Source organism: Streptomyces solicamelliae, assembly GCF_045348655.1.
In the GTDB taxonomy this organism is placed as follows: domain Bacteria; phylum Actinomycetota; class Actinomycetes; order Streptomycetales; family Streptomycetaceae; genus Streptomyces; species Streptomyces solicamelliae.
In genome coordinates this window covers 1166846-1222686 of sequence record NZ_CP160404.1, presented here as the reverse complement: position 1 = coordinate 1222686, position 55841 = coordinate 1166846, and the positions used below count along the sequence as shown (strand labels likewise).

Sequence of the window (55841 nt, the reverse complement as noted above, 5' to 3'; positions counted from 1 at the left end):
GAACCGCGGCGCCCCGCTGGACTTCCAGCTCGGTGTCGGCCAGGTCATCCAGGGCTGGGACAAGGGCGTGCAGGGCATGAAGGTCGGCGGTCGCCGCCAGCTGGTCATCCCCGCGCACCTCGCCTACGGCGACCGCGGTGCCGGCGGCAAGATCGGTCCGGGCGAGACGCTGATCTTCGTCTGCGACCTGGTCGGCATCGGCCGTCGCTGATCCCGGGCACGACCGGACTCCCGAGGGCCCCCGCCTCCACGGCGGGGGCCCTCGGCTTTTGTCCGGACACCCCGGGGCGGTACGGTCGGACCCGCGAGAAGTCAATCCGGCAGAAGAGGTGCAAGGCGTCGATGGCCATTGCCAAGGCCGAGCGGCTGATGAATCTGGCGCTGTGTCTGCTGGGTACCCGGCGCCCGCTGAGCAAGCGGGAGCTGCGGGGTTCCATCGAGGCCTACGTCGAGGCCTTCGGGCCGGGCAATGCGGCCTCAGCTTCGGACGACGCCTTCAACCGGATGTTCGAGCGCGACAAGGATGATCTGCGCGAGCTCGGCCTGGTCATCGAGACCGTCGAGAACCTCGACGGCGAGACCGGCTACCTGGCCCGCCGCGATTCCAACCGCCTCCCGCCGATCACCCTCGACGCCGAGGAGGCCGCCGCGCTCGGCCTGGCCGCCCGCGTGTGGCAGCAGGCCCGGCTGGCCGGTGCCGCCAGCGGCGCGCTCCAGAAGCTCCGCGCCGCCGGCATGCCCGAGGCGGAGGACGCGTACGACGTCCAGCACAGCGCTCTCGAGCCGCGCATCCCCGTCCACGAGGCCGCGTTCGAGCCGCTGATGCTGGCCTGCCGCGACCGCCGCCCGGTCACCTTCGAGTACCGCAAGGCCACCGCCGCCCGCCCGGAGCCGCGCCAGGTCGAGCCGTGGACGCTGGAGTGCTGGCGCGGCCACTGGTACCTCGCGGGCTGGGACCGTGACCGCGGCGCCGAGCGTGTGTTCCGGCTCTCGCGGATCACCGGCAAGGTCCGCTCCCGTGCCGGCGCGTTCACCGCGCCCGTGCCCGACGTGGTCACCGTCCGCGAGACCGTGGAGTCTTGGGCCGGCGAGACCGCCACCCGCTCCGCCCGCATCCGGCTGCGCTCCGGCAGCGGCTACCCGCTGCGTGCCCGCGCCACCGCGGTGCGCGAGGCCGGCGCGGGCTGGGACGAGCTGGAGATCCCGTACGGGCACGGCCTCGACGCCTGGCTCGTCGAGTTCGGGCCCGACGTGGTCGTCCTGGAGCCCGAGGACCTGCGGGCCGACGTGGTGGACCGGCTGCGCGCCGTGGCCAAGGGCTGAGGGGGAGAGGAACGACCATGGCTGCCAACGCCATCGACCAGACGAGGCGGATGCTCTCCCTCGTCACCTACCTCCGCGAGCGCCCCGGCGCCCACGTCGCGGACGTCGCCCGGGCCTTCGGGATCACCGAGGACGAGCTGATCTCCGACCTGGACGTGCTGCCCATGTGCGGCACCAGCTTCCGCGGCGGTGACCTGCTCGACATCGACACCGACGGTGACCGGATCTGGTGGCACAACCCGGACGACGTCGCCGCGCCGCTGCGGCTCGCCGCCGACGAGGCGACCGCGCTGCTCGTGGCCGCCCGCGCCGTCGCCACCCTGCCGGGGCTGCGCGAGGGGGACCGGGAGGCGCTGCTGCGGGCCACCGCGAAGCTGGAGGCCGCGGCCGGCGAGGTCGCCGGGGCCAGCTCCCGGCTGTCGGTGACGTTCGAGTCCGAGGGCGGGGTGTTCGCCGAGGTCGACCGGGCCATCTCCGAGCGGCGCCGGCTGTGGGTGCGGTACTACTCGCCCGCCCGCGACGAGCTGACCGAGCGCGAGGTCGACCCGATCCGACTGTTCGCGGTGGGGCACACGTACATGGAGGCGTGGTGCCACCTCTCCGAGGCGCGCCGTACCTTCCGGCTCGACCGGGTCGCCGAGATCCGGATCCTGGAGGAGGCGTCCGCGCCGCCGGAGATCGAGCTGCGGGACCTGTCCGAGGGGCTGGTGCAGCCGTCCGCGGAGGACCCCGAGGTCGTGGTGGAGACCGGGCCGGGGGGCCGTTGGGTCGCCGAGTACTACCCGCACGACCGGGCCGAGGAGCTGCCGGACGGCGGCCTGCGGATCACGCTGCGCACCCCCGCGCCCGCCTCGCTGCGCCGGCTCGCCCTGCGGCTGGGCAGCGACGGGCGGATCGTCGCCCCGCAGGACCTGGCGGACAGCGCCCGGCGCGCGGCGGCGGAGGCCCTGGCGGCGTACGAAACGGCGTGAGGCCCGTGGTGCGGGTGACGTCCGGGGGGCCGCGGACGCTGTACATGACGTACCTGATGCGGCTGACGGTGTGCGGACCGGTGGGGCGCACGAGTTCAGCGAAGTGGGAGAGGTGAGGGAAATGTCCGTGATGCACGGAATTCCGATGACGGCGGTCCCGGTGCTCTTCAAGGCCGCCTGCCCCGAGTGCCGTTCCCGCTTCGAGCTCGCCGCCGGCGCGCTGCGCCTGGCCATCGGCGGCAGCCGCCGCACCACGTTCTACTCGTTCACCTGCCCCGAGTGCGGCAGCTCGGTCCGCAAGCCGGCCGGCGAGCGCATCGTCGAACTCCTCACCGGCGGCGGAGTCAGCACACTGCGCCTGCACTCCACGGTCTAGGCTCGCCCCATGTTCTGGCCCATGCTCGCCGTCGCCCTCGGCTTCCTCGGTATCGCCGTCCTCGGCGTCCTCGGCATCAAGGTGTTCCTGGAGGCCCAGCGGCTCGGCCGGCAAGTGGCGGACACCACAGAACGGATCAATCGGGCGGCCGAGGACCTCGAGAACGCGGCAACCACCTTGAGCCGCACCGGCGGAGCGCTGCGTTAGAAGACCCTCCGTGCGGGGTGTCCAGAGGGGCAGGGGTACGCTTCCGGAGGTTCTCCGGACGACCGCATTGTCCGTATCCCCGAGTACGCCGAGGGATTGCCTTGCGTTCACAGCTGCGGGTTACGATCGTTGGCAGTACGACGGCCAGACATATGTCTGATCGACCGGGCAGCCCCGCCCCTCAGCGAGAAGGAAGTCGCACATGATCGGCAATCTGAAGCCCCTCGAGATCCTTCTGATCATCGCCGTCATCCTGCTGTTGTTCGGTGCCAAGAAGCTCCCGGACATGGCCCGTTCGCTGGGCAAGTCGGCGCGCATCCTCAAGAGCGAGGCCAAGGCCATGAAGAAGGACGACGAGGCCGGCGCCGCCACGGCGACCACCGCCGAGCAGACCGCGACGCAGGACGCTCCGCGCACGATCAAGGCGGCCCCCGGGGACGCGGCGAGCAGCCGTCCGGTCGCCGAGCCGAACCACAGCGCGCAGAACTGATCCTGGCTACCCGACGGCTTTCGTACGAGACGAGGAAGTGGGTTGCTCAAGTCTTCCCGCAAGCAGGCGAAGGACGCCGAGGGGCGGATGCCCCTCGGGGAGCACCTGCGTGAGTTGCGCAACCGGCTGATGAAGGCGGTTCTGGCGATCGTCGTGGTGACGATTGTCGCGGCCTTCTTCCAGAAGGACATCTTCGAATTCCTGATGCGGCCGATTTTGACTTCGGTCGGCTGTGTCGACGGCGCGGTGACCATGGTCAACGGCGATCCGTGCGCCCTCATGACCACGCAGGGACTGCTGTCCCCGTTCACCATCGCCCTCAAGGTCGCCCTGATGACGGGTGTCCTGCTCGCCACCCCGGTCTGGCTCTACCAGCTCTGGGCGTTCGTCGCGCCCGGACTGCATTCGCACGAGAAGCGCTACACGCTGGCGTTCGTGGCGGTCGGCGCCCCGCTCTTCCTGGGCGGCGCCTATCTCGCCTACACGATCCTGCCGCAGACCGCCGAGATCATGCTGGGCTTCGCGCCCGACGGGGCCAAGCCGCTGCTGCCGCTCGACGACTACCTGGACCTGATCACGCGCATGGTGATCGTCTTCGGTCTCGCCTTCGAGCTGCCGCTCCTGCTCATCCTGCTCAACATGACCGGGGTGCTCAGCGGCAAGCGCATGCTCGGCTGGTGGCGCGGGATGATCGTCGGCCTGACCGCCTTCGCGGCGATCGCCACCCCGGGCGGAGAGCCCATCTCCATGCTGCTGCTGGCCGGCCCGCTGGCCGTCCTCTACTTCATCGCCGCGGGCTTCTCGCTCCTCAACGACGCACGCCGCCGCCGCAAGGACCCGTACGCGGGCCTGAGCGACGACGAGGCCGCCCAGCTGGACCTCCACCCCGAGACGATCGGCGAGGTCGAGCCCGTGCCCGCCACCCGCGAGCTGCCCCGCCAGGAGACCGGCCGCCACGACCACGGCTACGACGACGTGACGTGACCCGACGCCGCCACGGCGGCCCCGGAAACGCGATCGCCCCCACCCGCCGACGGCCGGTGGGGGCGATCTTTGTCGCCGCTCCTCCGCGTGCTCCGGGGCCCCGATAAAGATCGCGTCGCTGTCAGTGGGGGCGGGTAGGCTCGAAGACAAGATGACAGACGACCTCACACCAGCCGAGCGGTACGCGGCCGCCATGGTCCGCAACCGTGAGCAGGCCACGGCGCTCGCGCCGTTCCGCGAGATGTACGAGTTCGGTCTGGACCCCTTCCAGATCGAGGCGTGCGAGGCACTCGAGGCGGGCAAGGGCGTGCTCGTCGCCGCGCCCACCGGCTCGGGCAAGACCATCGTCGGCGAGTTCGCCGTCCACCTCGCGCTGCGCCAGGGGCGCAAGTGCTTCTACACCACGCCCATCAAGGCGCTCTCCAACCAGAAGTTCACGGACCTGGTGAAGCGGTACGGCCCCGACAAGGTCGGCCTGCTCACCGGCGACAACAGCGTCAACGGGGACGCGCCGATCATCGTCATGACCACCGAGGTCCTCCGCAACATGCTGTACGCGGGGTCCCAGGCACTCAGCGGCCTGGGTTACGTCGTCATGGACGAGGTCCACTACCTCTCGGACCGCTTCCGCGGCGCCGTCTGGGAGGAAGTGATCATCCACCTCCCCGAGTCCGTGACCCTGGTGTCACTGTCCGCGACGGTCTCCAACGCCGAGGAGTTCGGCGACTGGCTCGACACCGTCCGCGGCGACACCGAGGTCATCGTCTCCGAGAGCCGCCCCGTGCCGCTGTGGCAGCACGTCCTGGCCGGCCGCCGGATGTACGACCTCTTCGAGGAGGAGACCGACCACGGCGGCCGCGGCTCCGCCCGCCGCGAGGTCAACCCCGACCTCCTGCGCCTCGCCCGCACGGAGAACTCGCGCACGTACAACCCGCGCGAGCGCCGTCGCGGCAAGATGATCCGCGAGGCCGACCGCGAGCGCGAACGCCGCCAGCGCTCCCGCATCTGGACCCCCGGCCGCCCCGAGGTCATCGAGCGCCTCGACGCCGAGGGCCTGCTGCCCGCGATCACCTTCATCTTCAGCCGGGCCGGCTGCGAGTCCGCCGTCCAGCAGTGCCTGTACGCGGGGCTGCGGCTCAACGACGACGAGGCGCGCCTCAAGGTCCGCGAGATCGTCGAGGCGCGCACCGCCTCCATCCCGACCGAGGACCTGCACGTCCTCGGGTACTACGAGTGGCTCGAGGGCCTGGAGCGGGGCATCGCCGCGCACCACGCCGGCATGCTCCCGACCTTCAAGGAGGTCGTGGAGGAGCTCTTCGTCCGCGGCCTGGTCAAGGCGGTCTTCGCCACCGAGACCCTGGCACTCGGCATCAACATGCCCGCCCGCTCCGTGGTCCTGGAGAAGCTGGTCAAGTGGAACGGCGAGCAGCACGCCGACATCACCCCCGGCGAGTACACCCAGCTCACCGGCCGCGCCGGCCGCCGCGGCATCGACGTCGAGGGCCACGCGGTGGTCCTGTGGCAGCGCGGCATGGACCCGGGCCACCTCGCCGGCCTCGCCGGCACCCGCACGTACCCGCTGCGGTCCAGCTTCAAGCCGTCGTACAACATGGCGGTCAACCTGGTCGACCAGTTCGGCCGGCACCGCTCCCGCGAACTGCTCGAAACGTCCTTCGCCCAGTTCCAGGCGGACCGCTCGGTCGTCGGCATCTCCCGCCAGGTCCAGAAGAACGAGGAGGGCCTCCAGGGTTACCGGGAGGGCATGACCTGCCACCTCGGCGACTTCGAGGAGTACGCGCGGCTCCGCCGCGACCTGAAGGACCGCGAGACCGAACTGGCCAAGCAGGGCGCCGCCCAGCGGCGCGCGCAGGCCGCCGCCTCCCTGGAGAAGCTGAAGCCCGGGGACGTCATCCACGTCCCCACCGGCAAGTTCGCCGGCCTCGCCCTCGTCCTCGACCCGGGCATCCCGGCCGGCCGCACCAACGGTCACCGCGGCTTCGAGTACCACGACGGCCCCCGCCCGCTCGTCCTCACGGCCGAACGGCAGGTCAAGCGCCTGGCCTCCATCGACTTCCCCGTCCCGGTGGAGCCGCTGGAGCGCATGCGCATCCCGCGCAGCTTCAACCCGCGCTCCCCGCAGTCCCGTCGGGACCTCGCCTCCGCCCTGCGCACCAAGGCCGGGCACATCGTGCCCGACCGGCACCGCAAGCAGCGCGCGGCGGCCGCCGACGACCGCGAGATCTCCCGCCTGCGCGCCGAACTGCGGGCGCACCCCTGCCACGGCTGCGACGAGCGCGAGGACCACGCCCGCTGGGCGGAGCGCTATTACCGACTCCAGCGCGACACGCGGCAGTTGGAGCGGCGCATCGAGGGCCGGACGAACACCATCGCCCGTACCTTCGACCGCATCGTCGCCCTGCTCACCGAGCTGGACTACCTGCGCGGCGACGAGGTCACCGAGCACGGCAAGCGCCTCGCCCGCCTCTACGGCGAACTCGACCTGCTCGCCAGCGAATGCCTGCGCGACGGCGTGTGGGAGGGCCTCACTCCAGCCGAACTCGCCGCCTGCGTCTCGGCACTGGTCTTCGAGGCCCGGCAGGCGGACGACGCCGTCGCGCCCAAGCTCCCCACGGGCAACGCCAAGGCGGCCCTCGGCGAGATGGTCCGCATCTGGGGCCGCCTGGACGCCCTCGAAGAGGAATTCAAGATCAACCAGGCGGAGGGCGTCGGCCAGCGCGAGCCCGACCTCGGCTTCGCCTGGGCCGCGTACCAGTGGGCCTCCGACAAGAGCCTCGACGAGGTGCTGCGCGAGGCGGAGATGCCGGCCGGCGACTTCGTCCGCTGGTGCAAGCAGGTCATCGACGTCCTCGGCCAGATCGCCGCGGCGGCGCCCAAGGAGAACAGCACCGTCGCGAAGAACGCCCGCAAGGCAGTGGACTCCCTGCTCAGAGGAGTCGTGGCATACAGCTCGGTGGGCTGAGCCGAACGGGCCCGCGGCTTCCGGCCGCGGGCCTTTCGCATGCTCACGGAGAGTTATCCACAGGGCTTGGCGAAGGGCACCCGATCCGTAAGCATGTTCTTGTACGCGAGAGAACATCCAGGGGAGGGAACGCAGTTGACCACGCAAGCACGTCCGGCCATGCCCGGAAAAGAGATCACGCCGGGTCCACGGGGCGTGCCCCTGCTCGGCAACCTTCCGGAGTTTGGCAAGGACCCCCTGGCCTTCTTCGAGAAGCTGCGCGCCCAGGGGGACGTGGTCAGCTGGCAGTTCGGCGGCAAGCCGTCACTGTTCATCGCCCACCCCGACCAGGTCGGCGAACTGCTCACCGAGGTCGAGCGCACCTTCGACCAGCCCGACCTGGGCATCGCCTTCCGCACCCTCCTGGGCAACGGCGTGGTCGTCGCGAAAGGCCCGGACTGGCGGCGCAAGCGCTCCCTGGTCCAGCCGTCGGTCCGCCCCAAACAGGTCCGCTCGTACGCCGCCACCATGACGGAATGCGCAGTCGACCTGGCAGACCGCTGGAAGCCGAACCAGCGGATCGACATCAAAAGGGAAATGGCGGCCCTCACCCAACTCATCGCCGTCCGCACGATCTTCGGCGTCGACACGGCCGCCGACGCCGGGGCGATCGGCCGCGCGATGGATGTCGCCCAACAGGAGATCGGCGCCGAGTTCAGCGGCCTCGGGGCCGTACTCCCGGACTGGCTCCCGACGCCTGGCCGGGCCCGCATCAAGCGCGCCACGGAGGTCATCGACGCCGAGGTCTCCCGCGTCGTCGCCCGGCACCGCGACGGCGACACGGACCGCCCCGACCTCCTCAGCCGCCTCCTCACCGCCCAGGACGAGACCGGCGCCCACCTCTCGGACCAGGAGATCCGCGACGAGACGGTCACCCTCTACATCGGCGGGCACGAGACGACCAGCAGCACCCTGATCTGGTCCTGGTACCTCCTGTCCCGAAGCCCGGAAGTCCAGGACGCCCTCTGGTCCGAACTGGACGAGGTCCTGGGCGACCGAGACCCCACCTTCGACGACTTCGCCCACCTCACCTACACCCAGAGCGTCGTCAAGGAAACCCTCCGCCTCTACCCCACGATCTGGCTGCTGACCGGCATCGCCAAGGAGGGCGCGCAGATCGCCGGCAACCCGGTACCCGTCGGCACCCGCGTCTGGAGCAGCCAGTGGGCCACCCACCGCGACGCCCGCTGGTTCCCGGAGCCAGAACGCTTCCGCCCGGAGCGCTGGCAGAGTGAGAACGACATACCCGAATACGCCTGGTTCCCCTTCGGCGGCGGTCCACGGGTCTGCCTCGGTACGCGCTTCGCGATGGTCGAGGCGGTCCTGATCCTCGCGGTCCTGGCCCGCCGCTACCGCCTGGCGGTGGACCCCGCCGAGATACGCCCCGTCCCCAGCCTCACCCTCCAGCCCGACCGCGAGGTCCTGGCCACCGTCGAGGCGCGCTAGGGGCGAGCCGACGGGAGCGGGGGGACGTGGAGGGGGTCGCGTTCGGGACGTAAAGCGTGATGTGTGGCGCGGCTGAAACGGTTCCAACCGAGGCAACCCGAACGCGCCGTAAATCATGCAGTCCCGAATGCGACCCGCGGAACGTCCCACACGTCACCCACCCCACCCCTCACGCCCCCAACGCAACCGCAAGCTCCCTCAACTCCCTGTCCCGCAGCACCCGATCCCCGAACCCCGGCAGCGGCACATGCAGCAACTCGGTGAACCGCTCCGGGATCGCACCAACCCCGTGGACCGCCCCGGCCAGCGTCCCCGTCACCGCCGCCACGGTGTCGGTGTCGCCGCCGAGGTCGACCGCGGCCGCCAGCGCGGACTCGAACGAGGAGGTCGTACGCAGCGCCCACACGGCCGAGCCCAGGCACGGCCAGACCGCGCCGTTGAACTCGGTCGCGTCGTCAGGACACCAGCCAGGTGCCAGGACGACGGCCCAGCGCGGCCGTTGGACCTCGGCCACGTCGCCGAGGACCTCCGGCAGGGAAGCCAGGGGATCGCCGCCCTCCAGCGCGACCCGCACGAGTTCGTGCAGGATCGCGGTGCCCTCCCAGGCCGCCGCGTCCCCGTGGGTGAGCGCGGCGATGCGCCGGGCCGCGTCCATCGTGACCCGTCGCCCGCCGGCCGCGAAGTACACCGCCGAGGTCGAGGCCCGCATCAGCGAACCGTTGCCCGCGGCACGGCCGTTGACCTGGAAGTGCAGCGCGGCGGCGGTGTCCCACGGGTCGCCGCTGCCGAGTACCGCCTCGGTCTGGAGGCCGATGTCCTTCGGCCCGCCCGCCGCCCAGCGGCGGAACCGGTCGAAGACGTCCGGCAGATCGAGCCCGCCCCGGTCGAGGAGCGACTCCCCGACCAGCACGGCCATCTGCGTGTCGTCGGTCGCCTCGCCGGGGTCCCAGCCCCCGCCCCCGCACAACTCGCCCACGCCGTCGGGAAACCGCTCGCGGAACACCCCCGGCAGCCCGAACTCGAAGGGAGCGCCGAGCGCGTCCCCCACGGCGGAGCCGAGGACGGCTCCCACGACCCGGTCGATGCGATTCATCCGGGCAGGGTAGCGGCCGCACGCCGCCGGGCGGCCTCGCGGACCAGCAGGAAGACCGGCAGACCGATCGGCGACAACAGGATCGTCAGAACCAGCAGCGGACCCATGACCAAGGGAGGGATGCCGAGCCGCCGCGCCTGCAGGAACATCCACTGCCCGATCAGCAGATCCCACGCGATCACCTGCGCCCAGACCGCACCCGCCCCGTTGGAGGTGGCCACCAGCTCGCGGAAGACGTCGACGTCGGGGTTGCTCACCGCGGCCCACAGCTCGGGGGCGACGGGGATCGCCATGACGAGCCAGACGACCAGGACCGGTACGACGGTCAGAGGGGAGGCGGCCAGCCGGGAGGTCGGCGGCCAGGCAGGGGCGAAGATCATGGCCAGCCAGACGGGTGCGGCCAGCCAGAAGGTCAGCTCGGAGAGGATCCCGGTCATGCGACGTGCTCCTTGACGGTTTCGGTGACGGGGGCGGCGGTCCGAGGGGCGGTGCCGGTGCGGGGCGTCGTACGCAGGGCCGCCCAGGTCCCGGCCGCGCCGACGACGACGACCGCGCCGGCGGCGAGCAGCGTCGCCGCGTCGGGCCGCAGCAGCGGCTGACCGCGCAGCGCCTGCCAGGTCAGCAGGGCGAAGACGGCCGCGTACGCGCCGGAGCCGACGAGGACGAGCCGCAGCCGGACGCGGGGGTCGCGCAGCCGGGCGAACCGCGGTGCGAGCGCGACCAGGACGACCAGCGCCAGCGGCAGGATCTGGAGGGCGTGCATCCCGAAGAAGTGCGCGATCCGCAGGTCGCCGCCGGTGGTGGACCAGCCGATGACGGGCAGCCCCGGACCGCCGTCCGGTACGCCGACGCTGTGCGCGCCGACGACCGGGGGACCAGCCGTGCCGCCTGCGGCGAGCTGCTCGGGCGTGGGGCTGACCATCAGGAAGCCGATGGCCGCGCCGGCGAGCGCGAGCAGGGAGCCGAGGCGTACCGCCCAGGCCTGGGCGCGGTCGAGGATGCGGGCGCGCAGCAGCAGGACGGCGATGACCAGGGCGCCGAGCCACAGGAACACGACCGTGACGCCCATGACGGAGAACAGCGCCGCGTCGAGCGGTGTGGCGCGGTTGAAGTGGCTGTGGTGCCCGCGGGCGGCCTGTCCGGCGATGATCGCCATCTCGACGGCGCAGGCGACGGCCACGACGGTTCCCGCCCACCAGCCGACCCGCCGGCCGCGGGGGAGGAGGGAGAGCATCCAGGCGAGCGTGGGGCAGTAGACGGCGAAGGAGAGCGCGAACTTGAAGGGCTTCGCCCAGATCGGAGTGCCGTCGAGCATGCGCGGGTCGGCGAGGAGCCCGATCCCGGTGAGAACGGCGGCTCCGGCCATGGCGGCCGCGAAGAGAAGCAGAGGTCGGTGCAGGTCACGGACCCGCGGTGAAAGGGTTGACGACATGAGAAGGCACCCCCGGTGACAGCCAAGACAGAATAGATAGCGGCACTCTCTGCTATCTGATAGCGGAACTATCTATGATGGGTGGGGGAATGGCAAGGCCGGGAAGGTGAACGCGACGTGCGCATCGGTGAATTGAGCCGCAGGACCGGGGTGTCCGTGCCGACGATCAAGTACTACGTGCGGGAGGGGCTGCTGCCTGCGGGCCGGCTGACCAGCCCGAACCAGGCGTCGTACGACGAGAGTCACGAGCGGCGGCTCCGGCTGATCCGCGCCCTGCTGGACGTCGGCGGACTGTCGGTGGCCGCGATCCGGGAGGTGCTGGCCGCCGTCGACGACCCGGAGAGGCCGGTGCACAAGGTCCTGGGCGCGGCAGCGGACCGCGTGGTCCCGCGGTACGAGGACGAGCCGGGGGAGATGCTGGCGGCCCGCGAGAAGGTGACCGAGCTGATCCGCCGCCGCGGCTGGCTCGTCGATGACCGCAGCCCGGCCGCGGAGGCCCTCGCCGTGGCCCTGGCGGCCCTGGACGAGGTCGGGCACACCGACTTCGCGGAGCACCAGCTGGAGACGTACGCGCGGGCCGCGGAGGACGTGGCGACCGTCGATCTGCAGTACGTCAACCGGCGCGTCGGCCGGGAGCGGCTGGTGGAGGCCGTGGTCATAGGCACGGTCCTCGGCGACGCCGTCCTCGGCGCCCTGCGCCGCATGGCCCACGTCGACGCCTCGGCCCGCCTCTACGGAGACGCGACGGCGGACCAGACGGCGGACGAGACGACGGACGAGACGACGGACGAGACGGTGGAGCCGAACGAGGCGTAGCAACGCGCCGGCCCGGCGCGCGCCCGCCCGGTGTCAGAACGCCACAGGGCCCCGGGAGTTGCCTCCGGGGGCCCTGGACACCTCACATGCGTCGGCGCATCCGCCGACAGGCTCAGTTCTCCTGTTCCCGCTCCACCTGGTCGTTCCACTCGCGCTTGATCGCGCGCCACGCCTCGTCCGTCTTGCCGAGGCGCCAGTAGCCGGAGATGGACAGGCGCTCGCGGGGGATCGCGCGGTCGAGGCGGAGGTGGCGGCGGAGTTCCTTCACCGCGCCGGCCTCGCCGTGAACGAAGGCGTGGACCTCGCCCGCCGGGAAGTCCAGCGTGCGGACCGCGTCGACGAGGAGTGAGCCCACCGGGCGGTCGCCGCGGTGCAGCCAGGTCACCTCGATGCCCGCCGCCGTCGCGAACTTCTGCTCCTCCGACGCGTCGGATACCTCCACGAAGGCGTGCACCCTCGCCCCGGCCGGCAGTCGCTCCAGCGACGCCGCGATCGCGGGCAGCGCGCTCTCGTCGCCGACCAGCAGATGCCAGTCCGCCGCCGCGTCCGGCGCGTACCCGCCGCCCGGCCCGAGGAACCGCACCGTGTCGCCGGCCCGCGCCCGCGCCGCCCACGGCCCGGCCAGGCCCTCGTCGCCGTGCACCACGAAGTCGACCGTCAGCTCGCGGTGCACCGCGTCCCACGCCCGCACCGTGTACGTCCGCGTCGTCGGCCACTGCTCGCGCGGGAACTCCGCGCGGATGCGGTCCATGTCGAACGGCTCCGGATACGTCACGCCCTCCGCGGCGAACAGCAGCTTGACGTAGTGGTCCGTGAACCCGCCGGGTTCGAAGGCCGCGAGCCCGTCGCCGCCCAGCACCAGGCGCACCATGTGCGGAGTGATCCGCTCCGTGCGCACCACGCGGGCCTCATGGGCCTTCGGTGCCTTCCGTGCCGGCTGCTCTGCCACGACGGTCTCCCCTGATTCGCGTACTTAGGTTTACCTAAGCTAGCATCCCGGCGCCTCAGTGCCGCAGTGTCGTCAGCAGTCGGCCCACCGCGCCGCCCAGGCCCCACCGCGCCACCAGGGCCTCCAGCAGCTCCGGGTCCGCCGGTACGCCGGTCAGTGCCGGGTCGAAGTCCGGCAGCGGCACGTCGTCCGCGACCCGGACCACCTTCGGCGCGACGTCCAGGTATGCCGCCGCCTCCACGATCCCGCGCCGCTTCGCCGGCGTCAGCTTCGACTTCGGGTCGGCCGCCGCCGCGCGCACCCCGGCCAGGTCGCCGTACTCCGTGATCAGCTGTGCCGCGGTCTTCTCGCCGATGCCCTTCACGCCCGGCAGTCCGTCGCTGGCGTCGCCGCGCAGCGCGGCGAAGTCGGCGTACCGGTCCGCCCGCACCCCGTACTTCTCGAGGATCAGTTTCTCGTCCACCAGGTCCGGGTCGCCCACGCCCTTGCGCGGGAACAGCACCCGTACCCCGCGCGCGTCGTCGACCAGCTGGTACAGGTCCCGGTCGCCGGTCACGATGTCGACCGGGCCCTTCGCCCGCGCCGCCAGCGTGCCGATCACGTCGTCCGCCTCGTACCCCGCCGCGCCCACCCGCGCGATCCCGAGCGCGGCGAGCACCGCCTCGATGATCGGCACCTGCGGGGCCAGCGTGTCCGGGATCTCCTCCTCGTCAGGACCGACGGGCGTCTCCTCCGCGACGCGGTGCGCCTTGTACGAGGGGATCAGGTCCACCCGCCACTGCGGCCGCCAGTCGTCGTCCCAGCAGGCCACCAGGTCGTCCGGCCGGTGGTCCTGCACCAGCCGGGCGATGAAGTCGAGCAGTCCGCGCACGGCGTTGACCGGCGTGCCGTCCGGGGCCTTCACCGAGTCGGGCACGCCGAAGTACGCGCGGAAGTACAGGGAGGCGGTGTCGAGGAGCATCAGGCGTCGCGTCACACCCCGATGATGCCGCACGCCACCGACAACGCCCGGCGGTTCCACGCCCGCACCGTGACCCCCGTCACCTTCGCGTTTGCCCGCCAGGAGCCCGGGCAGGCGCGGGCCCGGAGCGGACCCGGTACGGGATTCAACGGTACGAACCGAAAGACGGCGTGAGCCGGGAAACGGTTCGGGCCGGAACGAGTCACCGTCCTCCGGGCAGCCGCGGGCCGATCCCGCCCCGCTCCACGGCCCGGCGCCCGCGGGGGTGGAGGGCCGTTTTCGTTGCAACACGTGAGGTATATGTGTCCAGGCTCCAGGCCGACCACCTGTTCAAGGTGTTCGGCAGACGACCCGGCGAGGCCGTCGAGAAACTCGCCCGCGGGGCGGATCGCGACGAGCTGCGCTCCGACGGCACGACGGCGGCGGTGATCGACGCCTCGTTCGTCGTCGAACCCGGCCAGATCTTCGTCGTCATGGGTCTGTCGGGATCCGGGAAGTCGACCCTGCTGCGGATGCTCAACGGGCTCCTGGAGCCCACCGCGGGCCGTGTGCTGTTCGACGGCGAGGACCTCACCGCGCTCAGCCCCCGCGAACTGCGCGCCGTCCGGTCCACCAAGATCAGCATGGTGTTCCAGCACTTCGCGCTCTTCCCGCACCGCAGCGTCCTGGAGAACGCCGCCTACGGCCTGGAGGTCCAGGGCGTGCCGCGCGCCGAGCGCGAGAAGCGCGCCGCCGAGGCCCTGGAGCTGTGCGGCCTGGCCGGCTGGGAGAAGTCCTGGCCCGACGAGCTCTCCGGCGGCATGCAGCAGCGCGTGGGCCTGGCCCGCGCGCTCGCCACCGACGCCGACCTGCTGCTCATGGACGAGTCGTTCAGCGCGCTCGACCCGCTGATCCGCCGCGACATGCAGGACCAGCTCCTCGAACTCCAGAAGCGCCTGGGCAAGACGATCGTGTTCATCACCCACGACCTCAACGAGGCCATGCGCCTCGGCGACCGCATCGCGGTCATGCGCGACGGCCGGATCGTCCAGCTCGGCACCGCCGAGGACATCCTGCTGCGCCCCTCCGACGACTACGTCGCCTCCTTCATCCAGGACGTCGACCGCTCCCGCGTGCTCACCGCCGCGGCGGTCATGACCGACCCGGAGACCGACCCCGGGACGGACGCCGCCGCCGACGCCTGCGGCTGCGAGACCGTCCGCCCCGACACCCCGGTCGCCGAGCTGTGCGCCGTCGCCGCCCGCGTCCCGCACCCCGTGGCCGTCAAGGACGCGCAGGGCGCTGTGCTCGGCGTCGTCCCGCAGTCCCGGCTCATCGGCTTCATCGGCGACGAACAGCGCCCGCCCATGGCCTGCGATGCCGCACCGGGCGAGCCCGAGGAGGTGACCGCCGGTGCCTAGGCTCCGTCTCGGCGACTGGATCGACGGTTCCGTCGACTGGCTCCGCGCCCAGCTCTCCTGGCTCTTCGACGCTGTCAGCAGCGTCGTCACCGGCCTGTACGACGGCATCGAGGCCGTCCTGTCCGCCCCGCAGCCGCTGCTGTTCGCCGGCATCCTCGCCGTCGCCGCCTGGTGGCTGCGCGGACTCACCGCCGCCGTCCTCGCGTTCGCCGGTTTCGCGCTGATCGACTCGATCGAGCTGTGGGACGAGGCGATGTCGACGCTGTCGCTCGTTCTCGTCGCGACCCTCGTCACCCTGGCGATCGCGGTCCCGCTCGGCATCTGGGCGGCCCGCTCCAAGACCGTCAGCGCCGTGCTGCGGCCGGTCCTGGACTTCATGCAGACCATGCCGGCGATGGTGTACCTGATCCCCGGCATCATCTTCTTCGGCGTCGGCGTGGTGCCCGGCATCATCGCCACCATCGTCTTCGCCCTGCCGCCCGGCGTCCGGATGACCGAGCTCGGCATCCGCCAGGTCGACGGCGAACTGGTCGAGGCGGCCGAGGCGTTCGGCACCACCCCGCGCAACACCCTGCTCCGCGTCCAGCTGCCGCTCGCGCTGCCGACCATCATGGCCGGCATCAACCAGGTGATCATGCTCGGCCTGTCCATGGTCGTCATCGCCGGCATGGTCGGCGGCGGCGGACTCGGCGGCGCGGTCTACCGGGCCATCGGCAACGTCGACATCGGCCTCGGCTTCGAGGCCGGCGTCTCCATCGTGATCCTCGCGATGTACCTCGACCGGATGACCGGCGCCCTCGGCCGCCAGGTCTCCCCGCAGGGCCGGCGCGCCCTCGCCAAGGCCCGCGCGGCCGCCTCCCGCGGCGCCCGCGTGTGGAGCCACCGTCCGCAGCCCGTCACCGCGCTCGCCGGCGTCGTCGTCCTGGCGCTGGTCGCCGGCGGCATGGGCTTCCTCGGCAAGGACACCTCCGGCGGCACCGCCGCCGACGCGACGAACATCGGCCAGGGCAAGAAGCTCACCGTCGGCTACATCCCCTGGGACGAGGGCATCGCCTCCACGTTCCTCTGGAAGGAGCTCCTGGAGCGCCGCGGCTTCGAGGTGGACGCCCAGCAGCTCGAGGCCGGCTCCCTGTACACCGGCATGGCCGGCGGCCAGATCGACTTCGAGACCGACTCCTGGCTGCCCGTCACCCACGCCCAGTACTGGGCGAAGTACAAGAACAAGCTGGAGGACATGGGCTCCTGGTACGGCCCCACCTCTCTGGAGCTGTCCGTGCCGTCCTACGTCAAGGGCGTCGACTCGCTCGACGACCTCAAGGGCAAGGCGGGGCAGTTCAAGGGCCGGATCATCGGCATCGAGCCGAGCGCCGGAATGATGGGCATCCTCAAGGACAAGGTCCTCAAGGACTACGGCCTGGAGGGCGAGTACAAGGTCGTCGACGGCTCCACGCCCGGCATGCTCGCCGAGCTGAAGCGCGCGTACGACAAGAAGGAGCCCGTCGCGGTCACCCTCTGGTCGCCGCACTGGGCCTACTCCACCTACGACCTGAAGAAGCTCAAGGACCCGAAGGTCTCGTGGGGCACCGGCGACGGCGTCCACACCCTGGCCCGCAAGGGCTTCGCGGCCGACAACCCGCAGGTCGGGGCGTGGCTGAAGAACTTCAAGATGACGGAGAAGCAGCTCACCGGCCTGGAGGCGAGGATCCAGGAGACCGGCAAGGGCAAGGAGCAGGAGGCCGTCCGCGCCTGGCTGAAGGAGAACCCCGGCCTGGCCGACCAGTGGACCCCCGTCTCGAAGACGGAGAAGGCCGCGGCCGCCCGATCCGACAGCGAGTGACCCGCTGACCACCTCCGTGTGACCTCCCCCGATCGCCGTGCGCGAGCGGCCGCAGCCCTTCGGGCCGGCCGCTCGCGCACGGCGATCGCATGAGTACGGACAGCGCCGGATACCGGACGAATCCCGCAGCAGGCGAAACCGCGGCCCAAAGCTGCGTAAGGTGCAGGTAACCGATGAGTACGTATGACGCGTACACGTGACGAGCACGGACCTGCACCACCGCCGACGGGCACGACGGGATCGGGAGGGAGCCGCAGTCATGGACGAGAAGGTCGTGGACGACAAGGAATCGCTTCGGGTGGGCGCCGCCGTCCGGAAACGCCGCCGGGCACTGGAGCTGACCCTGGCCGTCGTCTCGGCGCGCAGCGGTCTGTCCGTGCCGTTCCTCAGCCAGGTCGAGAACGAACGCGCCCGCCCCAGCATGCGCTCCCTGCAGCGGGTCGCCGACGCCCTGGAGACCACCGCGACCGCGCTCCTCGCCGCCGCCGACTCCGCCCGCACCGTCGACGTCGTACGGGCCGCCGAACACCTCGAGCAGATGCCCGAGGGGGTACGCCCCCTGGTGCGCGGTCACCACCAGCTGCACGCGGTCGAGTTCACCGGCGAGCAGGAGGCCGGACGCGAGTACCAGCACCGCAACGACGAACTCCTGTACGTCGCCGACGGCTCCGTCGAGGTGGAGGCCGAGGGCCGCGCCTACCGTCTGGAGCGCGGTGACACCCTGCACCTGACCGGCGGGGTGCGCCACCGCTGGCGCGCGACCGGTCCTGACACCCGTCTGCTCGTCGTCGCCGTCGCCGACCACATCGAGGCGACGGAGTCCGACTGATGCGGGTCGTCTCCCTGGTGCCGTCCCTCACCGAGGCGATCGCGGTCACGAGGCCCGGCACGCTCGTCGGCGTCACCGACTGGTGCACCCACCCCGCGGACCTCGGCGGCGCGGTGCGCACCGGCGGGACGAAGAACCCCGACGTCGCCGCGATCACCGCGCTCCGCCCGGACCTCGTCGTCGCCAACGAGGAGGAGAACCGGGCGCCCGACCTGGCCGAGCTGTGCGCCGCCGGCCTCGACGTCCTGGTCACCGAGGTCCGCACGCTGCCGCAGGCGTTCACCGAACTGGAGCGGGTGCTGCGGGCCTGCGGGCTGCCGCCCCGGCCGCGCTGGCTCGACGAGGCGGAGGAGGCGTGGGCGGGAGGTACGCCGGAGGACGCCTCGTACACCGCGATCGTGCCGATCTGGCGCCGCCCCTGGATGGTCCTCGGCCGTGACACCTTCGCCGGCGACCTGCTGGCCCGGCTCGGGGTGCGCCAGCGGTACGCAGGCCACGCCGAGCGCTACCCGCGGATCCCGCTCGACGAGCTGAACGCCGCCGGTGCCGACCTGGTCGTGCTGCCCGACGAGCCGTACCGCTTCACCGCCGACGACGGGCCCGAGGCCTTCCCCGGTCTGCCCGCCGCCCTCGTCAGCGGCCGGCACCTCACCTGGTACGGGCCGTCGCTCGCCGAGGCGCACCGGGAGCTGAGCCGGTCCCTGGCAGCAGCTCGCCCCTGAGCAGCCCGCGCACGGTCAGCGCGGCGGCCGTCAGCCAGGCGGCGACGAGGAGCACGTACAGGCCCGCCGCCAGCCACCGGAACACGCCGAGCCCGGTGTGCGCGGCGAGCCCCTCAGCGGCGGTCACGCACGTCCCCACCGGGAAGGTGAACGCCCACCAGGTCATGGCGAAGCCCATCCCGCGCCGCCGCGCCCGCAGCACCAGGACCCCGGCGAGGGCCAGCCACAGCAGCGCGAAGCCCATCACCGGCACGCCGTACAGCACGGCGAAGGCCGTGAACCCCTCCGCGTACGGGGCGGGCAGCACGCCCGGCGCGACGTCGGCGAACTTGCCCGCGGCGGTGGCCGACTGGCCCAGCGGGCCCAGGACCAGGAACAGCGTCGGCGTCAGCGCGAGCGGCAGCGGGCCGCCGGTGACGAGCCGGCCGAAGACCAGCGGCAGGATCAGCAGGGTGGCGAGCAGGCTCAGCCCGAACAGGGCGTAACAGCAGACCAGCAGCGTCTCCCGCCACGGCCCGCCGGCCGGCAGATGCGGGACGAGCAGCGGGCCGAGCGCCGCCGAGACCATCGGCGGCACGACCGGCAGCAGCCAGGCGGGACCGGCGTGTTCGAGGCGGTGGTGCACGACCATCAGGTACGGCACGCCCACCGCGACGACCAGGCCGGTCACCGTGCCGGCCGTGAACAGCGCCGCGTCGATCGCGACCGCGGGGCCGGTACCGATCCAGTCCCGGCCCACGGTCAGCGTCGCCCCGCCGACCGCGAGCAGCGCCATCGGCACACAGCCGAGGAAGGGGGCGACGGCCGGATCCATCAGGTGCTCCCGCGCCCGGTCGCGGTGGTGGATCCAGTGCAGCGCGCGGCCCGCGAGCAGCGCGGCCAGCAGGAGGGCCGAGAGGGCCCAGACCGCCGCGGCGGCGGTACGCAGACCGGGGACGGGGACGGGGAGCGTCGCGCCGGCGGTGGCGACGATCGCGGTCCCCATGACCGAGGCGTACCAGTTGGGTCCGAGGTGGCGGACCCGCCCCGCCTTCGCCCGGTGGGGCTCGGCGGGGTGGACGGTACGGCGCACGGCCGGAGGGTGAACAAGGGTTGCCATGGTCCCCACCGTCACGTGGCGGCTCCGCCCCGACCAGGGATCATGAGCCTATGACGTCATAAGCTGGCTTTATGAGCAGTGACGGACCGTTTACCGAGACGCACGCCCCGCTCGCCCACCGGGTGCCCGACCTGGGCGCGCTGGAGCTGCTGCTCGCGGTCGCCCGGCACGGCAGCCTGGGGCGGGCGGCCCGCGAGGTCGGCATCACGCAGCCGGCCGCCAGCAGCCGGATCCGGTCCATGGAGCGGCAGCTCGGGGTCGCCCTGGTCGACCGTTCGCCGCGCGGCTCCCGGCTGACCGACGCGGGCGCGCTGGTCACCGACTGGGCGCGGCGGATCGTGGAGGCGGCGGAGGCGTTCGACGCGGGTGCGCAGGCGCTGCGGGCCCGCCGCGACTCGCGGCTGCGGGTGGCGGCGTCGATGACGATCGCGGAGTACCTGCTGCCGGGCTGGCTGATCGCGCTGCGCGCCGACCGCCCGGACACGGCGGTCTCGCTGCAGGCGGGCAACTCGGCGGCGGTCGCGGAGCGGCTGCTCGCCGACGAGGCGGACCTCGGCTTCGTCGAGGGCCTGGCGGTGCCGGACGGTCTGGAGGGCGCGGTGGTGGCCCATGACCGGCTCGTCGTGGTCGCGGCCCCGGGGCACCGCTGGGCCCGCCGCCGGAGTCCGCTGACGGCCGCGGAGCTGTCCGCCACGCCGCTGATCCTGCGCGAGCGCGGCTCGGGCACCCGCCAGGTCCTGGACGCCGCCCTTGCCGAGGAGGGCGGCCTGGCCGAGCCGCTGCTCGAACTCGCCTCCACCACGGCGGTGAAGGCCGCCGCGGTCAGCGGCGCCGGCCCGGCCGTCCTCAGCGAACTCGCGGTCACCGAGGAACTGGCCTCCCGCCGCCTGGTCGAGATCCCCCTGGACGCCGTCCCCCTGGCCCGCGCCCTCCGCGCCGTCTGGCCCACCGGCCACCGCCCGACGGGCCCGGCCCGGGACCTTCTGTCGCTCACCCAGGGCTAAACCCTCCGCGCGGCCTCGACCAACCCCCGCATCACCCGCAGGTCCTCGCCCATCTCCGGGTGCCACTGGACGCCCAGGGTCCAGCCGGGGGAGGGGAGTTCGACGGCCTCGACGGTGCCGTCCCCGGCGTAGGCGGAGGGGGCGAGGCCGCGGCCGAGGCGGTCGACGGCCTGGTGGTGGTACGTCGGTACCGACGCCGCGTCCGGTACCAGGGTGGCGTACAGCGTGCCGGGTACGGGCTTGACCGTGTGGCGGCCGATCACGCCGACCGCCTCCACGTGTCCGTCCAGGTGCTGCACCAGCGTGCCGCCGAGTGCCACGTTGAGCAGCTGCATGCCGCGGCAGATGCCGAGCAGCGGGGTGCCCGAGCCGAGCGCCGCCTCGATGAGCGCCAGCTCCCAGGCGTCGCGCTCGCGGGCCGGCGGGCCGGTACGGGGGTCGGTGGCGGCCCCGTACCGGACGGGTTCGACGTCCGCGCCGCCCGCGACGACCAGCCCGTCGAGGCGGGCCACCACGGCCGCCGCGGCCGACGGGTCGTCCGGCGGCAGCATCACGGCGTGCCCGCCGCTCGCCTGCACCAGCCGCGGATAGGCGGCCGGCAGCAGGGCGGCGGGCAGGTCCCACACGTTCCAGCGGGCCTGGTCGAGATAGGTCGTCACGCCGATGAGCGGCTTGGACACGTTCTTCCTCCGGACGGTCAGTCGCGTTCCAGCTCGGCCTCGGCCGCCGCGAGCGCCGCGAACTCCTCCTCGGGAGCCTTGGCCACCAGGCGGTGCCGACTGTAGAACGCGAAGTAGGCGAGGGCGATCACGTACACACCGAGCGCCATGAACGCGGCGTCCTTGTCGACCAGGAATGTGGCCACCAGCGCCGACAGAGCGAGGACGAAGGCCACGGACGAGGTGACGACGCCGCCGGGCGTGCGGTACGGCCGGTGCAGGCCGGGCTCGCGGCGGCGCAGCACGATGTGCGAGAGCGCCATCAGCGCGTAACTGATCGTCGCGCCGAACACCGCGATGTTCAGCATCCGCGCCCCGTCGCCCGTCCCGGCCGCCAGCGCGAAGCCGATCGCGCCGGGGATCAGCAGGCCCAGGTAGGGGGACTTGCGGCGGCTGGTCAGGGAGAGGAACCGGGGCAGGTAGCCGGCCCGGGAGAGTGCGAACAGCTGCCGGGAGCCGGCGTAGATGAGCGAGAAGAACGAGGCGATCAGGCCCGCGAGCCCCGCGTAGTTGACGAACCGGCTGAGCGTGGTCGGCTCCCCGTCGCCCTGCAGCGCGACGACCAGCGGATTGCCGGCCTCCTGCACGGCCGCCGAGCCGCGCGCGCCGGTGGCCGCGAAGAAGGTCACCACGGCGAGCAGCACCAGGACGCCCATGGACAGCGCCAGCGCCTTCGGCATCGAGCGCACCGGGTCCTTGGCCTCCTCGGCGGCCAGCGGCACGCCCTCGACGCCGAGGAAGAACCACATGCCGAACGGGAACGCGGCCCAGATGCCGAGGAGTCCGTACGGCAGCCAGGAGTTGGAGCCGAACGCCTCCGGGTCGGCCGGGATGTCGTCGAGCCCGTCCACGTGGAAGTCGCTGAGCGCGCCGAGCGCGAAGACGATCAGTGCTGCCACCGCGATCGCGGTCACGATCAGGCTGAAGCGGAGCGCCTCGCCGACGCCCCACAGGTGGATCCCGATGAAGACCACGAAGCACGCGAGGTACACCGGCCAGCCCGACTCCAGGCCGAACAGGCCCAGCGATTCGACGTAGTCGCCGATGAAGATGGAGATCGCGGCGGGGGCGAGCACGTACTCGATGAGGATCGCGGTGCCGGTGAGGAAGCCGCCCCAGGTGCCGAGCGCGCGGCGGGCGAAGCCGTAGCCGCCGCCTGCGGTGGGCAGGATCGCGGAGAGCTCGGCGAGGGCGAAGACGAGGCAGGCGTACATCGCTCCCATCAGGACCGTCGCGACGGCGAGGCCGCCGAAGCCGCCCTTGGACAGGCCGATGTTCCAGCCCGAGAAGTCGCCGGAGACGACGTACGCCACGCCGAGGCCGGTCAGCAGCAGCCAGCCGGCGCTGCCGCGGCGCAGGGCACGGCGTTCCAGGTAGTCGTCGGGCGGTGAGGTGGTGCTCCCGGAGGTGTCTTCCAGCGTCATGGCAGCGTCAGCTCCCGCGTCGGGCCCAATGGAATGGATCCATACCTTTGCGTCGGCCGGGCGGGAGCGCAAGCCCCGTGCGTTACTTTCGGGTTACTCGCCCCACGGCGCCCCTCACGTCAGGAAGCCCCGCAGCAGCGCCGCCGTGCCCTCGCAGTGCTCGCGCGCCGTCTCCCGCGCCCGCGCCGCGTCCCCCGCCAGCACCGCCTCCACCAGCGCCGTGTGCTGGCGCTGCGAATGCTCCAGGTTCCGCACGAGCAGCGGGATGCAGTCGAGGAGTTCGTTCACCGTCGCCCGGACCGTCGCGTACTGCGTGGTCAGCGTCGGCGAGCCGGACAGCTCGGCCAGCGTCAGGTGGAACAGCGTGTCCTGCCTCCGGTAGTCCGCCAGCGGCGCGTCATGGGTGGCCGCGAGCGCCGCCCGCAGCCGCTCCGTGCCTTCCTCCGACAGCCCGTGCGCGGCGCACAGCCCGGCCGCGCCGACCTCCAGGGCCTCCCGGAACCGCAGCGCGTCCTCGATGTCGACGGACGCGACGCGGCGGCGCAGCTCGTCCCCGTCGCCGGTCGCGGGCCGGTCCATGACGAACGTGCCGCCGTACCGCCCCCGCCGGCTCTCCACCAGCCCCTGCTCCTGCAGCACCTTGAGGACCTCGCGCAGGGTCACCCGGCTGATCCCTATCCGGTCGGCCAGCTCCCGCTCCGGCGGCAGCCGGTCCCCGCCCGGCACCAGGCCGAGCCGCACCACGCGCAGGATCTGCTCCAGCGCCTCCTCGAAGCCGTTGCCCGCACGCACGGGCCGCAGTACGGACGTCAGGCGGTCCGTCGGGTCCTCGATCCCTGCCACGTCGCGGATTCCCTTCCCAAGCAATGGTCTTCGGTAATACCTTATGGCTCCCGGCTGGCCGAAGGAGGAGCAATCCCGTGGCAGACCGCAAACCCCCGCTCACCGTCGAGGAGCTGCACGCCCTCGTCGCGAGCGGCGAGATCGACACCGTCGTCCTCGCCTTCCCCGACATGCAGGGACGGCTCCAGGGCAAGCGGTTCGCCGCGCCGTTCTTCCTGGACGAGGTCCTGAAGCACGGCACGGAGGGCTGCAACTATCTCCTGGCCGTCGACGCCGACATGAACACGGTCGACGGCTACGAGATGTCCTCGTGGGACCGCGGCTACGGCGACTTCGCCATGCACCCCGATCTCACCACCCTGCGCCGCGTCCCCTGGAACGAGGGCACGGCCCTGCTCGTCGCCGACCTCGCCTGGGGCGACGGCTCGCCCGTCGTCGCCGCGCCCCGGCAGATCCTCCGGCGCCAGCTGGAGCGGCTCGCCGAGCACGGGTACACCGCGCACGTCGGTACCGAGCTGGAGTTCATCGTCTTCAAGGACACCTACGAGGCGGCCTGGGACGCGAACTACCGGGGCCTGACCCCGGCGAACCAGTACAACATCGACTACTCGGTCCTCGGCACCGGCCGCATCGAGCCCCTGCTGCGCCGCATCCGCAACGAGATGGCCGGCGCCGGACTCACCGTCGAGTCCGCCAAGGGCGAGTGCAACCCCGGCCAGCACGAGATCGCCTTCAAGTACGACGAGGCCCTCGTCACCTGCGACCAGCACGCCGTCTACAAGACCGGCGCCAAGGAGATCGCCGCCCAGGAGGGCGTCTCGCTCACCTTCATGGCGAAGTACAACGAGCGCGAGGGCAACTCCTGCCACATCCACCTCTCGCTGCAGGACGCCGACGGCCGCAACGTGATGGCCGGCGAGGGCCCGCACGGCATGTCGGACGTGATGCGGCACTTCCTCGCCGGACAGCTCGCCGCCCTGCGCGACTTCTCCCTGCTGTACGCGCCGAACATCAACTCCTACAAGCGCTTCCAGCCCGGCTCCTTCGCCCCCACCGCCGTCGCCTGGGGCCACGACAACCGCACCTGCTCACTGCGCGTCGTCGGCCACGGCCGCTCCACCCGCTTCGAGAACCGGCTCCCCGGCGGCGACGTCAACCCGCACCTCGCCGTAGCCGGACTCGTCGCGGCCGGCCTGTACGGCATCGAGCAGCGGCTCGAACTGCCCCCGGCCTGCGACGGCAACGCCTACACCGGCGAGTACGCGCACGTCCCCACCACGCTCCGCGAGGCCGCCGAGCTCTGGGAGAACAGCGAGATCGCCAAGGCCGCCTTCGGCGCCGAGGTCGTCGCGCACTACCGCAACATGGCCCGCGTCGAACTCGACGCCTTCGACGCCGCGGTGACCGACTGGGAGCTGCGCCGCTCCTTCGAACGCATGTGAGGACCTACGTGCCGCACCAACTGCTCGTCCTGAACCCGGCGACCGAGGACGTGGTCGCCACCGTCCCCGCCGCCACCGCCGAGGACGTCGACGCCGCCGTCGTGCGCGCCGCCGCGGCGCAGCGCGGCTGGGCGGCCGCCGCGCCCGCCGACCGGGCCCGGCTGCTTCGCCGCTTCGCCGCCGTCGTCGACGACCACATCGAGGAGCTCGCCCGGCTGGAGGTCCGCGAGGCCGGCCACACGATCGGCAACGCCCGCTGGGAGGCGGGCAACGTCCGCGACCTGCTCGACTTCGCCGCCGGGGGAGTGGAACGGCTCAGCGGCCGCCAGATCCCGGTACCGGGCGGGCTCGACGTCACGATCCTCGAACCGCTCGGCGTGGTCGGCGTGATCGCGCCCTGGAACTTCCCCATGCCGATCGCCGCCTGGGCCACCGCCCCCGCGCTCGCCGCCGGCAACGCCCTCCTGCTCAAGCCCGCCGAGACCACCCCGCTCACCGCGCTGCGGCTCGCCGAACTCGCCCTGGAGGCGGGGCTTCCCGAGGGCCTCTTCCAGGTCCTGCCCGGCGAGGGCGCCGTCGCCGGCGACGCGCTCGTCGTCCACCCCGGCGTCGCCAAGATCGTCTTCACCGGCTCCACCAAGGTCGGCAAGGCGATCATGGCCAAGTGCGCCGACCAGGTGAAGCGGGTCACCCTCGAACTCGGTGGCAAGAGCCCCAACATCGTCTTCGCCGACGCCGACCTCGAGGCCGCCGCGGCCGCGACCCCCATGTCGTTCCTCGACAACAGCGGCCAGGACTGCTGCGCCCGCACCCGCATCCTCGTCCAGCGCAGCGTCTACGACCGCTTCATGGACCTGCTCGCCCCGGCGATCGAGGAGATCGTCGTCGGCGACCCGTCCGACGAGCGCACCCAGATGGGGCCGCTGATCTCGCGCGCCCAGCTGGAGCGGGTCCGCTCGTACGTGCCCGACTCCCTGCCCGGCGTCCGCGGCAAGGCCCCCGAGGGCCCCGGCTTCTGGTTCCCGCCGACCGTCCTCACCGGCGTCGCCGAGGACGCGCCCTGCGCCGTCGACGAGATCTTCGGGCCCGTCGCCGTCGTCCTGCCCTTCGAGGACGAGGACGACGCCATCCGGCTCGCCAACGCCACCCCGTACGGCCTGTCCGGCTCCCTGTGGACCCGCGACGTGGGCCGCGCGCTGCGCGCCTCGCGGGCCGTGCGGGCGGGCAACCTGTCCGTCAACTCCCACTCCAGCGTGCGCTACTGGACCCCCTTCGGCGGCTACAAGCAGTCCGGCCTCGGCCGCGAACTCGGCCCCGACGCCCTCACCGCTTTCACCGAGACCAAGAACGTCTTCATCAGCACGGAGGCCTGAAACAAGATGACCGCACAGACCCAAGAGATCATCTGCCGCCGCCTGGTCGGCCGTACCGCCGTCATCACCGGGGCCGGCAGCGGCATCGGCCTCGCCACCGCCCGCCGGCTCGCCTCCGAGGGCGCGAACGTCGTCTGCGGCGACATCGACGCGACCGCCGGCAAGGCCGCCGCCGAGGAGGTCGGCGGCACGTTCGTCCAGGTCGACGTCACCGACCCCGAGCAGGTCGAGGCGCTGTTCAGGACCGCCTTCGACACCTACGGCTCCGTCGACATCGCCTTCAACAACGCGGGCATCTCGCCGCCCGACGACGACTCCATCCTGGAGACCGGCCTGGAGGCCTGGAAGCGGGTCCAGGACGTCAACCTCACCTCCGTGTACCTGTGCTGCAAGGCGGCCCTGCCGTACATGCGGCAGCAGGGCCGGGGCTCGATCATCAACACCGCCTCGTTCGTGGCGATCATGGGCGCGGCGACCTCGCAGATCTCGTACACCGCCTCCAAGGGCGGCGTCCTCGCCATGTCCCGCGAGCTGGGCGTGCAGTTCGCCCGCGAGGGCATCCGGGTCAACGCGCTCTGCCCGGGGCCGGTGAACACCCCACTGCTGCAGGAACTGTTCGCCAAGGACCCGGAGCGGGCCGCGCGGCGCCTGGTGCACATCCCGGTGGGCCGGTTCGCGGAGGCCGAGGAGATCGCGGCGGCGGTCGCGTTCCTCGCCAGCGACGACTCCTCGTTCGTCAACGCCACGGACTTCCTGGTGGACGGCGGGATCTCCGGCGCGTACGTGACGCCGCTCTAGCCGGTACGGGCCTCCTGTCCGGCCGGCCGAACCCGCCCTCTAGGCTGGCCGGATGAGCATGAACACGCCTGCGGGCTGGTACCCGGACCCGGGCGCTCCGGGGACCGAGCGGTGGTTCGACGGCAGCGCGTGGAGCGGCCACACGAGGCCCGTCGGCGGCGGCCAGGCGCCCGCGCCGTACCCCAGTCACCCCGGGCCCGCCGCGGTCGTCGTGCCGCCGGCGGCCGGGGGGCCGAAGCGCGGGGTCGTCATCGGCGGGGCGGTGGCGGCCGTGGCCGTCGTCGTGGCGGTCGTCGTCGCGCTCGTGGTGAACGGCAAGGACGACGAGCCGCCGGCCCCGCCCGTCGCCGGGCCGACGGTGAGCCCCACGACCGCCGGGCCGCAGCCGGACGGCGACCCCACGGCCTCCGCCGACCCCAGTGGTGCCCCGACCGTGGTCGAGGACCAGCTCAACGGCATCTCCCTGCCGATCCCGCAGGGCTGGGAGAAGCCGGAGCGCCCGAGCGACGACGTGCCCACCGTCAGCACCGACGGCGACTACCAGTGCCCCGGCGACGTCGGCGAGAGCTGCACGTACGGCGTCGTCACCTCCCGGACGCCCTCCAAGACCGACGCGGCCACCCCGGAGGCGATCGCCAAGGCCGACATCGCGGAGGCCGTGAAGGACGCGTACGGCCAGGACATCCTCGGCAACGACCCCTACGGCGGGGTCAAGTCCCACACCGTGCTCGCGTCCAAGGCGACCGTCGTGGCGGGCCGCGACGCGTACCTGGTCCGCTGGAAGGTCGTCACCGGCGCCGGGCCCGGCGGCATCGTGCAGTCCCTGGTCTTCCCCTCGCCGTCGGGCAGCCAGGCCCCGGTCCTGGTCCGCTTCGTGTTCGACGCCGGGCCGAAGGGCCCGAAGCCGGCGCTGATGGACGAGATCGCGGCGGGCATCAAGGCGCTGTAGTCCGCGTCCGCGCCGGTACTCCGGTACTCCGGTGCCCGGGTGCCGCGGGGTGCCGCGGTGCCCGGGTCAGAGGAAGGTCTGCCCCTCTCCCCGGTACGTGGGCACCGTCGCCGTGATCCGGTCGCCCTCGACCAGGTGCAGCCGGTCGAACCGCTCGCACAGCTCACCCGCCTTGGCGTGCCGGAACCACACCTTGTCGCCGATCAGCAGATCGTCGGCGGCGGGGCCGAGGAGCGGGGTCTGCACCTCGCCCGGCCCCTCCTGCGGGTCGTAGCGCAGCCCCTCCGGCAGGTACGGGACCGGCAGCCGGTCCCGGCCCGCCGCGCCCGACGCCGGGTAGCCGCCGCCGAGCACCGTCACCACGCCCACGCCCGGGCGGCGCACCACCGGCTGGGCGAAGACGGCGGCGGGGCGGCCGTCGAACGACGTGTAGTGGTCGAACAGCCGCGGCACGTAGAGGCCCGAGCCCGCGGCGATCTCCGTCACCGCGTCCTCGGCGGCGGTGTGCTGGACGCTGCCGGTGCCGCCGCCGTTCACGAACTCCAGGTCCGGCGCGACGGCCCGCACGGCACGGACCACGGCCGCGCGCCGTGCCGCGAGCTCTTTGCGCGCCGCGGCCTGCATGAGACGGATCGCGCGGGAGCGCAGCGGCCGGCCGCCGACCGCGTCGCCGACGCCGGCGACGTGCCCCTCGTACGCCATCACCCCGACCAGCCGGAAACCGGGCCGGCGGGCCACGGAACGGGCCAGCTCGGCGAGCTGTGCGGGCGTGCGCAGGGGCGAGCGGCGGGCCCCGATCCGTACCCGGCCGCCGAGCAGCCGCAGCGAGGTGTCGAGCTCCAGGCAGACCCGGATGGTCTCGGACCCCCCGTTCCGGGCCTGGTCGATCAGCTCCAGCTGGGCCGGGTCGTCGACCATCACGGTCACGGCGGCGGCCAGCTTCTCGTCGGACGCGAGCGCGGCGAAGCCGGCGCGGTCGGCGGAGGGGTAGGCGAGGAGCACGTCCTCGAAACCGGCGCGGGCGAGCCAGAGGGACTCGTCCAGCGTGAACGACATGATCCCCTCGAAGCCCTCGCGGGCGAGGGCCCGCTCCAGAAGCGCCCGGCAGCGTACCGACTTGCTCGCGACCCGTATCGGCTTCCCCGCGGCCCGCCGCACCAGATCGTCCGCGTTGGCGTCGAACGCCTCCAGGTCCACGATCGCCACGGGCGCGTCGAGATGGGCGGTGGCCCGGTCGTACCGGGCGCGGTCGGCGGCACGGGGAGTCATGGGCCGAGCTTGCCAGACCGCCCTGACCGCGGGTAGGGGGATCATCCGGTCAGATCCCCCGGGGTTCCCACCTGCGCCGGAACAGCCCGTAGAGTGGCGCCCATTGCCAGGCGGTACGAGCACCCGTACGAGTGGGTACGACTACGGGAACGGGAACGAGCGGGGGGACGCGATGCCGACGAACGCGCACCCGACCCCGCCGACGGACGCGGCAACCTCCGCCCCCCGCCCCCGCACCGAGTCGGCCCCGCAGCAGCCGCCGCCCCCGGCACCGGGCCCCATGCCCCCGCACGCGCCGACGGCACCGCCGCACGCGCCGACGCTGCCGCCGCAAGCACCGGCCGTACCGCCCCCGCCGACGTCCGCCCCGACGGGGCCCCAGGCGGCGCGTGAGCCGATCGCGGCGCCCGGCAGCCTCGGCCGGCCCGCACCTGCCCCGCAACCTCCGGCTCCCGCGCCCCCGACGTCGCACCAGTCGGTCGCGACGCCCGGGCAGCCCGCGCCCACCTCGCAACCTCCGGCTCCCGCGCCCTCGATGTCACGCGAGCCGATGGCGGTGCCCGGCCGTCCCGGTCAGCCCGCGCCCGCCTCGCAACCTGCGGCTCCCGCGCCCCCGACGTCGCACCAGTCGGTCGCGGCGCCCGGCCGTCCCGGTCAGCCCGCGCCCGCCCCGCAACCTGCGGCTCCCGCGCCCTCGATGTCACGCGAGCCGATCGCGGTGCCCGGCCGTCCCGGTCAGCCCGCGCCCGCCTCGCAGCCTGCGGCTCCCGCGCCCGCCCCGCAGACCCCGGCCCCCGCGCCCTCGGCCGGGCCGCTGACGCCCCGTGAGCCCGGCGCCGCGGGGCCCCGCCCTCCGCAGCCCGCGGTCGCCCCGCCCGTCCCGACTTCCGTACTGACGCCCGCCGCCCCGGCCGGGCCACCCGCGGGGGCGCCGACCGAGGCAGTCGCGGCCCCCGGTCGCGTTCCGCAGCCCCCGGCCGCGCCGTACGCCGCCGCCCCCGCCGCCCCCTGGGTCGTGCCCTCCGCCCCCGTGTACCCCGGGTCCGAGACCACCGCGCGGCTGCGGCCGGTGCCGCCCGCGTACGGGTACGTCGGGGTGCCGCCCGAGACGCCCAGTGAGACGACCGCGCGGCTGCGGCCCATACGGGAGCGGCGGTTCGGGTGGGTGATCGCGGCCGGGACCTGCGTCGTCCTCGGGCTCGGGCTCGTCGGCGGGGCCGTCGCCGGGGTCGTGCTCGCACGACAGGGGCACGGGGCCGCGCAGGAGCCCGTGGGGTACCCCGAGGCGCGCCGGGCCTGGCACAGCACGCCCGTCGACACGCTGTTCCCGCCCGCCCTCAAGGGCGCCCGCTCCGGCCCCGGCGGCGCCGACCGCGCGTGGACGCGTATCGCCGTCGCGCCCGACGCGCCCTGCACCGACGCCGTCCTCTCGCCCGCCCTCGTCGCGACCCTCCGGCCCACCGGCTGCGTCCGCGTCGTCCGCGCCACCTACGCCGACGCCACCTCCACCGACGTCGTCACCGTCGGCCTCGTCTTCACCGACGCCGACGCCACCACCATGCAGACCCTCACCCAGCAGCTCACCGCCGGCGGCCGTGCCCAGCGCGTCGACCACATGCCGCGCACCCTGCCCGCTCCCGGCACGCCCGCCGCCCGCTTCGGCGACGCGCAGCGCGCCAGCTGGCAGCTGGCCGCCGTGCCCGAACTGCCCGTCCTCGTGTACGCCGTGTCCGGCTTCGCCGACGGCCGCCCCGTGTCCCGCCCCCAGCCCGCCGCCGAGGCCATGGACCCCCGTCAGACCACCGCCCCCGCCCAGGCCGGCCTCGGCCACGAGGCCAAGGGCGTCGCCGACCGCGTCGAACGCGGACTGCGCCGCGCCGTCTCCGCGGCCACCAAGGAGGACGGGTGATACGCCGCCGCCTCCGCGCCCTCACCGCACTCCCGCTCGCCGCCTCCTTCCTCGTGCTGCCCGCCGCCGCCCCGGCCCACGCCGACACCATCCGCGCCCGCCAGTGGGGGCTCGAGGCGCTGCACACCTCCGAGGCCTGGCGCACCACCAAGGGCCGCGGCATCACCGTCGCCGTCCTCGACACCGGCGTCGACGCGGCCCACCCGGACCTCGACGGCAACGTCCTCGACGGAAAGGACCTCATCGGCTTCGGCGCCGAGCGCGGCGACCGCGCCTGGGCCCGTCACGGCACCGCCATGGCCGGCATCATCGCCGGACACGGCCACGGCCCCGGCCGCCAGGACGGGGTCCTCGGCATCGCCCCGCAGGCGAAGATCCTGCCCGTCCGGGTCATCCTCGAAGGCACCGACAAGTCCCGCACCCGCGCCCGCGAGTCCCGCGGCGGCGCGCTCGCCCAGGGCATCCGCTGGGCGGTCGACCACGGCGCGGACGTCATCAACCTCTCCCTCGGCGACGACAGCGAGTCCGCCCACCCCGACGCCGACGAGGACGCCGCCGTCCAGTACGCCCTCGCCAAGGGCGTCGTCGTCGTGGCCTCCGCCGGCAACGGCGGCGACAAGGGCGACCGCATCTCGTACCCCGCCGCATACCCCGGCGTCATCGCCGTCGCCGCCGTCGACCGCTACGGCACCCACGCCTCGTTCTCCACCAGCCGCTGGTACGCCACCGTCAGCGCTCCCGGCGTCGACGTCGTGATCGCCGACCCGGACCGCCGGTACTACGAGGGCTGGGGCACCAGCGCCGCCGCCGCGTTCGTCTCCGGCGCCGCCGCCCTCGTGCGCGCCGCCCACCCCGGTCTGACGCCGGCCCAGGTGAAGCAGCTCCTCGTCGACACCGCCCGCAGCCGCCCCAAGGGCGGCCGCAGCGACGACAAGGGGTACGGCACCGTCGACCCGGCCGCCGCCATCAGGGCCGGCGGGAAGGCCGCGGCCGGGACCAAGGCCGCACCAGCCGGGCACCGGGGCAAGTTCTTCGGCTCCGGTCCCGTCCCCGAGGAGGGCGACGACCGGCCCCTCGGGGTGCTCGCGCCGGCCGCCGGCGGTCTCGGCGTGGTGCTGCTCGCCGCCGCGGTCGTCCTGTGGCGCGGCAGCCGCACCCCGGACCCGCGCCGGTTCCGGTGACCCGCGCCGGATAGGCTCGGGACGTGGCGCTCAAGAACATTCCGGACCCCGGTTTCTCCGACGACGACGGCACCGCGGACCCGCGGCTCACCGCGGCCCTCGCCGCCTGGGCGGAGGACCGCACCGCCCACGGCCCGGTGCTGGAGGCGCTCAAGGGCGCCCGGCTCCTGGTGCCGGTGGTCGCCGTCCTCGGCGAGGTCGAGGAGGACCCGGAGACCGGCCTGCGCCGCGAGAAGACCAGCGACATGGCCGTGCCCACGCTCACCGCGGGGGACCGCCGGGCGCTGCCCGCCTTCACCTCGATCGCCTCGCTGGCCCTGTGGGACCCGGCCGCCCGGCCCGTGGCCGTACCGCTTCACCAGGCCCTGGCGGCCCTCGTGCACGAGAAGGCCGACACGCTCGTCCTGGACCTCGCGGGCCCGGTGCCGTACCAGGTGACCGGCTCCGCGCTGCTCGCCCTCGCCGAGGGCCGGACCACCGCGGACCCGCTGCAGGACCCGGCCGTACGGGACGCGGTGCGCGCCGTGGTCGCCGGCGAGCCCGCCGTCGTACGGGCCTACCTCGGCCCCGGCACCGCGGACGGCACCCTCGCCCTCGTCCTCGCCGACGACGCGGCCCCGGCCGAGGCGGGCGGGCGCGTGGCCCGCGCCCTGGCCGTCGACGACACACTGAGGGCCCGCCTGGTGCGCGGCCTCGACCTGGCACTCCTGCCGGCCGCGGCCCCGCCTCCGGGCGAGCCCTTCTACGTACGGGACTGAGCCTCGGGGTTACCCGAACACCGGCCCCGTGTACTTCTCGCCCGGCCCCTGGCCCGGCTCGTCCGGGACGATCGACGCCTCGCGGAACGCCAGCTGCAGGGACTTCAGGCCGTCCCGCAGCGGCGCCGCGTGGAACGAGCTGATCTCCGTCGTGCTGGCGTCCAGCAGGCCGGCCAGTGCGTGGACCAGCTTGCGGGCCTCGTCCAGATCCTTGTGGTCGTCGCCCTCCTCGGTCAGCCCGAGCTTCACCGCGGCGGCGCTCATCAGGTTGACGGCGACCGTCACGATCACCTCGACCGCCGGGACCTCCGCGATGTCGCGGGTCATGGCGTCGAAGTCGGGGGAGTCATTGGTGGGCGTGTCACTCATGGGGCCCACGATATGCCCCGCCGGCCGGGACCCTTCGGTTAGCCCTTGCCCCGGCGACCTGCTAACCTTGTGTAACGACCGGCCGGACACGTGCGTGCCCGGCCCACAAGTGGAGGCTCCGACTTCCCACCTTGCCACCCTTCAGGGGCGGCGGGTCACCGGTCAGGCGGCCGCCATCGTTCCGTACGGACGATGGAGTCGCCCGATGTTGCGCCCCGCGGTTCACCGCGGCGGTGCTCCGGTATTTCCTTGGAGCCCCGCCTGTGTCCCGTCCGGGGCATTTTTCGTGTCCCGGGATGGTTGGTCTCAACGTTTTACACGTGACGTGTCCGTCCGCCAAGGCGGTCGCGTGGTGCTACCGAGGAGGATCCATCAGCGCCGAGCCCCGCATCAACGAGCGGATTCGCGTTCCCGAGGTGCGTCTTGTCGGCCCCAGCGGCGAGCAGGTGGGCATTGTTCCGCTTGCCAAGGCCCTGGAGCTCGCGCAGGAGTACGACCTCGACCTGGTTGAGGTTGCGGCGAACGCCCGTCCGCCCGTGTGCAAGCTCATGGACTACGGGAAGTTCAAGTACGAGTCGGCCATGAAGGCCCGTGAGGCGCGCAAGAACCAGGCGCACACGGTCATCAAGGAGATGAAGCTCCGGCCGAAGATCGACCCGCACGACTACGACACCAAGAAGGGTCACGTCGTCCGGTTCCTCAAGCAGGGCGACAAGGTCAAGATCACGATCATGTTCCGTGGTCGTGAGCAGTCCCGCCCGGAGCTCGGTTACCGACTGCTGCAGCGCCTCGCCGAGGACGTGCAGGAGCTCGGCTTCATCGAGTCCAACCCGAAGCAGGACGGCCGGAACATGATCATGGTTCTCGGCCCGCACAAGAAGAAGACCGAGGCCATGGCCGAGGCGCGTGAGGCCCAGGCCGCGCGCAAGGCGGAGCGCCAGGGCGGTTCGTCCGAGGCTGCGCCCGCGGCCGACGCCGAGCAGTCTTCGGCCGACACGTCGGCCGAGAACGCCGAGGCGTGATCCGGCGGGGGCTGCCCCGGCAGGCAGCCCCCCGGACCGCCCGGCACCACCACACGAAGAATTGACGCTCCCGGTCGCCCGGTGCCCGCACCGGAGGGGAGCGCCACTGACGAGGAGATAACGGCGCCATGCCGAAGAACAAGACGCACTCCGGTGCCAAGAAGCGCTTCAAGGTCACCGGCTCCGGCAAGATCCTGCGGGAGCGCGCCGGCAAGCGCCACCTGCTCGAGCACAAGTCGTCCAAGCTGACGCGTCGCCTCACCGGCAACGCCGAGATGGCCCCGGGCGACGCGGCCAAGATCAAGAAGATGCTGGGCATCTGACCCTGATCTCCCGCCCTCGGTGACGAGGGCATCCGGCCCAGTCCGGGACCCAATGGATTTCGGGTCGTGTGAGTACGACCACGGCCCCCCTACAAGGAGTTAAGAAGTGGCACGCGTCAAGCGGGCAGTCAACGCCCACAAGAAGCGCCGGGCGATCCTCGAGCAGGCCTCCGGCTACCGCGGTCAGCGTTCGCGCCTGTACCGCAAGGCCAAGGAGCAGGTCACCCACTCGCTGGTCTACAACTACAACGACCGCAAGAAGCGCAAGGGCGACTTCCGTCAGCTGTGGATCCAGCGCATCAACGCCGCTGCCCGCCTGAACGGCATGACCTACAACCGCCTCATCCAGGGCCTGAAGGCTGCCAACATCGAGGTGGACCGCAAGATCCTCGCCGAGCTGGCCGTCAACGACGCCAACGCGTTCGCCGCGCTGGTCGAGGTCGCGCAGAAGGCTCTGCCGGCCGACGTCAACGCTCCGAAGGCCGCCGCCTGATCCTCCAGGCCGCAGCACTTCTGCCCGGACCCGCAGGCGAGCCCGCCTGCGGGTCCGGGCGCGTCAGCCTCCGGACCACGTAACCCGGACCTCGCACCGGATCACGAAAGAGAACCGCCGCAGCCCATGGTCACCCCCGAGCCGATCTCCCCGCGTTCCCCGCGCGTCGTCGCCGCACGGCGGCTCGCCAAGCGCAACTTCCGGGGCAAGGAACGCCGGTTCATCGCCGAGGGCCCGCAGGCCGTCCGGGAGGCCGTGGCCCACCGCGGCGGCGACGGGCAGCCCACCCTCGTGGAGCTCTTCACCACCGCCGAGGCCGCCGAACGGTACGCCGACATCGTCGAGGCCGCCCGCGCCACCGGCGCCCGCGTCCACCACGCCTCCGACGCCGTGCTCGCCGAGGTCTCCCAGACCGTCACCCCGCAGGGCCTGCTCGGCGTCTGCCGCTTCCTCGACTCGCCGTTCGAGGAGATCGTCGCCGCCAAGCCCCGGCTGGTCGCCGTCCTGGCCCACGTACGCGACCCCGGGAACGCCGGCACCGTGCTGCGCTGCGCCGACGCGGCCGGCGCCGACGCCGTCGTCCTCACCGATGCCTCCGTCGACCTGTACAACCCCAAGTCCGTGCGCGCCTCCGTCGGTTCGCTGTTCCACCTGCCGGTGGCCGTCGGCGTCCCCGTCGAGCAGGCCGTCGCCGAACTGAAGGCCGCCGGCGTGCGGATCCTGGCCGCCGACGGGGCCGGCGAGGACGACCTGGACGACGAGCTGGACGCCGGCACCATGGGCGGTCCCACCGCCTGGATCTTCGGCAACGAGGCCTGGGGACTCCCGGAGGAGACCCGCGCCCTCGCGGACGCGGTCGTGCGCGTCCCGATCCACGGCAAGGCCGAGAGCCTCAACCTCGCGACGGCCGCCGCGGTGTGCCTGTACGCCTCCGCGCGGGCCCAGCGCCCCGGCCGTACCCACTGAGGGGGTCCAAACCGTCACCTTCAGCTAGTAGGGTGACGGGCTCGGGGGCCCACTGCGTCACACGGAGGGGTGGGATACGGGGATGACGGCCGACACGGACACGGACAGGCCCACAGGCGACCAGAGCACGCCGCCGTACGCCCCCGAGCCGCAACGGGCCGCCGCGGCGGCCCCGATCGCCGCGATCGACCCCGACGAGCTGCCCGACGGACTCGTCGTCGCCGACGCCGCCGGCCGGGTGATCTGCTTCAACGCCGCCGCCGGCCGCATCACCTCCGTCGCCCCGGCCCGCGCCCTCGGCCGCCCCCTGGAGCAGGCGCTGCCCCTGGAGGACCTCAAGGGCCGCCGCTGGTGGGCCATGACCGACCCGTACGGCGGGCTCGCCACCCGCACCGGCCAGCCCGAGCGCAACCTGCTGCTGCCCGGCGGCCGCGAGGTCCTGGTCTCCGCCCGGTACATCCGCGACACCCCCGCAGGCCCCGTCCGCCGGGTCGTCGTCAGCCTCCGCGGCACCGAGGCCCGCCGCCGCACCGAACGCAGCCACGCCGAGCTGATCGCCACCGTCGCCCACGAACTGCGCTCCCCGCTCACCTCCGTGAAGGGCTTCACGGCGACCCTGCTCGCCAAGTGGGAGCGGTTCACCGACGACCAGAAGCGGCTGATGCTGGAGACCGTCGACGCCGACGCCAACCGCGTCACCCGGCTCATCGCCGAACTCCTCGACATCTCCCGGATCGACTCCGGCCGGCTCGAGGTCCGCCGCCAGCCCGTCGACATCGCCGCCGCCGTCGGCCGGCACATCCAGGCCCACACCGCCGGCGGCCAGTCCCCGGACCGCTTCTTCGTCCGCGTCCGGCCCGGCCTGCCCGATCTGTGGGCGGACCCGGACAAGATCGACCAGGTGCTCGGCAACCTGCTGGAAAATGCCGTGCGCCACGGCGAGGGAACCGTCACCATCGAGGTGGCACCCGCCACCGCGCAGGACGACGAGAAAGGCACGGCCGTCACCGTGAGCGACGAAGGCCCCGGCATCCCCGAGGAGTCGATGGGCCGTGTCTTCACCCGCTTCTGGCGGGGGAGCAAGCGCGGCGGCACCGGCCTCGGCCTGTACATCGTCAAGGGCATCGTCGAGGCCCACGGCGGCACCATCACCGTCGGCCGCGGCCCCCGGGGCGGCGCCGAGTTCCGATTTATCCTGCCCGTGAGCGCCCCGGCCTATCTCGCCTGACGAGACCCGAGCCGCGCAGGCCGCCCACGGGCTCATTCGCGTCCCCGCACCCCGTTAGACTCGACCTTTGGCACGTTTGCGCCCTTGTCGTCGAGCGGGGCTGCGCCCAGCCAGCCAAACGGAAGCACGGGAAGAGATGTCGGCACCCAATAAGTCGTACGACCCGGTCGAGGTCGAAGCCTTGAAACCGGAAGAGATCGAGCGCATGCGGGACGAGGCGCTCGCCGCCTTCGCGGCCGCCGGCGACCTCGACGCGCTCGCGCACGCCAAGACGGCGCACACCGGCGGCACCTCGCCGCTGGCCCTCGCCAACCGCGAGATCGGCGCCCTGCCCCCGCAGGCCAAGGCCGCGGCCGGCAAGCTCGTGGGCCAGGCCCGCGGCGCCGTCTCCAAGGCGCTGGCCGCCCGCCAGACCGAGCTGGAGGCCGAGCGCGACGCCCGTGTCCTGGTCGAGGAGGCGGTGGACGTCACGCTGCCGTACGACCGCGTCCCGGCCGGCGCCCGCCACCCGCTGACCACGCTGATGGAGCGGGTCTCCGACGTCTTCGTCTCCATGGGGTACGAGGTCGCCGAGGGTCCCGAGGTCGAGGCGGAGTGGTTCAACTTCGACGCCCTCAACTTCGTGCCGGACCACCCGGCCCGCCAGATGCAGGACACCTTCTTCGTCCAGGGCCCCGAGGGCACCACGGGCGACGAGTCCGGCATCGTGCTGCGCACCCACACCTCCCCGGTGCAGGCCCGCACGCTGCTCGACCGGGAGCCCCCGGTCTACGTCGTGTGCCCCGGCCGCGTCTACCGCACCGACGAGCTCGACGCCACGCACACCCCGGTCTTCCACCAGATCGAGCTGCTCGCCGTCGACGAGGGCCTCACCATGGCGGACCTCAAGGGCACCCTGGACCACATGGTCCAGGCGCTCTTCGGCCCGGACATGAAGACCCGGCTCCGCCCGAACTTCTTCCCGTTCACCGAGCCGTCCGCCGAGATGGACATGCTCTGCTACGTCTGCCGCGGCGAGTCCGTCGGCAACCCCGACCGCCCCTGCCGCACCTGCGGCAGCGAGGGCTGGATCGAGCTCGGCGGCTGCGGCATGGTCAACCCGAAGGTGCTCGTCGCCTGCGGCGTGGACCCCGAGAAGTACAGCGGATTCGCCTTCGGTTTCGGCATCGAGCGAATGCTGATGTTCCGCCACAACGTCGAAGACATGCGAGACATGGTCGAGGGTGACGTCCGGTTCACCCGGCCGTTCGGGATGGAGATCTGATGCGGGTCCCGCTTTCTTGGCTGCGGGAGTACGTCGACCTGCCGGCGACGGAGACCGGGCGTGACATCCAGGCCAAGCTCATTTCGGCCGGCCTCGAGGTCGAGACCGTCGAGCAGCTCGGCGCCGGCCTGACCGGCCCGCTGGTGGTCGGCAAGGTCCTCACCATCGAGGAGCTGACGGAGTTCAAGAAGCCCATCCGCTTCTGCACCGTCGACGTCGGCCAGGCCAACGGCACCGGCGAGCCCCAGGAGATCATCTGCGGCGCCCGGAACTTCGCCGAGGGCGACAAGGTCGTCGTGGCCCTGCCCGGCGCCGTGCTGCCCGGTGACTTCCGCATCGCCGAGCGCAAGACGTACGGCAGGGTCTCCCGCGGCATGATCTGCTCGGGCGACGAGCTCGGCATGGGCGACGACGGCTCGCACGGCATCATCGTGCTCCCGCCGGAGCACGAGGTCGGCATCGACGCCACCGTCCTCCTGGAGCTGTACGACGAGGTCCTCGACATCGCCGTCACCCCGGACCGCGGCTACTGCCTGTCGATGCGCGGCGTCGCCCGCGAGCTCGCCATCGCGTACGGCCTGCCGCTGCGCGACCCGGCGCTGCTCGACGTGCCCGCCCCGAACTCGTACGGCTACCCGGTCCAGGTCGCCGACCCGGCCGGCTGCGACCGCTTCGTGGCCCGCACGGTGACCGGCCTGGAGCCCGAGGCCCGCTCGCCGATCTGGCTGCAGCGCCGTCTGCAGAAGGCCGGCATGCGCCCGATCTCGCTGGCCGTCGACATCACCAACTACGTGATGCTGGAGCTCGGCCAGCCGCTGCACGCCTACGACCGCAGCCGCGTCCAGGGCACCATCGGCGTCCGCCGTGCCGAGGAGGGCGAGCACTTCGTCACCCTCGACGGGGCTCACCGCGCCCTGCACCACGAGGACCTGGTCATCACCGACGACCGCGGGCCGATCGGCCTCGCCGGCGTCATGGGCGGCCAGAACTCGGAGATCGCCGACGCCGTGACCGACCCCGAGAGCGACGCCGTCACCGGCACCACCGAGGTCGTCATCGAGGCCGCGCACTTCGACCCGATCGCGATCGCCCGCACGGCGCGCCGCCAGAAGCTGTCCTCCGAGGCGTCCAAGCGCTTCGAGCGCGGTGTCGACCCGCAGGCCGCGGCCGCTGCCGCGCAGCGCACCGTCGACCTGCTCGTGCTGCTCGCGGGCGGCACGGCCGAGGCCGGCGTCACCGAGGTCGTCGCGCCGTCCGCGCCGCGCACCATCACCATGCCGGCGGACCACCCGGACAAGGTCGCGGGTGTCGCCTACGGCCGCGAGACCGTCGTCCGGCGCCTGCAGGAGATCGGCTGCGACGTCTACGGCCAGGACGAGCTGATCGTCACCGTGCCGTCGTGGCGTCCCGACCTGGGCGCGCCGAACGACCTCGCCGAGGAGGTCATCCGCCTCGAGGGGTACGAGAACCTGCCCTCGACGCTGCCCAAGCCGCCCGCCGGCCGCGGGCTGACCGAGCGCCAGCGCACCCGCCGCCGCGTCGGCCGCGCCCTGGCCGGCGCCGGCTACGTGGAGGCCCTGAACTACCCGTTCATCGGCGCGCAGGTCCTCGACCAGCTCGGCTTCGCGGCCGACGACGCCCGCCGCAACGTGGTCACCCTGGTCAACCCGCTCTCCGACGAGGAGCCCGCGCTCCGTACGACGCTGCTGCCGGGCCTGCTCGGCGCGCTGCGCCGCAACGACGGCCGCGGCAGCCACGACCTGGCGCTCTTCGAGACCGGCCTGGTCTTCCGGCCGGGCGAGAAGCCGGGCGAGGCCGAGCGGCTGCGGGTCGACGGACGTCCCACCGACGAGGAGATCGCCCAGCTCGACGCCGCCCTCCCGGCGCAGCCGTACCGCGTCGCCGTCGTCCTCGCGGGCGCCCGCGAGCAGGCCGGCTGGTGGGGCAAGGGCCACCCGTCGGACTGGGCGGACGCGATCCAGGCCGGCCGGATCGTCGCGGCCGAGGCCGGCGTGGAGCTGATCATCAGCGCCGACCAGCACGCCCCGTTCCACCCGGGCCGCTGCGCCGCGTTCCACGTGGTCGTGGACGGCGAGAAGGTCCTCGCCGGCCACGCCGGCGAGCTGCACCCGCGCGTCGTCAAGGCGCTGGGCCTGCCGGCCCGGTCCTGCGCGATGGAGCTGGACCTCGACGTCCTGGAGCAGGCGAACGAGGGGCCGCTGAAGGCCCCGCGGATCTCCTCCTTCCCGGTCGCCACCCAGGACGTGGCGCTGGTCGTCGGCACCGACGTGCCGTCTGCCGAGGTCGAGACGGTGCTGCGGGAGGGCGCGGGCGAGCTGCTGGAGTCCATCCGGCTGTTCGACGTGTACACCGGCGACCAGATCGACACGGGCAAGAAGTCCCTGGCGTACGCGCTGAAGTTCCGCGCCGCGGACCGCACGCTCACCGTCGACGAGGCGTCCGCCGCCCGTGACGCCGCCGTCGCCCTGGCGACGGAGCGCTTCGGCGCGACGCTGCGCGGCGCGTGAGGCCGTGAGCCGTAGGCCGTGAGGCCGTAAGGCACACCCACGGCCGGAGGGCCGCCGCCGGGACTCCCGGCGGCGGCCCTCCGTCGTTCCCGGCCCCGGCCCGGCCTGACAAGTCCATGGCCGTGCGGTGCAATGGTGGTGGGAGCCGTCATGGACGTGGCCGCGGATCTGGAACGGGCCCGGGACGCCTTTGCTCGTGAGGCGTGGTCGGACGCCTACGCCGCGCTCTCGGACGCCGACGGGGAGCGGTCGCTCGGCCCCGACGACCTCGTCCTGCTCGCCACCGCCGCCTACCTGCTGGGCCGGGACGCGGAGTGCGGCGCGGCGACCGAGCGGGCCCATCACGCGTATCTGGACCTCGGCCAGACGGCCCGCGCCGTGCGCTGCGCCTTCTGGATGGCCCTGCCGCTGCTGCTGCGCGGCGAGACGGCGCAGGGCGGCGGCTGGCTCGCCCGGGCGCGGCGGCTGCTCGACGACGGCCGGCTGGACTGCGTGGAACAGGGCTATGTGCTCTTCCCCCAGGGGCTGCGGCTCATCCACAAGGATCCCGGGGCCGCGTACACCCTGTTCGGCGAGGCGGCCGCGATCGGCGAGCGCTTCCGGGACCAGGACCTGGTGACGCTGGCCCGGCACGGCCAGGGCCGGGCGCTGATCTTCGCGGGCGACACCGGCGCCGGGACGGCCCTGCTCGACGAGGCCATGGTCGCGGTCGTGTCCGGCCGGCTGTCGCCGCTCGTCACCGGACTCGTGTACTGCAGCGTCATCGAGGCCTGCGAGGAGATCTTCGACCTGCGCCGGGCGCAGGAGTGGACGGAGGCGCTGTCCGACTGGTGCGCCGCCCAGCCGGACCTGGTGCCGTACCGCGGCCAGTGCCTGATCCACCGTGCCCACGTGCTGCAGACGCACGGCGCCTGGCCCGACGCCCTGGACGAGACGCGCCGGGCCTGCGAGCGGCTCACCGAGCCGCCGGGGCGCGGCGTCCTCGGCATGGCGCTGTACCAGGAGGCCGAGCTGTACCGGGTCCAGGGCGCCTTCGCCCGCTCCGAGGAGACCTACCGGCAGGCCGGCGCGTGCGGGCACCGGGCGCAGCCGGGGCTCGCGCTGCTGTGGCTGGCCCAGGGCCGGGCCGACGCGGCGGCCGCGGCCATCCGCAGCGTCCTGGACGAGACGCCGGACCGGCTGCGCCGGGCGAGGCTGCTCGCCCCGTACGCGGAGATCATGCTGGCCGTCGGCGACGTACCCGCCGCCCGGGCCGCCGCGGACGAGCTGACGGGGACCGCCGGGGCGCTCGGCGCCCCGCTGCTGCAGGCCGTCGCCGCCCATGCGCGCGGGGCCGTCCTGCTGGCGGAGGGGGACGCCGCGGCGGCGCTGGACGCCCTGCTGGAGGCGGGCAGGATCTGGGACGAGATCGAGGCCCCGTACGAGCGGGCGCGCTCCCTCGTCCTGCTGGGCCTCGCCCGGCAGCGGCTCGGCGACGCGGGCACCGCCCGGCTCGAGCTGCACGCGGCCCGCCAGGTGTTCCGGGACCTGGGCGCGGCCCCCGACCTGGCCCGCCTGGACGCGCTCACCCACGCGGGTCCGCGCGGGGACGGCGGGCTCAGCCCCCGGGAGCTCGAGGTGCTGCGGCTGGTCGCCACCGGCCGGACCAACCACGCGATCGCCGCCGAGCTGATGCTCAGCGAGAAGACCGTGGCCCGGCATCTGAGCAACATCTTCGGCAAGCTCGGGCTCTCCTCCCGGTCAGCGGCCACGGCGTACGCCTACGAGCACGATCTGGTCGGGCGGCGATGGGCAGAATGACCCATCGCCGGCGCGGCGTGGGATTGGGGCGTTCTCCCGAAGCAGCCGCAGGGGCCGTCTGCCTAGTGTCGTGCTCAGGAACGAACCGAGGAGGCCGGCGATGAACCCCACCGACAGGACGGAACGCATCGAGACGGTCGTCATCGGAGCAGGTCAGGCCGGTCTGTCCACCGGATACCACCTGGCCCGCCACGGCCGGCCGTTCGTGGTGCTGGACGGCAACGCCCGCGTCGGCGACAACTGGCGCTGCCACTGGGACTCGCTGCGGCTGTACAGCCCGGCCAAGGTCGCCTCGCTGCCGGGCATGCGCTTCCCCGCGCCGCCGATGTCCTTCCCCACCAAGGACGAGATGGCCGACTTCCTGGAGACCTACGCCGAGACCTTCGACCTGCCCGTGCGGCACGGCGAGCGCGTCGCCCGGCTCGGCCGCGAGAACGGCGGGTACGTGGTCGAGACGGGCACCAGGGCCTACCTCTGCGACCACGTCGTCGTCGCCTCCGGCTCGTTCGGCCGGACCCCGTACGTCCCCGGGTTCGCCGCCGGACTCGACCCGCGCATCGCCCAGCTGCACTCCAGCTCCTACAAGAACCCGGACGACCTGCGGCCCGGCGCCGTGCTGGTGGTCGGCGCCTCCCACTCCGGCGGCGACATCGCCTACGAGTCCGGGAAGGCCGGCCACCCGACCGTGCTCAGCGGGACGATCCACGGTGAGATCCCGTTCGACATCGAGGGCCGGCCCGCCCACGCGGTCTTCCCGGTGCTGTGGTTCCTGGCGCAGCACGTGCTGAATCTGCGGACGCCGATCGGACGCAGGATGCGGCCCGAGGTCCGGGCGCACGGCGGGCCGCTGATCCGCGTCAAGAAGGCCGACCTCACCGGCGCCGGCGTCGAGCTGGTCCCAGAGCGGACCGTCGGCGTGCGGGACGGGATGCCGATGCTGGACGGCGGCCGGGTCCTCGACGTGGCGAACGTCGTCTGGTGCACCGGTTTCCGGCAGGACTTCTCCTGGATCGACCTGCCGGTCACGGGTGAGGACGGCTGGCCGCTGGAGGAGCGCGGCGTGGTCCCCTCGTCGCCCGGGCTGTACTTCGTCGGCCTGGCCTTCCAGTACGCCTTCGCCTCCATGCTCATCGGAGGCGCGGGCCGGGACGCGGAGCACGTCGTGAGCCATCTGGTGCGCCATCGCGCCGAAACGGGCGCCCGGCACCGCACGAGGGCGCACGCCTGACAGCCGCGCTCCCGGTGCTCACTCCTTCGGGTGAGAAGTCTGGCGGATGTTCCCCCGTGACCGGCCGTGTCGACAGAATCGACGCGGCCGCAGGGGCCGGCCTGCGTGCTGGAGGGCCTCAGGGAGGGCCGTGCATGATCCGTACAAGGTCGTCGCACTCCAAGGTCAGCCGGTTGCGCCGGCTGCGTCCGCTCGTCCTCCCCGGCGCCTGGGGCGCCGTGGCCGTCACATGGAAACTCGCCTGTCCGCTCGCCCAACAGCCCGGGCTGCCGATGCGGATCGCCACCAGCGCCGTGTTCTTCAGCGTGGGCACCGGGCTCGTCCTGGGCCTGCGCCGCGGGCTCGCCCGTGAGCTGGAGCGGATGCGCGCCATCGCGCACGCCGCCCAGCGGGTCGTGCTGCGGCCGCTGCCGCCCCGTCTCGACGGGCTCGCGCTCGCCGCGGCCCAGCTGTCCGCCTCCCGTGGGGCGGAGGTCGGCGGCGATCTGTACGAGGCCGCCGCCACCCCGTACGGCGTGCGGCTGCTCATCGGGGACGCCCGCGGGCACGGCCTCGCCGCGCTCGGGGCCGTCGCCGCCGTCCTGGGCAGCTTCCGCGAGGCCGTCCACGACGAACCCGAACTCGGCGGTGTGTTACGGCGGTTGGACCGGGCGCTGGCCCGCCATCTGCGCGACCGGGCCCGCGACGAGCACCCGGCGGGCGGCACGGCGGAGCCCGAGCATCCGGCGGCCGAGGAGTTCGTCACCGTCCTGCTCCTGGAGATCCGGCCCGGCGGGTCGGTGCACGCGCTCAACTGCGGCCATCCCGGCCCGTACCGGCTCGGCCGGCGGGCCGAGGTGCTGCCGGCCGGCGATCCGCTGCCGCCGCTCGGCGCGTTCCCGCTGCCCGCCGAGCTCATCCCGTACCGGTGCGGCCGGCTGCGGCCCGGCGAGACGCTGCTGCTGCACACCGACGGCGCGGAGGACGCCCGGGACTCCGGCGGCCGGTTCTTCCCGCTGGAGGCCGTCCTCGCCGACGCCGTCCGCGAGGCGCCCGTCGCGCCCGCGGCCCTGGTCGAGCGGGTGCACACCGCCCTGCTGCGGCACACCGGCGGCCGGCTCGCCGACGACGTGGCGCTGCTCGTCGTGCGCAACGACCGGGTGCGGGTCCCGGCGCAGCCCGCCGAACCCGGGCTGCGCCGCACCCGACCGGCGCCGTACCCGGGATAGGGGGCCGGCGTCTTCCGGTCGGCGCCGCCCGTCCTGCCACGGAGTGTCGGGCAGACGGCAGGACGGGCGGCGCGGGGCGGGCCGTCGCGCTGTACGAGGGGGAGCAGACGGCCCGGCCGCCTCCGGGGAGGCGGGTCCTCCCTCCCCGAGGGGGCAGATCCCTCGGCGGGAGGACGCTCAGTCAACCGGCAGCGGAGGCACGGCGGCAGAGTGCACAGGGTGCTTATGCGGGCATTCCCTTCACACCCCGTGCGAATCGGCCCTAGTCTCGCATCGACCCCGGTCCGCGAACCGTTTCCCGTCAGGGCGGACCGACCACGGGAGAGCCCCATGCAGCCCAACACCCTGCTCGACGCCCTGCTCGACGAGGCGGGGGTCTCGCACGCGGGCCTGGCCGCCCATGTGAACCAGGCCGGCCGGGCCCGGGGCCTCGCCCTGCGGTACGAACACACCGCCGTGGCCCGCTGGTTGAAGGGCCAGCGGCCGCGCGGCCAGGTGCCCGACCTGATCTGCGAGGTGCTGGCCGCCCGGCTGCACCGCACCGTCACCCTCGACGACATCGGCCTCGGCGTCCCCGGAGGTCCCGCCGCGGCCCCGAACGGTTCGTCGCTCTCGGGCTTCGTGGAGCGGGCCACCGCCCTGTGGCGCTCCGACGAGCAGCAGCGGCCGCATGTCATCGCGGCGCCGGCGGTCACCGGCACGCCCGCCGTGATGCCGGTCTGGGAGTGGGAGAACCCGCCGGAGGACGCCGACGTGTCCCGTGACGGCCAGACCCGCGTCGTGCCGTCCGACGTCGCCCTGCTGCGCGCCGCCCGCGCCCACTACGAGCTGATGTACCGCAGGGCCGGCGGTCTCGCGACCCGCGCCCGGATCGTCGGCTTCCTCAACGCCGAGACCGCGCCGCTGCTGCGCGGCGCGTATCCCGACGCGCTGGGGCGGCAGTTGCACCGGGCGACCGGCGGCCTGGTCGCGATCGCCGGGATCTGCGCGTACGACTCCGACGCGCACGGTCTGGCGCAGCGGTACTTCCACCAGGCGCTGCGGCTCGCGAAGGCGAGCGGCGACCGGGGCCTGGGCGCGTACGTGATCGCGCTGCTGGTCAACCAGTCGCTGTTCATGGGGGAGTACCGGCAGGCGGTGGCCTTCGCGGAGGCGGCGCTGCGGTCGGCGGGGCAGCGGATCACCCCGGCGCTGGCCGGCGACCTGTCGGCGATGCAGGCCAAGGCGTACGCCCATCTCGGCGACGGGGCCGCGGCGTTGGCGTGCATCCGGCGGGCGGAGGCGGAGGCGGAGCGGATCTGTCCGGGGACGGAGCCGGCAGAGACCGGGTACGTGCAGCCGGGGCACGTCAACGTGCAGATCGCGGAGGCTCTCCTCAAGCTGGGTGATCTTCCCTCGGCGCGCGCGCACGCCGACCGGGCGGTGGCGGTGCCGGCGCACGACCGGGGGCGGGTCCACCGGCTGGCCATGCTCTGCCAGATCGAGCTGCGGGAGGGAGAGGTCGACCGGGCGGCCCATACCGCGGTGGAGATGACCGAGCGGGTGCGGGGGATGGAGTCGCAGCGGCTGCGCGACCGGCTGCGCCTGGTGCGGGAACATCTGCTGGCGAGCGGCGGCGGGGACGCCCGGGAGGCCGCGGAACTGATCGACGGAGCGCTCCGCGTTCCCCTGTGACCCGAGGACTGCTGCCATATTGCCACCGACTAATCGGAAGGTGGCAGAAAGGTGGCAGAAACGTGCAGTGGACGAAACTGAGTGAACAACCGGTCTATGAGAACCGCTGGTTCCGGGTGAACCTGGCGGACGTCGCGCTCCCCGACGGCCGCCGCCTCGACCACTATCTGATCCGGCTCCGGCCGGTCGCCGTGGCGACCGCCGTCAACGAGGCCGACGAGGTGCTCCTGCTCTGGCGCCACCGCTTCATCACCGACAGCTGGGGCTGGGAACTGGCCGCGGGCGTCGTCGAGGACGGCGAGGACATCGAGGCCGCCGCCGCCCGCGAGATGGAGGAGGAGACCGGCTGGCGGCCCGGACCGCTGCGCCATCTCCTCACCGTCGAGCCCGCCAACGGTCTCATCGACGCCCGGCACCACCTCTACTGGACCGAGGAGGCCACGTACACCGGTCCGCCCGAGGACGGCTTCGAGTCCTCCAGGCGCGCCTGGATACCCCTCAAGCAGATCCCCGACATGATCGCCCGCGGCGAGATCCCGGCCGCCAACATGGCCGCCGGGCTGCTGATGCTCCATCACATGCGGCTCGGTTGACCGGGCCCGGAATGCGCCGGACGGCCCGTACCTGTGCGGTGTACGGGCCGTCCGGCCTGCGCGTCCCGGGGCAGCGGAGTCCCGGGCGCGGGTCTGGGGGTGTCCTGCGGCGAGGCTCAGGGGTAGACGTAGAACCCCGAGCCGGTCTTGCGGCCCAGCCGGCCCGCGTCCACCATGCGCTGCAGCAGCGGGGGAGCGGCGTACAGGGGCTCCTTGAACTCCGCGTACATCGAGTCGGCGATCGAGGCGATGGTGTCCAGGCCGATCAGGTCCGACAGCTTCAGCGGGCCCATCGGGTGGGCGCAGCCGAACTCCATGCCGTTGTCGATGTCCTCGCGGCTGGCGATGCCCGACTCGAACATCCGGATCGCGGAGAGCAGGTACGGCACGAGCAGCGCGTTCACCACGAAGCCCGAGCGGTCCTGGGCGCGGATCGCGTGCTTGCCCAGCGTCTTCTCGGCGAAGACCTGCGCCCGGCTGATCGTGCCCTCGGAGGTGGTGAGGGCCGGGATCAGCTCGACGAGCTTCTGCACCGGGGCCGGGTTGAAGAAGTGGATGCCGACGACGTGGTCGGGGCGGGAGGTCGCCACGGCCAGCTTCACCAGCGGGATGGAGGAGGTGTTCGAGGCCAGGATGGCGTCCGGGCGGGTCAGCACCTGGTCGAGCACCTGGAAGATCTCGGTCTTGACCTGCTCGTTCTCGACGACGGCCTCGATGACGAGGTCCCGGTCGGCGAACTCGCCCAGGTCGGTGGTGAAGCTGAGCCGCGCCAGCGCCGCGTCCCGCTCCTCCTCGCTGATCTTGCCGCGTTCGGCGGCCTTCGACAGCGAGTTGGTGAGCCGGGTGCGGCCGATCTCCAGCGCCTCGCCGGTGGTCTCGGCGACCTTCACGTCGAGGCCGCTGCGGGCGCACACCTCTGCGATGCCCGCGCCCATCTGGCCGCAGCCGACCACTCCGACGCGCTCAATGTCGGCCATGGAGTCCGTCACCTCGTGTCTTTCGTTCTGCTTGGCGGCGGGCCCGTGTGATTCCGGTTCTCCGCCTCGACTCCATGACGTTACTCCGCCAGCCTCGTTTGATCGATCGTTCGGGAGGTGCATGCTGGCCGGACAGGTGTGACGTACCCGACATCCGAGGGGCACTGATGCGGCGAATGGGACGAAGGGGCTTTGTGGCGGGGGCGGCCGGAACGGCCGCGGCACTGGGGATCGGCGGGGGAGCGGCCGCGTACGCCGGCTTCGGCGCCGCACCGGGGGGCGGGCCGGACGGGGGCGGACGGATGAGAAGAAGGACACAGCGCGCCACCGAGTTCCGGGGCATGTGGCTGGCCACCGTCGCCAACCGGGACTGGCCCTCGCAGCCCGGTCTCGGCGCCGCACAGCAGCGCGCGGAGCTGCTCGCGCATCTCGACACGGCCGTGGCCAACCACCTCAACGCGGTGGTGTTCCAGGTCCGGCCGACCGCCGACGCGCTGTGGCCCTCGCCGTACGAGCCGTGGGCGCAGTGCCTGACGGGCGTGCAGGGCCGCGACCCGGGCTGGGACCCGCTGGGCACGGCCGTCGAGGAGGCGCACGCCCGCGGCCTGGAGCTGCACGCGTGGTTCAACCCGTACCGGGTGGCCAACCACACCGACCCCGGGCGGCTTACCGCCTCGCACCCGGCGCGGCTGCATCCCGACTGGGTCGTGCCGTACGGCGGCAAGCTGTACTACAACCCCGGGCTGCCGGAGGTCCGGGCCTTCGTCGAGGAGGCCATGCTCGACGCCGCCCGGCGCTACCCGCTCGACGGCTTCCACTGGGACGACTACTTCTACCCGTACCCGGTGGCCGGGCAGACCTTCGCCGACGACGACGCCTACGCGCGGTACGGCGGCGCCTACCCGGACAAGGCGTCCTGGCGGCGCGGCAACATCGATCTGCTGGTGGGGGAGACCGTGCGGCGGCTGCGGGCCCTGGCACCGCAGGCAGCCTTCGGGATCAGCCCGTTCGGCGTGTGGCGCAACGCGTCCACGGACCCGCTGGGCTCGGACACCCGCGGCGGGGTGCAGACGTACGACGATCTCTACGCGGACACCCGGAAGTGGGTGCGGGAGGGCTGGATCGACTACGTCGTGCCGCAGCTGTACTGGCACATCGGCAACACCGCCGCCGACTACGCGACGCTGGTGGCCTGGTGGGACGGGGTCGCCCGGGACAGCGGCACCGCGCTGTACATCGGCGAGGCGCTGTACAAGGCCGGCGATCCGGCGCAGCCGGCCGCCTGGCAGGACCCGGAGGAGCTGTCCCGGCACCTTGACGTCGCCGGGGCGTACCCGTCGGTGGGCGGGCACTGCTACTTCGCGGCGACGGACGTCGCGACGGACCGGATCGGGGCGATGGCCACCGTGGTGGCCGACCACTACCCGACCGTGGTCCGTACGCCTTCGCCTCGGTGAGAGCGGCCGCGCTCACGTCCGCTCCCGGTGCTCACATCGGCTGTTCGTGATGGCGTACGACGGTGTCGGGGCCCGGTGACATCAGGGCCTCGTGGCCGTCGTCGTCGAACTTGACCCGGTACGGCGGGTTGCCGTTCTCGCCCAGTACCTGGAGGACCTCGGCCGTACGGTCGTGCTGACCTACGGTGCGGCCGTGCACCACCAGCTTGTCGCCCTTGCTCGCATGCATCCCGACTGACCTCCTCGCGACCGGCCTGCCTACTTCGGAGTCTACGTCTGCAATTGTGACCTGGGTCACCCCGGGTGTCCTGCCGGGCTCGTGGGGCCCGCCCGTCAGGTCTGCGCGCGCTGGGTGACCGCAATGCAGACCAGCACCCCGACGGCGGCCAGCGGGGCCGCCAGCGGCAGCTGCTCGCCCAGCAGGAGCACCGACCAGCACAGGGTGAGCAGCGGCTGGGCGAGCTGGAGCTGACTGGCCCGCGCGATGCCGATCTCGGCCATGCCGCGGTACCAGACGTACAGCCCGAAGAACGTCGAGCCGGCCGCCACCCAGAGCAGTCCGATCACGCCCCGCGCGGTCAGGTGCACGGGCTCGTGCGCGAGGGCCACGGCCGAGCAGGCGACCGCGAGCGGCAGGCAGAGGATCAGGGCCCAGCCGACGACCTGCCAGCCCGGCATCACGGCCGCGAGCCGGCCGCCCTCGGTGTACCCGGCGGCGCACACGAGCAGCGCGCCGAACAGGTACAGGTCGGCGGTCGACAGCGCCCCGCCGCTCTGCTGGAGGGTGAACGCGAGCACGACGACGGCCCCGCCGACCGCCGCCGCCCAGAACGTTCGCGAGGGCCGGCGGCCGGTGCGGACGGCGGCGAACGCGGCCGTCGTCAGCGGCAGCAGGCCGACGACCACGGCGGCGTGCGAGGTGGTGGACGTCTGCAGCGCCAGCGTGGTCAGCAACGGGAAGCCCACCACCACGCCCGCCCCGACGACGGCGAGCCCGGCCCAGTGCCGGCGGTCGGGGAGCGGGACGCGCAGCGCCAGCAGGAACGCGCCCGCGATCAGGGCGGCGAGGACGGAGCGCACGCCGACCAGGGACCACGGGCCGAAGCTCTCCAGGCCCCAGGCGGTCGACGGGAAGGTGAGCGAGAACGCGACCACGCCGAGGACCGCGAGCAGGGTGCCGCGGGTCCGGGTCCCGCCGATGCCGTCGACCGCTATCGAGCTGAGGCGAGTAGCGCTATTCTGTGCTGTCATGCATGAGCGTAGCAGTGTGGCCGAACTGGCGAACTCTCTGAGGTCCGAGCTCCACCGCTATCCATACGGTGGAAAGCTGCCGTCCAGTCGGGCGCTCGTCGAGCAGTACCGGGTCTCCCCGGTCACCGTCACCCGCGCGCTCGGCCTGCTCGCCGCCGAGGGCCTGGTCGTCACCCGGCCCGGCGCCGGGGCCTTCCGCGCCGAGCCGCGCGCCGTCGCGGCCCCGGCCGGCGACACGTCCTGGCAGGAGGTCGCGCTCAGCGCCGACACCGCCGCGGAGGTCGTGCCGCGCGCCGTCGACGCCTCCGGCGTCCTCGTCACGCTGGCCGCCCCGCCGCCGGGCGTCGTCGAGTTCAACGGCGGCTATCTGAACCCCGCCCTGCAGCCCGAACGCGCCCTCGCCGCCGCCCTGGCCCGGGCCGGCCGCCGCCCCGGCGCCTGGGGGCGGCCGCCCGCCGACGGACTGCCCGAGCTGCGCGAGTGGTTCGCCCGCGAGATCGGCGGCAGCGTCACCGCCGCGGAGGTCCTGATCACCGCCGGCGGGCAGTCCGCGCTCACCACCGCGCTGCGCGCCCTCGGCACGCCCGGCACGCCCGTGCTCGTCGAGTCGCCTACGTACCCCGGGATGCTCGCCGTGGCCCGCGCGGCCGGCCTGCGGCCGGTGCCCGTGCCCGTCGACACCGACGGCGTCCGGCCCGACCTCCTCGAAGCGGCCTTCCGGGCCACCGGGGCCCGGGTGTTCGTCTGCCAGCCGCTGTTCCAGAACCCGACCGGCGCGGTGCTCCGGGGAGCCCGCCGCCTCGAGGTGCTGCGGATCGCCCGTGCCGCGGGCGCGTTCGTCGTCGAGGACGACTTCGCGCGGCGGCTGGTCCACGAGGACGCGGGGCCCCTGCCCGCGCCGCTCGCCGCCGACGACCCGGACGGCGTCGTCGTCCACGTCTGCTCGCTCACCAAGGTCACCTCCGCCAGCCTCCGGGTCGGCGCGCTCGCCGCGCGGGGGCCCGTACTGGAGCGGCTCCGGGCCATCCAGGTCGTCGACAGCTTCTTCGTCCCCCGCCCCCTGCAGGAGGCCGCGCTCGAACTCGTCGGCGCGCCCGCCTGGGGCCGTCACCTGCGGCAGGTGGCGGCCGAGCTCAGGAGCCGCCGGGACGCCCTGGCCGCTGCCCTCGCCGGGAGCCTGCCCGAGCTGGCCCTGCCGCCCCGCATCCCCTCCGGCGGGTACCACCTCTGGCTCCGCCTCCCGGACACCCTCGACGAGGCCGCCCTGCTGTCCGCCGCGCTGCGCGCCGGCGTCGCGGTCGCACCGGGCCGCCCGTACTTCAGCGCCGAACCGCCCGCCGGCCACGTCCGGCTGAGCTTCGCCGGGGTGGCTGGGCCGGCGGAACTCGCGGAGGGCGTGCGCAGGCTCCGCACGGCGGTCGACGAGCTGACGAATTGAGCTGACAGCCTCCCGCCCCTCCTGCGAGCCTGCGGCCCATGAACGAACCGAACGACGACACGGGTACGGACGCCGGGACCGACGCCGTCGCACTCGCCGTGCACGGTGCGTACGAGATCTCCACCGACCTCGCCCGCCTCGACCGGGCCCGGGTCCACCACTGGCTCTCCACCGACGCCTACTGGGCCCTCGGCCGCCCCCGCGCCAAGCAGGACCGGGCCATCGACGCCTCCCTCAACTTCGGCGCGTACCAGCGCGACACCGGCGAGCTCGCCGCGTACGCGCGGGTCGTCACCGACCGGGAGACCTTCGCCTGGCTCTGCGACGTCTACGTCGACCGCCCGGCCCGCGGCACCGGACTCGGCACCGCGCTGGTGGCGGCCGTCCGCGACCACCTGGCGCCGTACGGCGTGCGCCGCATCATGCTGGCCACCGAGGACGCCCACGGCGTGTACGAGAAGGTCGGCTTCGCACGGCTCCAGGACCCGGGCCGGTGGATGGCCCTCGGCCTGCACTGACGAGCTCCGCACGCGTCGAACTCTTGACCTACGGCGGACGCGGCCTCACGATCGCGCCCATGGGACTCCGGGTCACGCTGGTCGCAGCGGCGCGCAGCTCCTCCCTGCTCGCCGAACGCTTCGACGACGACCGCCCGCTCGACGCCGCGGGCTGGTACGAGGTGCAGTGCGCCGCCGAGGCGCTGGTACCGCTGGGGGGCGCCGAACTGCGCTACTGCTCGCCGACGCCCCGCAGCCGGGCCACCGGCGAGGCGCTCGGCTACGCGCCGCTCGCCCAGCCCGCGCTGCGCGAGTGCGACATGGGCCGCTGGCGCGGGCTCACCCTCGCGGAGGTGGCCGCGCTGGACCCGGCCTCCGTCGACGCCTGGCTCGGCGACCCCCGCAGCGCCCCGCACGGCGGCGAGCCGCTGCTGGCCTTCATCACCCGGATCGGCAACTGGCTCGACACCCGGCCGGCCGACGACGGAGCGACCATCGTGGCGGTCGCGGAGCCGTCGGTGGTCCGCGCGGCCTTCGTGTACGTGCTGAAGGCTCCGCCCGCGACGTACTGGAACGTGGACGTCCGGCCGCTGTCGACGGTCACCCTGACCGGCCGCCCGGGAGGGTGGCACCTCCAGCTGGAGCCGGCGCCGCGGCCCGCGCCCGTGATGCGCCCGTACACACCGGGCCCGTGAGGGCCGCGCCGACCGGCTAGCCTGGGAGGCACGATGAACCGTTTGACCACGTCATGGGGCGAGTTCGAGCTCACCCGCCACCCCGAGGACCCGCGCGACACCCTGCGCGCCTGGGACGCGTCCGACGAGTACCTGCTGCGGCACCTGCACGAGAGCGGCCAGGACCTGTCCGGCACGGTCGCCGTCGTCGGCGACCGCTGGGGCGCGCTGACCACCGTCCTCGCCGGGGCCGCGGGGCGGCTCGTCCAGATCACCGACTCGCACCTCGGCCGGCAGGCGACGCACGCGAACCTGGCCCGGGCCGGAGCCGAGCGGCAGCCGCTGCTGCTGACCACCCAGGACACCCCGCCGGACCGCGTCGACGTCCTCCTCGTCCGCGTCCCGAAGAGCCTGGCCCTCCTGGAGGACCAGCTGCACCGGCTGGCGCCCGCGGTGCACACGGGAACGGTGGTCGTGGGCACCGGCATGGTCAAGGAGATCCACACCTCCACGCTCCAGCTGTTCGAGCGGATCCTCGGCCCGACCCGCACCTCGCTCGCCGTGAAGAAGGCCCGCCTCATCCACACCACGCCCGACCCGGCGCTCCGGCCGGGCGCGAACCCCTGGCCGTACCGGTACGAGCTGCCCGCCGACGCGGCCGGAGGGGTGGCCGGCCACACCGTCACCAACCACGCCGGCGTGTTCTGCGCCGACCGTCTCGACATCGGCACCCGCTTCTTCCTGCAGCACCTTCCCGAGGACCTCGGCCGGTCGCGGGTCGTCGACCTGGGCTGCGGCAACGGCGTGGTCGGCCTCGCGGTCGCGCTGCGCGAGCCGGACGCCGAACTGGTCTTCACCGACGAGTCGTACCAGGCGGTCGCCTCCGCCGAGGCGACCTTCGAGTCCAACGCCGAGCCCGGCCGGAAGGCCGAGTTCCTGGTCGGCGACGGAGTGGCCGAGCTGCCGGCCGGCTCGGTGGACCTGGTCCTGAACAACCCGCCCTTCCACAGCCACCAGGCCACCACCGACCGCACCGCCCGCCGCATGTTCTCCGGCGCCCGCCGGGTGCTCCGCACCGGCGGCGAGCTCTGGGTGATCGGCAACCGCCACCTCGGCTACCACGCGACCCTCCGCCGCGTCTTCGGCAACTGCGAACTCGTCGCGAGCGACCCGAAGTTCGTCGTCCTCAGGGCCGTGAAGCGCCGCTAGCGCCCGGGCCGCGCCCGCC

Annotated in this window: 53 protein-coding genes (1 of these 53 cut by a window edge); 39 read left to right on the top strand and 14 right to left on the bottom strand. The window is 73.3% G+C overall.

From position 1 onward, the window contains the following. From ABZO31_RS05660 to ABZO31_RS05620, 9 genes are all read left to right on the top strand, one after another. On the top strand, positions 1-211 hold the 3' portion of the coding sequence (locus tag ABZO31_RS05660) for an FKBP-type peptidyl-prolyl cis-trans isomerase (protein WP_406859869.1). The gene continues 170 nt to the left of window position 1, outside the view; 211 of the gene's 381 nt are visible here — the last part of the coding sequence; its start codon lies off the left edge, out of view; the stop codon is at positions 209-211. A 131-nt stretch (positions 212-342) separates the two neighbouring features. Further along, entirely contained in the window at positions 343-1323 is a 981-nt protein-coding gene (locus ABZO31_RS05655; RefSeq protein WP_406859868.1) for a helix-turn-helix transcriptional regulator, read from the top strand. A 17-nt stretch (positions 1324-1340) separates the two neighbouring features. Further along, positions 1341-2294: a helix-turn-helix transcriptional regulator gene (locus ABZO31_RS05650; RefSeq protein WP_406859867.1), complete on the top strand. Its 954-nt coding sequence runs from the start codon at positions 1341-1343 to the stop codon at positions 2292-2294. A gap of 121 nt (positions 2295-2415) precedes the next feature. After that, a complete protein-coding gene (locus ABZO31_RS05645) occupies positions 2416-2670 on the top strand; it encodes a hypothetical protein (protein ID WP_406859866.1) in 255 nt (84 codons plus the stop codon). Positions 2671-2679: 9 nt separating this feature from the next. After that, positions 2680-2877 (top strand): hypothetical protein, encoded by a 198-nt coding sequence (locus tag ABZO31_RS05640; protein WP_406859865.1) that lies wholly within the window; start codon positions 2680-2682, stop codon positions 2875-2877. A 202-nt stretch (positions 2878-3079) separates the two neighbouring features. Next, positions 3080-3367: a Sec-independent protein translocase subunit TatA gene (gene tatA / locus ABZO31_RS05635; RefSeq protein ID WP_406859863.1), complete on the top strand. Its 288-nt coding sequence runs from the start codon at positions 3080-3082 to the stop codon at positions 3365-3367. Between the two features lie 42 nt (positions 3368-3409). Continuing rightward, the gene (tatC, locus tag ABZO31_RS05630; RefSeq protein WP_406859862.1) at positions 3410-4351 is read left to right on the top strand and encodes a twin-arginine translocase subunit TatC; all 942 of its coding nucleotides are present in this window, start codon (positions 3410-3412) and stop codon (positions 4349-4351) included. Positions 4352-4502: 151 nt separating this feature from the next. After that, entirely contained in the window at positions 4503-7331 is a 2829-nt protein-coding gene (locus tag ABZO31_RS05625; RefSeq protein WP_406859861.1) for a DEAD/DEAH box helicase, read from the top strand. A 159-nt stretch (positions 7332-7490) separates the two neighbouring features. Continuing rightward, on the top strand, positions 7491-8816 hold the full coding sequence (locus tag ABZO31_RS05620; RefSeq protein WP_406859860.1) for a cytochrome P450: 1326 nt from the start codon (positions 7491-7493) through the stop codon (positions 8814-8816). A 169-nt stretch (positions 8817-8985) separates the two neighbouring features. On the opposite strand, the gene ABZO31_RS05615 is transcribed toward ABZO31_RS05620, so the two are convergent. Genes ABZO31_RS05615 through ABZO31_RS05605 form a run of 3 tightly spaced genes read right to left on the bottom strand, consistent with a single transcriptional unit; the run spans position 8986 to position 11275 of the window. Next, positions 8986-9909, bottom strand: a complete 924-nt coding sequence (locus tag ABZO31_RS05615) for an ADP-ribosylglycohydrolase family protein (RefSeq protein WP_406859859.1) — start codon at positions 9907-9909, stop codon at positions 8986-8988. After that, positions 9906-10346, bottom strand: coding sequence for an ABA4-like family protein (locus ABZO31_RS05610; protein WP_406859858.1), 441 nt, complete (start codon positions 10344-10346; stop codon positions 9906-9908). The genes ABZO31_RS05615 and ABZO31_RS05610 overlap by 4 nt, the downstream gene beginning before the upstream one ends. Then, positions 10343-11275 (bottom strand): hypothetical protein, encoded by a 933-nt coding sequence (locus ABZO31_RS05605; protein ID WP_406865261.1) that lies wholly within the window; start codon positions 11273-11275, stop codon positions 10343-10345. Before ABZO31_RS05605 ends, ABZO31_RS05610 begins: the two co-directional genes overlap by 4 nt. Positions 11276-11458: 183 nt before the next feature. On the opposite strand from ABZO31_RS05605, the gene ABZO31_RS05600 reads away from it, so the two are divergent. After that, positions 11459-12157 (top strand): MerR family transcriptional regulator, encoded by a 699-nt coding sequence (locus ABZO31_RS05600; RefSeq protein ID WP_406859857.1) that lies wholly within the window; start codon positions 11459-11461, stop codon positions 12155-12157. Between the two features lie 112 nt (positions 12158-12269). Here ABZO31_RS05600 and ABZO31_RS05595 read toward each other — a convergent pair whose 3' ends face one another. After that, the gene (locus ABZO31_RS05595; RefSeq protein WP_406859856.1) at positions 12270-13106 is read right to left on the bottom strand and encodes a siderophore-interacting protein; all 837 of its coding nucleotides are present in this window, start codon (positions 13104-13106) and stop codon (positions 12270-12272) included. A 55-nt stretch (positions 13107-13161) separates the two neighbouring features. Further along, positions 13162-14082 (bottom strand): 5'-3' exonuclease, encoded by a 921-nt coding sequence (locus ABZO31_RS05590; protein WP_406859855.1) that lies wholly within the window; start codon positions 14080-14082, stop codon positions 13162-13164. A 287-nt stretch (positions 14083-14369) separates the two neighbouring features. Between ABZO31_RS05590 and ABZO31_RS05585 the strand changes: the two genes are divergently transcribed. From ABZO31_RS05585 to ABZO31_RS05570, 4 genes are all read left to right on the top strand, one after another. Then, entirely contained in the window at positions 14370-15467 is a 1098-nt protein-coding gene (locus ABZO31_RS05585; protein ID WP_406859854.1) for a quaternary amine ABC transporter ATP-binding protein, read from the top strand. Then, positions 15460-17304, top strand: a complete 1845-nt coding sequence (locus tag ABZO31_RS05580; protein WP_406859852.1) for an ABC transporter permease/substrate binding protein — start codon at positions 15460-15462, stop codon at positions 17302-17304. The genes ABZO31_RS05585 and ABZO31_RS05580 overlap by 8 nt, the downstream gene beginning before the upstream one ends. 259 nt (positions 17305-17563) lie before the next feature. Next, positions 17564-18133: a helix-turn-helix domain-containing protein gene (locus tag ABZO31_RS05575; RefSeq protein ID WP_406859851.1), complete on the top strand. Its 570-nt coding sequence runs from the start codon at positions 17564-17566 to the stop codon at positions 18131-18133. Continuing rightward, positions 18133-18855, top strand: coding sequence for a helical backbone metal receptor (locus tag ABZO31_RS05570; protein WP_406859850.1), 723 nt, complete (start codon positions 18133-18135; stop codon positions 18853-18855). The genes ABZO31_RS05575 and ABZO31_RS05570 overlap by 1 nt, the downstream gene beginning before the upstream one ends. Here the strand turns inward: ABZO31_RS05570 and ABZO31_RS05565 are convergent. Further along, positions 18782-19954 carry a TDT family transporter gene (locus ABZO31_RS05565; protein WP_406859848.1) on the bottom strand — a complete coding sequence of 391 codons (1173 nt, stop codon included), beginning with the start codon at positions 19952-19954 and terminating at the stop codon, positions 18782-18784. The two genes, ABZO31_RS05570 and ABZO31_RS05565, sit on opposite strands and share 74 nt — an antisense overlap. Before the next feature lie 71 nt (positions 19955-20025). Here ABZO31_RS05565 and ABZO31_RS05560 point away from each other — a divergent pair, with 71 nt between their 5' ends. Beyond that, on the top strand, positions 20026-20958 hold the full coding sequence (locus ABZO31_RS05560; RefSeq protein ID WP_406859847.1) for a LysR family transcriptional regulator: 933 nt from the start codon (positions 20026-20028) through the stop codon (positions 20956-20958). On the opposite strand, the gene ABZO31_RS05555 is transcribed toward ABZO31_RS05560, so the two are convergent. The 3 genes from ABZO31_RS05555 to ABZO31_RS05545 form a co-directional block, all read right to left on the bottom strand. Beyond that, positions 20955-21638, bottom strand: coding sequence for a gamma-glutamyl-gamma-aminobutyrate hydrolase family protein (locus tag ABZO31_RS05555; RefSeq protein WP_406859846.1), 684 nt, complete (start codon positions 21636-21638; stop codon positions 20955-20957). The two genes, ABZO31_RS05560 and ABZO31_RS05555, sit on opposite strands and share 4 nt — an antisense overlap. Before the next feature lie 17 nt (positions 21639-21655). Continuing rightward, positions 21656-23101 (bottom strand): ethanolamine permease, encoded by a 1446-nt coding sequence (gene eat, locus ABZO31_RS05550; protein WP_406859845.1) that lies wholly within the window; start codon positions 23099-23101, stop codon positions 21656-21658. Between the two features lie 114 nt (positions 23102-23215). Further along, complete coding sequence (locus tag ABZO31_RS05545) at positions 23216-23944, bottom strand: FadR/GntR family transcriptional regulator (RefSeq protein ID WP_406859844.1); 729 nt, start codon at positions 23942-23944, stop codon at positions 23216-23218. 77 nt (positions 23945-24021) lie between these two features. On the opposite strand from ABZO31_RS05545, the gene ABZO31_RS05540 reads away from it, so the two are divergent. From ABZO31_RS05540 to ABZO31_RS05525, 4 genes are read left to right on the top strand one after another with little or no spacing between them, the layout of a single operon-like run. Further along, positions 24022-25386 (top strand): glutamine synthetase family protein, encoded by a 1365-nt coding sequence (locus tag ABZO31_RS05540; protein ID WP_406859843.1) that lies wholly within the window; start codon positions 24022-24024, stop codon positions 25384-25386. A gap of 8 nt (positions 25387-25394) precedes the next feature. Continuing rightward, positions 25395-26759 carry an aldehyde dehydrogenase family protein gene (locus tag ABZO31_RS05535; protein WP_406859842.1) on the top strand — a complete coding sequence of 455 codons (1365 nt, stop codon included), beginning with the start codon at positions 25395-25397 and terminating at the stop codon, positions 26757-26759. A 6-nt stretch (positions 26760-26765) separates the two neighbouring features. Continuing rightward, a complete protein-coding gene (locus tag ABZO31_RS05530; protein ID WP_406859841.1) occupies positions 26766-27557 on the top strand; it encodes a 3-oxoacyl-ACP reductase in 792 nt (263 codons plus the stop codon). 52 nt (positions 27558-27609) lie between these two features. Beyond that, complete coding sequence (locus ABZO31_RS05525; protein WP_406859840.1) at positions 27610-28506, top strand: DUF2510 domain-containing protein; 897 nt, start codon at positions 27610-27612, stop codon at positions 28504-28506. A 66-nt stretch (positions 28507-28572) separates the two neighbouring features. Here ABZO31_RS05525 and ABZO31_RS05520 read toward each other — a convergent pair whose 3' ends face one another. After that, positions 28573-29775, bottom strand: coding sequence for an amino acid deaminase/aldolase (locus ABZO31_RS05520; RefSeq protein ID WP_406859839.1), 1203 nt, complete (start codon positions 29773-29775; stop codon positions 28573-28575). Positions 29776-30472: 697 nt separating this feature from the next. On the opposite strand from ABZO31_RS05520, the gene ABZO31_RS05515 reads away from it, so the two are divergent. The 3 genes from ABZO31_RS05515 to ABZO31_RS05505 are packed head-to-tail and all read left to right on the top strand — an operon-like array spanning position 30473 to position 33623. Continuing rightward, on the top strand, positions 30473-31684 hold the full coding sequence (locus tag ABZO31_RS05515) for a hypothetical protein (RefSeq protein WP_406859838.1): 1212 nt from the start codon (positions 30473-30475) through the stop codon (positions 31682-31684). Continuing rightward, the gene (mycP, locus tag ABZO31_RS05510) at positions 31681-32865 is read left to right on the top strand and encodes a type VII secretion-associated serine protease mycosin (protein ID WP_406859837.1); all 1185 of its coding nucleotides are present in this window, start codon (positions 31681-31683) and stop codon (positions 32863-32865) included. The genes ABZO31_RS05515 and mycP overlap by 4 nt, the downstream gene beginning before the upstream one ends. A 23-nt stretch (positions 32866-32888) precedes the next feature. Then, positions 32889-33623: an SseB family protein gene (locus ABZO31_RS05505; protein ID WP_406859836.1), complete on the top strand. Its 735-nt coding sequence runs from the start codon at positions 32889-32891 to the stop codon at positions 33621-33623. Positions 33624-33632: 9 nt separating this feature from the next. Here ABZO31_RS05505 and ABZO31_RS05500 read toward each other — a convergent pair whose 3' ends face one another. Then, positions 33633-33992, bottom strand: a complete 360-nt coding sequence (locus tag ABZO31_RS05500; RefSeq protein WP_406859835.1) for a DUF1844 domain-containing protein — start codon at positions 33990-33992, stop codon at positions 33633-33635. A 296-nt stretch (positions 33993-34288) separates the two neighbouring features. On the opposite strand from ABZO31_RS05500, the gene infC reads away from it, so the two are divergent. From infC to ABZO31_RS05440, 12 genes are all read left to right on the top strand, one after another. After that, positions 34289-35014, top strand: a complete 726-nt coding sequence (infC, locus tag ABZO31_RS05495; protein WP_406859834.1) for a translation initiation factor IF-3 — start codon at positions 34289-34291, stop codon at positions 35012-35014. 128 nt (positions 35015-35142) lie between these two features. Beyond that, on the top strand, positions 35143-35337 hold the full coding sequence (gene rpmI / locus ABZO31_RS05490) for a 50S ribosomal protein L35 (RefSeq protein WP_015032399.1): 195 nt from the start codon (positions 35143-35145) through the stop codon (positions 35335-35337). A 106-nt stretch (positions 35338-35443) separates the two neighbouring features. Continuing rightward, positions 35444-35830 carry a 50S ribosomal protein L20 gene (gene rplT, locus ABZO31_RS05485; protein ID WP_019884941.1) on the top strand — a complete coding sequence of 129 codons (387 nt, stop codon included), beginning with the start codon at positions 35444-35446 and terminating at the stop codon, positions 35828-35830. A 126-nt stretch (positions 35831-35956) separates the two neighbouring features. Further along, a complete protein-coding gene (locus ABZO31_RS05480; RefSeq protein WP_406859833.1) occupies positions 35957-36796 on the top strand; it encodes a TrmH family RNA methyltransferase in 840 nt (279 codons plus the stop codon). An 82-nt stretch (positions 36797-36878) separates the two neighbouring features. Continuing rightward, positions 36879-38024 carry a sensor histidine kinase gene (locus ABZO31_RS05475; protein WP_406859832.1) on the top strand — a complete coding sequence of 382 codons (1146 nt, stop codon included), beginning with the start codon at positions 36879-36881 and terminating at the stop codon, positions 38022-38024. A gap of 136 nt (positions 38025-38160) precedes the next feature. Continuing rightward, positions 38161-39288 (top strand): phenylalanine--tRNA ligase subunit alpha, encoded by a 1128-nt coding sequence (pheS, locus tag ABZO31_RS05470; protein WP_406859831.1) that lies wholly within the window; start codon positions 38161-38163, stop codon positions 39286-39288. Next, on the top strand, positions 39288-41816 hold the full coding sequence (pheT, locus tag ABZO31_RS05465; protein WP_406859830.1) for a phenylalanine--tRNA ligase subunit beta: 2529 nt from the start codon (positions 39288-39290) through the stop codon (positions 41814-41816). The genes pheS and pheT overlap by 1 nt, the downstream gene beginning before the upstream one ends. Before the next feature lie 150 nt (positions 41817-41966). Next, on the top strand, positions 41967-43616 hold the full coding sequence (locus tag ABZO31_RS05460) for a LuxR C-terminal-related transcriptional regulator (RefSeq protein ID WP_406859829.1): 1650 nt from the start codon (positions 41967-41969) through the stop codon (positions 43614-43616). A gap of 100 nt (positions 43617-43716) precedes the next feature. Next, positions 43717-44844 (top strand): flavin-containing monooxygenase, encoded by a 1128-nt coding sequence (locus ABZO31_RS05455; protein ID WP_406859828.1) that lies wholly within the window; start codon positions 43717-43719, stop codon positions 44842-44844. 134 nt (positions 44845-44978) lie between these two features. After that, positions 44979-46052: a PP2C family protein-serine/threonine phosphatase gene (locus ABZO31_RS05450; RefSeq protein WP_406859827.1), complete on the top strand. Its 1074-nt coding sequence runs from the start codon at positions 44979-44981 to the stop codon at positions 46050-46052. A 330-nt stretch (positions 46053-46382) separates the two neighbouring features. Then, positions 46383-47726, top strand: a complete 1344-nt coding sequence (locus ABZO31_RS05445; RefSeq protein ID WP_406859826.1) for a transcriptional regulator — start codon at positions 46383-46385, stop codon at positions 47724-47726. Between the two features lie 62 nt (positions 47727-47788). Further along, the gene (locus ABZO31_RS05440) at positions 47789-48319 is read left to right on the top strand and encodes an NUDIX domain-containing protein (RefSeq protein WP_406859824.1); all 531 of its coding nucleotides are present in this window, start codon (positions 47789-47791) and stop codon (positions 48317-48319) included. Between the two features lie 116 nt (positions 48320-48435). Here the strand turns inward: ABZO31_RS05440 and ABZO31_RS05435 are convergent, their stop codons facing one another. Further along, on the bottom strand, positions 48436-49296 hold the full coding sequence (locus ABZO31_RS05435) for a 3-hydroxybutyryl-CoA dehydrogenase (RefSeq protein ID WP_406859823.1): 861 nt from the start codon (positions 49294-49296) through the stop codon (positions 48436-48438). Between the two features lie 167 nt (positions 49297-49463). Here ABZO31_RS05435 and ABZO31_RS05430 point away from each other — a divergent pair, with 167 nt between their 5' ends. Beyond that, positions 49464-50753: a glycoside hydrolase family 10 protein gene (locus ABZO31_RS05430; protein ID WP_406859822.1), complete on the top strand. Its 1290-nt coding sequence runs from the start codon at positions 49464-49466 to the stop codon at positions 50751-50753. 31 nt (positions 50754-50784) lie between these two features. Here ABZO31_RS05430 and ABZO31_RS05425 read toward each other — a convergent pair whose 3' ends face one another. Continuing rightward, the gene (locus ABZO31_RS05425) at positions 50785-50982 is read right to left on the bottom strand and encodes a DUF1918 domain-containing protein (RefSeq protein ID WP_406859821.1); all 198 of its coding nucleotides are present in this window, start codon (positions 50980-50982) and stop codon (positions 50785-50787) included. A gap of 104 nt (positions 50983-51086) precedes the next feature. Then, a complete protein-coding gene (locus tag ABZO31_RS05420) occupies positions 51087-52004 on the bottom strand; it encodes a DMT family transporter (RefSeq protein ID WP_406859820.1) in 918 nt (305 codons plus the stop codon). Here ABZO31_RS05420 and ABZO31_RS05415 point away from each other — a divergent pair. From ABZO31_RS05415 to ABZO31_RS05400, 4 genes are read left to right on the top strand one after another with little or no spacing between them, the layout of a single operon-like run. After that, positions 52003-53442 carry a PLP-dependent aminotransferase family protein gene (locus tag ABZO31_RS05415; protein ID WP_406859819.1) on the top strand — a complete coding sequence of 480 codons (1440 nt, stop codon included), beginning with the start codon at positions 52003-52005 and terminating at the stop codon, positions 53440-53442. The two genes, ABZO31_RS05420 and ABZO31_RS05415, sit on opposite strands and share 2 nt — an antisense overlap. Before the next feature lie 38 nt (positions 53443-53480). After that, positions 53481-53960 carry a GNAT family N-acetyltransferase gene (locus ABZO31_RS05410; protein ID WP_406859818.1) on the top strand — a complete coding sequence of 160 codons (480 nt, stop codon included), beginning with the start codon at positions 53481-53483 and terminating at the stop codon, positions 53958-53960. Between the two features lie 59 nt (positions 53961-54019). Next, positions 54020-54634: a histidine phosphatase family protein gene (locus ABZO31_RS05405; RefSeq protein ID WP_406859816.1), complete on the top strand. Its 615-nt coding sequence runs from the start codon at positions 54020-54022 to the stop codon at positions 54632-54634. 33 nt (positions 54635-54667) lie between these two features. Continuing rightward, the gene (locus ABZO31_RS05400; RefSeq protein WP_406859815.1) at positions 54668-55822 is read left to right on the top strand and encodes a methyltransferase; all 1155 of its coding nucleotides are present in this window, start codon (positions 54668-54670) and stop codon (positions 55820-55822) included. Positions 55823-55841 lie beyond the last annotated feature (19 nt).

What these genes read in the sequence shown, in the direction of transcription:
- ABZO31_RS05655 (WP_406859868.1), top strand. Translation starts at nt 343, where the DNA reads ATGGCCATTGCCAAGGCCGAGCGGCTGATGAATCTGGCGCTGTGTCTG.
- ABZO31_RS05650 (WP_406859867.1), top strand. Translation starts at nt 1,341, where the DNA reads ATGGCTGCCAACGCCATCGACCAGACGAGGCGGATGCTCTCCCTCGTC.
- ABZO31_RS05645 (WP_406859866.1), top strand. Translation starts at nt 2,416, where the DNA reads ATGTCCGTGATGCACGGAATTCCGATGACGGCGGTCCCGGTGCTCTTC.
- ABZO31_RS05640 (WP_406859865.1), top strand. Translation starts at nt 2,680, where the DNA reads ATGTTCTGGCCCATGCTCGCCGTCGCCCTCGGCTTCCTCGGTATCGCC.
- tatA (WP_406859863.1), top strand. Translation starts at nt 3,080, where the DNA reads ATGATCGGCAATCTGAAGCCCCTCGAGATCCTTCTGATCATCGCCGTC.
- ABZO31_RS05625 (WP_406859861.1), top strand. Translation starts at nt 4,503, where the DNA reads ATGACAGACGACCTCACACCAGCCGAGCGGTACGCGGCCGCCATGGTC.
- ABZO31_RS05620 (WP_406859860.1), top strand. Translation starts at nt 7,491, where the DNA reads ATGCCCGGAAAAGAGATCACGCCGGGTCCACGGGGCGTGCCCCTGCTC.
- ABZO31_RS05615 (WP_406859859.1), bottom strand. Translation starts at nt 9,909, where the DNA reads ATGAATCGCATCGACCGGGTCGTGGGAGCCGTCCTCGGCTCCGCCGTG.
- ABZO31_RS05610 (WP_406859858.1), bottom strand. Translation starts at nt 10,346, where the DNA reads ATGACCGGGATCCTCTCCGAGCTGACCTTCTGGCTGGCCGCACCCGTC.
- ABZO31_RS05605 (WP_406865261.1), bottom strand. Translation starts at nt 11,275, where the DNA reads ATGGCCGGAGCCGCCGTTCTCACCGGGATCGGGCTCCTCGCCGACCCG.
- ABZO31_RS05575 (WP_406859851.1), top strand. Translation starts at nt 17,564, where the DNA reads ATGGACGAGAAGGTCGTGGACGACAAGGAATCGCTTCGGGTGGGCGCC.
- ABZO31_RS05570 (WP_406859850.1), top strand. Translation starts at nt 18,133, where the DNA reads ATGCGGGTCGTCTCCCTGGTGCCGTCCCTCACCGAGGCGATCGCGGTC.
- ABZO31_RS05565 (WP_406859848.1), bottom strand. Translation starts at nt 19,954, where the DNA reads ATGGCAACCCTTGTTCACCCTCCGGCCGTGCGCCGTACCGTCCACCCC.
- ABZO31_RS05560 (WP_406859847.1), top strand. Translation starts at nt 20,026, where the DNA reads ATGAGCAGTGACGGACCGTTTACCGAGACGCACGCCCCGCTCGCCCAC.
- eat (WP_406859845.1), bottom strand. Translation starts at nt 23,101, where the DNA reads ATGACGCTGGAAGACACCTCCGGGAGCACCACCTCACCGCCCGACGAC.
- ABZO31_RS05530 (WP_406859841.1), top strand. Translation starts at nt 26,766, where the DNA reads ATGACCGCACAGACCCAAGAGATCATCTGCCGCCGCCTGGTCGGCCGT.
- ABZO31_RS05525 (WP_406859840.1), top strand. Translation starts at nt 27,610, where the DNA reads ATGAGCATGAACACGCCTGCGGGCTGGTACCCGGACCCGGGCGCTCCG.
- ABZO31_RS05520 (WP_406859839.1), bottom strand. Translation starts at nt 29,775, where the DNA reads ATGACTCCCCGTGCCGCCGACCGCGCCCGGTACGACCGGGCCACCGCC.
- ABZO31_RS05515 (WP_406859838.1), top strand. Translation starts at nt 30,473, where the DNA reads ATGTCACGCGAGCCGATCGCGGTGCCCGGCCGTCCCGGTCAGCCCGCG.
- ABZO31_RS05500 (WP_406859835.1), bottom strand. Translation starts at nt 33,992, where the DNA reads ATGAGTGACACGCCCACCAATGACTCCCCCGACTTCGACGCCATGACC.
- infC (WP_406859834.1), top strand. Translation starts at nt 34,289, where the DNA reads ATGGTTGGTCTCAACGTTTTACACGTGACGTGTCCGTCCGCCAAGGCG.
- rpmI (WP_015032399.1), top strand. Translation starts at nt 35,143, where the DNA reads ATGCCGAAGAACAAGACGCACTCCGGTGCCAAGAAGCGCTTCAAGGTC.
- ABZO31_RS05480 (WP_406859833.1), top strand. Translation starts at nt 35,957, where the DNA reads ATGGTCACCCCCGAGCCGATCTCCCCGCGTTCCCCGCGCGTCGTCGCC.
- ABZO31_RS05475 (WP_406859832.1), top strand. Translation starts at nt 36,879, where the DNA reads ATGACGGCCGACACGGACACGGACAGGCCCACAGGCGACCAGAGCACG.
- pheS (WP_406859831.1), top strand. Translation starts at nt 38,161, where the DNA reads ATGTCGGCACCCAATAAGTCGTACGACCCGGTCGAGGTCGAAGCCTTG.
- pheT (WP_406859830.1), top strand. Translation starts at nt 39,288, where the DNA reads ATGCGGGTCCCGCTTTCTTGGCTGCGGGAGTACGTCGACCTGCCGGCG.
- ABZO31_RS05460 (WP_406859829.1), top strand. Translation starts at nt 41,967, where the DNA reads ATGGACGTGGCCGCGGATCTGGAACGGGCCCGGGACGCCTTTGCTCGT.
- ABZO31_RS05455 (WP_406859828.1), top strand. Translation starts at nt 43,717, where the DNA reads ATGAACCCCACCGACAGGACGGAACGCATCGAGACGGTCGTCATCGGA.
- ABZO31_RS05450 (WP_406859827.1), top strand. Translation starts at nt 44,979, where the DNA reads ATGATCCGTACAAGGTCGTCGCACTCCAAGGTCAGCCGGTTGCGCCGG.
- ABZO31_RS05445 (WP_406859826.1), top strand. Translation starts at nt 46,383, where the DNA reads ATGCAGCCCAACACCCTGCTCGACGCCCTGCTCGACGAGGCGGGGGTC.
- ABZO31_RS05435 (WP_406859823.1), bottom strand. Translation starts at nt 49,296, where the DNA reads ATGGCCGACATTGAGCGCGTCGGAGTGGTCGGCTGCGGCCAGATGGGC.
- ABZO31_RS05430 (WP_406859822.1), top strand. Translation starts at nt 49,464, where the DNA reads ATGCGGCGAATGGGACGAAGGGGCTTTGTGGCGGGGGCGGCCGGAACG.
- ABZO31_RS05425 (WP_406859821.1), bottom strand. Translation starts at nt 50,982, where the DNA reads ATGCATGCGAGCAAGGGCGACAAGCTGGTGGTGCACGGCCGCACCGTA.
- ABZO31_RS05415 (WP_406859819.1), top strand. Translation starts at nt 52,003, where the DNA reads ATGCATGAGCGTAGCAGTGTGGCCGAACTGGCGAACTCTCTGAGGTCC.
- ABZO31_RS05420 (WP_406859820.1), bottom strand. Translation starts at nt 52,004, where the DNA reads ATGACAGCACAGAATAGCGCTACTCGCCTCAGCTCGATAGCGGTCGAC.
- ABZO31_RS05410 (WP_406859818.1), top strand. Translation starts at nt 53,481, where the DNA reads ATGAACGAACCGAACGACGACACGGGTACGGACGCCGGGACCGACGCC.
- ABZO31_RS05405 (WP_406859816.1), top strand. Translation starts at nt 54,020, where the DNA reads ATGGGACTCCGGGTCACGCTGGTCGCAGCGGCGCGCAGCTCCTCCCTG.
- ABZO31_RS05400 (WP_406859815.1), top strand. Translation starts at nt 54,668, where the DNA reads ATGAACCGTTTGACCACGTCATGGGGCGAGTTCGAGCTCACCCGCCAC.